This window comes from Kitasatospora sp. NPDC001261 (assembly GCF_042896795.1).
Classification (GTDB): domain Bacteria; phylum Actinomycetota; class Actinomycetes; order Streptomycetales; family Streptomycetaceae; genus Kitasatospora.
The window spans coordinates 1-56,431 of the sequence record NZ_JBIAXP010000041.1 but is presented as its reverse complement, the minus strand read 5'-3'; the positions used below and the strand labels follow the sequence as shown (position 1 = coordinate 56,431).

Sequence of the window (56,431 nt, the reverse complement as noted above, 5' to 3'; positions counted from 1 at the left end):
GCTGCGGCGTGGGCCGGATGACGCACCCGCTGACCGACCGCGGCTTCACCGTGACGGCCGTGGACGAGTCCGCCGACATGCTGGCCCGGGTCCGCCCGGACGTCCGCACGGTGCGCAGCCCGATCGAAGGACTGGACCTCGGCGAGCGCTTCGACGTCGTCATGCTCGCCTCCTTCCTGGTGCACGCCGGTGACGTGACGGTCCGCCGGGGCCTGCTGGAGACCTGCCGCCGGCACGTCGCCGAGGACGGCTGCGTGCTGGTGCAGCGCGAGGGCGAGGACTGGCACCGGAACGTGCCGCGGGAGAGCTCGATCGGCCCGGACGGGCGGGCCCGGCTGGTCTCGGCCACGCCGGTCGGCGACGGCGTCAACTCCGTGCGGTTCGAGTACGTCTTCCCGGACGGCACCTGGACCCAGACCTTCCTGTCCCGACCGCTCAGCACCGAGGCGTTCGAGCGGGCGCTCGCGGAGGCCGGTCTGGTGGTCGAGCGCTACCTGACGGCGGACCGCACCTGGGTCCGGGCGCGGCCGGTGCTGTAGCTCCCGGCTGTCGCCGGAGCGGCAGGGGCCCTGTGCGCAAAGCCGGAACAAAGGGTGAACAAAGAACTGTCACTTTCACCCCGTACCATCAGCCGCGCGCCGGGCTCGCGCGCGGCCCGCGGGCCGGGCGGGTCACGGTGGTCCCGCACGCCCATCCGACCCGCAAGGACCCGCCCATGCCGCCCCTGCCCCTCGCCCGACGGATACCCCCGGCGGGTGCCCGGTGATCGATTGGTTCCACGGGGCCGTCCTCGGCCTGATCCAGGGGCTCACCGAGTTCCTGCCGGTCTCCTCCAGCGCCCACCTGCGGGTCTTCTCGGCCCTGCTCGGCTGGGACGACCCGGGTGCGGCCTTCACGGCCGTCACCCAGCTCGGCACCGAGACGGCGGTGCTGATCTACTTCCGCCGGGACATCGCCTCGATCATCAAGACCTGGGCACTGTCCCTGTTCCGGCCGGCGCTGCGCTCGGACCCGGACGCGCGGATGGGCTGGTTCGTGATCATCGGCACCCTGCCGATCGGCATCCTGGGCAAGCTGTTCCAGGACACCATCGAGACCCACCTGCGCGACCTGCGGATCATCGGCACCACGCTGATCGTCTTCGGCCTGATCCTGGCCTTCGCCGACCGCACCCGGGCCGTCCGCCACGCCCGTCCGATCACCGACCTCACGCTGCCGCACGCGGGTGTCTACGGCTTCGCCCAGGCACTGGCGCTGATCCCGGGCGTCTCCCGTTCCGGCGGCACGATCAGCGCGGGTCTGCTGCTCGGCTACAGCCGGGAGGCGGCGGCCCGCTACTCGTTCCTGCTCGCCATCCCGGCGGTGCTCGCCTCCGGGGCGCTGGAGCTGTTCAAGATCGGCGAGGGACCGGCCCCGGCCTGGGGGCCGACCATCCTGGCCACCGCGATCGCCTTCCTGGTCGGCTACGCGGCGATCGCCTGGTTCCTGAAGTACATCTCGACGCACAGCTTCCTGCCGTTCGTCGTCTACCGGGTGCTGCTCGGCGTTCTGATCATCGGACTGGTTGTCGGCGGCGTCCTGACTCCGGACGCGGGCGCGGTGAAGTAGAACCGGGTTCCACAAACCAGGACCCGCGGAAACGAGTGGGCCGGGACACCGACACGGTGTCCCGGCCCACCGAACGTTGTGGACCCTAACGCCCGAACTCCCGGGCGGCGGTCAGCCGGCCGCGTACGGCGGCGTGGACCTCGGCCTCCTCGGCCGGGTCGGCGGCGAGCCTGCGCAACCGCTCCAGCACACGCGCGTCGCCCGTGGTGGCGACATGGCGCGCGGCGAGCTCACGCGTGGACTCCTCGCAGTCCCAGAGGCACTCGACGGCGGGCCCCTCGGGAAAGTGCACGTCGGTCGCGGCCAGCGCCTGGGCGGCGCGTCCGCGCAGCTCGGAGGAGGCGGCCTCCCCGTAGACGTGGCGCAGGACCGGGACGGCGTCGGCGGCGGCCAGCCGCCCCGCACCGTCGACCAGCGACCCGAGCCCGGTACCGCTGACCCCGCGCACGGAGATCCAGCGGCGCAGCCCGGCCACCACCAGCGGCGCGTCGGCCGGCTCCCCGGCGTCGGCGAGCAACTGGACGGCGGCCTCGCCGAGCGCGCTGTCGGCGCCGCCGCTGGCCGGGTCGGCCCAGCGGCGCGCCTGCGTCAGCACCTCGGGGCCGCGCATCCGGCCGAGCAGCTCCAGGGCGGCCCGGACGATCCGGTCGTCCACGTCCGCGGCGGCGGCCTCGATCAGTTCGACGGCGGCCGGGTCGCGCTGTTCCACCAGGTGCCGCAGGGCGGCCCGGCGGGCGCCGGGCAGGCCGTCGCGGGCCGCCTCCAGCAGCAGCGGGCGGTCCTCCGGCCGGACGACGGCGGTCAGGCAGCGGGCGGCCGCGGCGGCGCGGCGGTCCACCGCGTCGGGGCCGGACGGCGAGTCGGGGCCGCGCGCGGGCTCCGGGCGGGCGTCGGGCCGGCCGAGGAAGGCACCGGCGCCGAGGCCGCCGAGCTCGCCCTGGTCGGCCCAGGCCAGCACGTCGGCGGTGGACCAGCCGGGGGTGACCCCGCTGCGGTTGATCTGGCGCTGCCACAGGTCGAAGGGTGACTGCTCGCTGGCCGCCGCCACTCTGGGGTGGTAGGCCGCCCAGAGCCGCCAGGGCCGGGGCTCGTACGCGTTGCGGATGAACTCGCGCAGCTCGGCGTCGCCCTCGGGGCCCGGCTCGAAGTGGTCCAGTACGGCGGTGCCGAGCAGCAGCAGGCCGCGGTCGTCGTCGCGCAGGGCCAGCTCGTCGAGGGCCCACGCCCAGTTGGCGCCGGTGGCGGCGTACTCGCGCAGCATCAGCAGCGCGTCGCGCCGGCCGTACGCGGCGAGGTGGCCCAGGACGGAAAGGGCGAGGCCGGTGCGGCTCTCGTCGTCGGTGACCAGGTCCTCGGCGGAGTGGAGGTGGTCCTCGATGCCCTCGAGGGGGGCTTCCAGGTCCATGTAGATGCGCGCGTAGTAGAGGGAGCGGCTCTCGACCTGCCAGTCGGCTCGCGGGTCCCTGGTGACGCACTCCTCCAGCGCGGCGATGGCCTCGGCACGGTCGGCGGCCAGCGCGTGGAGCTGCCCGTCACCACGGCCTCGCTGAAGGAGGCCTAGGAGGCTGGCACTGGGTGCTATCACTGGCTCGAACATGAGGTCAGCATCCGTTGCGGCGGTCGGAGTGGCAACGGGATTTCCGTCGCCGGGGTCTCTGGTCGGTACTGCGGTGGGCGCCCGGGCGCCGGAATCACCGAAGGTTACCGCCTCGGGCCCCCGTCCGCACACAGGGCGACGACGGCTCCGGCCACAGTGGCATATGCCAGCGGAAATTTTGCCCGCGTTCTGTCGAAATCACCCACAGGGGTGACAACGCTGTGCGACAGTCTTCTCACTGTCCGAACGGCCCGCACACCGCGGGCCGTGTACCGAGCGATAGGTCCGCCATGAACATGCCATTAGGCGCCACCCGCCCGCCGGGAGCCGCCCACGTGGACGGCGCCCCGGCGGGCGGGGGCGGTACGGCGAGCGCCGGGAGCGGCACGGCGAACGGCGTCACGGTCGGCGCCGGCGGCCCGGGCGGACACGGCACGGGCGACGGTACGGGCGACGCCGACAGCGGAACGGACGGCAGAGTGGACGGCACGGCCCAGGAGCCGACCGGCCCGTACCTCGGCGCCGGCGGCGACCACGACGCGATCACCGACGACGGCCCGATCGGCTCCGCGGAATGGGATCTGCTGACCGACGGGATCCAGTGGAGCCCGGAGGCCTACCTCCTCCTCGGCTGCGAGCCGGGCCACGGCCCGCTCAGCCTCGACCGGCTGCCCGACCGCCTCCCCGAGGCGGACCGGCCGCTGCTGCGGCGGATGATGACCGACGCCCTGGTGCACGGCCGCTGCGCCGCCGGCACCCTGCGGGTCCGCCGGTCCGACGGGCGCTACGACGGCGTCGAGTGCGCGGGCGAGCCCGTCCTCGGCACCGACGGCACGGTCGTCGCGCTGCGCATGCTGCTCCGCCCGGCCCCGCCGCACTGAGCGCACGGCCCCCCTCACCCCGAGCCCACAACCCCCGCCCCGCCGTACCGCGCCCGACGGCCCGGCCCGGGCCCGTACGTCCGCGGGCCCGTCAGGTCAGCCGGCGCCGGTTCTTGGCGTCCGCCGCCCGCAGCGCCCGGCCCAGCTCCTCCCGCAGCTCGTCCACCACGGGCAGCCCCCGGTACTGCGCGGTCAGCCGGTACATCTCGCGCAGCCGGTCCCAGGTCCGGTGCGAGGAGTTCTGGCCGATCAGGTTCATCACCATCTTGGCCTGGAACCGCGCCGCGTCCGGCTCGCCGGTGAGCAGGTGCACCGAGGCCAGGGTGATCCGGTCGAACAGCGCCGACCGCAGCTGCCCGGTCCCCTCCCGCAGGGTGATCACCCGCTCCGCGTGCCGGCGGGCCTCGGGGGCCGCCCCCGGGTCGTGCTCGGAGAGCGTGCGCAGCACCAGGGCCTGCATGCCGCGCAGTTCGGCCTCGTCGAACACCTGCATCCACGAGGGCGGTGGCTCCGGTGCCTCCTCGGTGAACAGGTCCTCGGCCTCCCCGAGCAGCCGGTAGGTGTCCTGGGAGTGCCCGATCGAGGCGTGCGCCCACGCCTCGACGGTGTTGAGCATGGCGCGCGTTCTGGGCAGCAGCCGGCCGCCGGCCGCCTTGGCCGCCGACATCAGGTCCAGCGCCTCGTCGGCCCGGCCCAGGTGCACCATCTGCCGCGCGGCCCGGGAGATCGCCTCGCCGGCCCGTGGCCGGTCGCCGGCCTCCTTGGCCGCGTCGGCCGCGATCATGAAGTACTTCTGGGCGGTGGGCTCCAGCCCCACGTCGTGCGACATCCAGCCCGCCAGCACCGCCAGGTTGGCCGCGACCAGCCACAGCCGCTGCTCCACCGCGGTTGCGTGCCGGTGCGTCAACAGGCCGCCGACCTCGTTCAGTTGACCGACCACCGCCTTGCGCTGCAACCCGCCGCCGCGGGCCGCGTCCCAGGCCCGGAACACCTGTACCGAGTGCTCCAGCGACTCCACCTCGTCGAGCCCGACCGGGCCCGCGTCGTACACGTCCGCCGCCGGGTGCGCTCCGCCCCCGGCGACCGCCTGTCGCGGCCCTGGGACGGAGGCCGCGTACGCGACCGCGTCCCCGCCCAGCCAGCCCTTCAGCGAGTCGGCGATGACCGCCCCGGCCGTGAGCGCGGCTCCGGCGCCCACCAATCCACGTCGGTTCAGCATGAGGTCCATTCCCGTGAACTCGGTGAGGACCGCGGCTGTTCGATCCGGCGACCATGGCACTGCTGCGGACGCGTCCGCTCCGGACCTGGTGGGCCGGTGTCGTTCCAGACCGAGGTCCTCAGTGGTGACGACACGGCCGAGCCGCTCCGTGAACACGGCCGCCAGCACCCGCGGCACCGGATCGCGCGGGATCTCCCCCTGCTCGATCCAACGCCGTACCCTCGACGTGTCGGTGGACAGCTGCAACTGCCCCATCGCGGCACCCCGACGGTTGACCAGCCGCGCCAGCTCGCCCTTCGACCATCCGGTCAGGACGAACAGGTCGGCCAGTCGGGTGTTGGGTTCCCTGCTCAACGAAGCCCCCAGGTTCCTCGGCTGATCCGAGGCTAGAGGCTCGGGCAAGTGCCGGGCGAGCATTCGCCACCGTTCGCCAGGGCCCGCCAGACTACTAAGCCAGTGCCCGACGGGTGTGTTGTAGGGGTGCGCCACCTCGCCCCCCGGGTCGGGCGGTGTCCCACCAGCGTCGGGGCTGTCCCCCGACGGTGGCACGGGGCGCTCCCGGTCCTCACCCGAGGGGGTGGCGCGGCCGGGTGGCGCGGGAGCGCCGGGCACGGCCACGGCAGTCCGGCCGACCGCATTCCCCAGGGTGCGGACGGCCGGAGCACCGCCGACCAGGGGTTCCTGACCCCGCGTCCGTGCCCGGCGCCCGCGCACCACCGACCGCACCGCTACGGGGTACCGCGCGGAGCAGCGCACCGCACGACGTACCGCACCACCCGCAGGGCCGCCGTCACGCCAGGAAGCACACGGCACCGGCCCTCCCCCGCCCCCGCGGGGCAAGCACCCGCCGACGGACCGGAAGGGACCTCCCTCAGCCCATGTACTCCTCAGCGACGACCCCCACGCCCACCGCGACCCGCCCAGCGCTGCGCCCCCCCACCGCAGCCGCCGGCCGCACCGGCCCCAGGGCCGTGCCCCCGGCGAGCCGTCCCGCGGTCCCGCGCGGCGCCGAGGGCCGGGCCACGGACACCCGGGTCGTCCCGACCGGCCGTACGGCGCTGGGCCCCGCCGGCCGTACCGCGCTGGGCCTGCGCGCCCCCGAGACCGCCCTGCCGGGCGGCGGCCGGATGCCGCTGGCCCGGCAGGCCGACGGCCAGGTGCTGCGGGCCCGGCGGCCCGGCCTGCCCGTCGGCGGCGGCCCGGAGCGGATCGACCCGTCGGCGCTCCAGACCCCGGCGGTCCGGGCGGCGCTCGCGGGCGTCTCGCGGATATGTCCCGCGTTCACCCCGCGCCAGGTCCTGCGCGAGGGCAGCCGCCACATCCTGGTGGCGGGCACCATCGGGCGGGCTCCGGTGGTCGCCAAGTGCCTGGCGCCGCAGGCGGTGCGGAGTGAGTACTTCGAGCAGCTGGTGGCCGACTTCCACCACGAGGTGGCGGTCTACCGGGCGTTCGTCCGGCACCGTCCGCCGGTGCGGCTGCCCCGGCTGGTGGCGGCCGACCACGACCGGTGCGTGCTGGTCATGGAGCGCGTCCCGGGGCGCCCGGCGGCCCGCGAGCGCCACCCGGTCAACGCGCCCACCCCGGGCGAGGTGCGGGCGCTGCTCACCGCGGTCCGCACGCTGAACCTGTGGCGGCCGCCGACCGACGTCTTCCAGCCGCGCCTGGACTACCAGTTGGAGATCTCCCGCTACCACTCGGTGGGCCAGCTCACCGACCGGGACGCCGGCGACCTCCGCGGCCTGCTGCACGGCCTCGGCAGCACCCCGCTCCAGCTCTGCCACGGCGACGCCCTGCTCAGCAACATGCTGCTGGCGCCGTCCGGACCGGTGCTGGTCGACTGGGAGCAGGCCGGCTGGTACCTGCCCGGCTACGACCTGGCGGTGCTCTGGAGCGTCCTGTCCGGGGACACCGCGGCACGCCGCCAGATCAGCCAACTCGCCCAGAGCGGCGGCACGCTGGCCCGGGACGCGTTCCTGGTGAACCTGGTGCTGGTGCTGATGCGGGAGATCCGGCTGTACGACGTGCCGGGCGCCGGCGAGGAGCAGCGGATCATGATCCGCCGGCTCTACGACGACGCGGCGCTCGCCCGCCGGGCCGTCCGCGCCGCGGTCGGGACCCGCTGAGCCACCGCCTGGGCCCGTCGGACCACCGTCAGGACCCGCCGGGCCCGGGAGTTCGACCACGGGCCCTACGGCCGGGCGCCCCGCTCCAGGGCGGCCCGGCCGGCGGCCTCCAGGACGGTCTCGTCGGGGGCCAGGTGCACCCGGCTGCTGAGCACGTCCCGCAGGTAGCGCTCCAGCGGGTGACGCCGGCTCAGGCCGGGGTTGCCGGTGAGGGCGACGGCCTGCTGGACCACCGCCGTCGCGGCCCGGGTGGCCAGCAGGTGGGCCGGACCGGTCCGGGCGACGGCCTCCTGGTCGCCCCGGTCCACCCGGGAGGCCAGGCCCTCGACCAGTTCCTCGGCCCCGATCAGCTGGGCCTCGATCTCGCCGAGGGCGGTCCGGTAGCGGGGCAGGGTGCCGAGCGGCTCGGTCAGATTGGCCGGGGTGCGCTGGTTGAGGAAGCGGATCAGCCACGCCTCGGCGGCCCGGGCGACCCCGATCGCCACGGCGGAGAGGGCCAGGTCGTGCCAGGCCGACGAGAGCTCGGCGTCGGCGTCGGCACTCTGACGGGCCGTCCGGCGACCGTTCGTCAGGCCGAGCGCGAGGTCGCCCGGCACCCGGACCCCGTCCAGCACCACGTCGTGGCTGGCGCTGGCCCGCAGCCCGAGCTGGTCCCAGGTCGGGTCGATCTCCAGGCCCTCGCTCTCGCCGCGGACCAGGAAGGTGCCGATCCGCGGCTCCTCCTCGTCGGTCCGCGCGGTCACCGCCATCCAGGCGAGCGCCTCGGCTCCGGTGCAGTACGTCTTCCGGCCCGTCAGCAGCCAGCCGTCGCCGTCCCGTCGGGCGACCGTGCCGGGCAGCTCGCCCGCCCCGGCACCGGGCTCCGCCCGCAGCGTGTTGACCAGCGCCGGGCCGCGCCGGGACTCGGTGAGCAGCCGCCGGTAGCCCGCCGTCGGCCAGTCGGCCCGGCGGGCCTGCTCGGCGTGCTGGAGCAGGGTGAAGGCGGTGACCACGGCCACCGAGGCGTCCCCGCGGCCGAGTCGGGACAGCACCCGGACGGTGTCGGCGAGCGTTCCGCCCGGACCGCCGTACCGCTCGGAGACGGTGAGGGTGAGCAGTCCGGCCTCGTGGACGGCCTCGATCCCCTGGTACGGGAAGGTCGCGTCGCGGTCGTGCTCCTCGGCGCGGGCGGCCAGCAGGTCGACCACCCGGGGCAGTCCGGCGAGGGCGGTCTCGACCGCGCTCCGGTCGGGTGCCGCGCCGACGGGGGCCGAACTTGTGGGTGTGGAACCGGTGGATTCGAGATGGCCGGAACCCGTCGGTTCGGAACCCGCCGGCGGAGCGGCGGTCCGCGAACGGCGTCCGGCGGACGCGCTCCTGGGCGAACGGTTGTCGGCGGGGCGGTCGTCGGACGCGTGGTCCTCGGACGAACGCTCGGCGGTCGAACGGTTGGCGGCGCGAGTGGTCATGATGCTGTGCCTCCGGGCGGCAGCGTGGGCTCGGCAGGTACGGGCGGCACGCCGTACGGGCGCGCGGTGGCGATCGGCGGCCCCGGAGGCCGGCTCACGGCCCGCCCCTGGTCCCGGCGCCGACCGGACACCCGGCCGATCGCCCGCCGCCGGGGGACGAATCCCCCCTCAGCGGCCCGGACACGCCGCGCTGGCGGTGCGCCGCAGGTCCAGATGCCTGCGACGGGTCAGCAGCGGAAGGCGGCACGGCATGTTCGCGACTGTACGAACCGTTGATCGATACCGTCAAGCAGCGTCCGACCCCCGGGCGGAGCCGGCCGGCCCCGGCGGGATCAGCCCTGCTGGAACATGTCCGCGGGGAGCGGCTTCAGCAGCTGATACAGGTCGTCCGAAATCGGTCGGTCCCAGGACGCGACGGTGACCAGGACGCCGTCGCTGCGGCCGAACTGGGCGCAGAACACGCGCTCCTCGCTGACCTTGACCTTCTTCACGATCAGCAGGTCATCCCCGAGCATCACCGGGAAGTCCTCGGCCGAGACGAACTCGACCGGCTCGTCGTTCTCCAGCGCCGCGAGCAGCTGCCGCACCTCGAAGGGCACCTCGTCGCCGGTCTCCCGGGCGGGCGAACCCTCGGGGAGGTTGCCGATGAACATCGCCGGACCTCTGCCGCCGAACAGGTCGTAGCGCAGGAAAATCCCCTGGCAGGAGCCGTCCGGGCCGGTCATCATGGCCGCACCGAAGTCACCGGGCCAGTCGCCCGGGTCCATCGCGAGCACGTCGAAGTCCGGGCCGGCGGGCTGTCCGGAGCGACGGCGGAGAAAAGACATGGGAACATCGTACGTGTCCGGCACACCGCGTTCGCGAGGTGGGTGGGGCACCGCCGGGGGGTGGCCGGGAGATCGACGCTCAGAGACCAATGTTGACTCTGAGCAACCGTCCGGGCTACGTTCGGTTCAGCACGACAGCCGTTCTGGGTTTCACCCTCCGGGGGGACGGCATGTCGCAACGCGGCCCTACACGCGTTTCCCTCACTGTGCACTTGTCGTGCCGAACCGCCGAGCACCCAGCTTCGTCGTCGCACACAGCACGAACACACAAGCCAACAGTTCCAAGTTTCACAAGCCAGATCCGCGGGGCCCCGGCCCGTCGCTCCCGTGGATCTGCTCGGGACGCCGCCGCGTGGGGGCGTGCGGGTCCCGAGCACCGGTGCCGTCATCCGAGTCGCTCTCGGCTTCGGCGCCAACCTCCCGGCGACTGCCGGCCCCATCTCGGGGCCGGGACCGGCCGACGCACCCCGGTGCGCAGGGGATGACTGGGAGGATGGCCTGGCAGTACTGCCGGGCCGCACAGCAGGCGCCGTGTCTGGCCGCGTGGGGGCGGTGGGCACGGCGTCTGCCCGTGCTCTTACTCTGAGCTGCGTTTGTCTAACAGTCAACAGAAATTCTGACGGGGCACGCTCAATGGATCATCAGTTGTGATGTTTCGGACCCGAAAGATCGTCTACGGAGCGGACCCCCGTCGACCGGGGGTCCGCTCCCGTGGTGCCGGGCGCCGGCTCGGCGCCGACGGGCTCCGCGCGCCTCGGCTCAGGTGAGGTCGAACTCGCCGTCCCGGGCGCCGAGCACGAAGGCCCGCCACTCGCCCGGCGTGAAGACCAGGACCGGCCCGTCCTCCTGGCGGCCGTCCCGCATCCCGATGTAGCCGTCCACGAAGGCGATCTGCACGTCGCCGACGCCCTGGCTGCTGCACAGCCACTCCGCCCCGGTGAAGTCCACCCTGGGCTTCCCGTTCGGCGCCAGATCCGGCTGCACCACGCTGACCTCCGTGTCCGTCCCGCTGTTGGATCCCACTGACCGATCTCCTCCCGACGGCGTTCCTGGGCCAGCCTAGCCACACCGCCCGGCCCCGGTCAGCGGGTTGACGAGGACTCCTCCGGGCGGGGACGGGTGCGGCCGGAGGACGGGTCGAGGCGTGTCCCGACCGGCGGGGGCGGCGGGCAGCTGCCAGAGTGCTGCCAGGGCGCCGTACGACCGCTTCCCCGGCCCGGCCCGGGAGGTGCCGGGGCCCGGGCCGCTCCGCCCTGACCGACCGGGACAACCGGTTCGACCGAGCGCGCCTTGCCAGAACGATCCACCGACCGACCCGTTCGAGGGAGCAGCCGATGAGCCGCCGGGACGGCACCCGCGCCGACGTCATCCCCATCTCCGACGCCCCCTCGGCCCATCCCCCGGCACCCCGGACGCCTCCCTCACCCACCCAGCTGCCCCGGCCGACCCCCGCCCGGACCGCCACGCACGGACGGGTCGGGATCGTCCTGGTCTCGCACAGCCAGGAACTGGCCACCGCCGTACGCTCCCTCGCGCTCGCGTTGACCGGATCCGACTCCCCCGCGCCGGTCGCGGCGACCGGCGGCGACCCGTCGGACGGACCGGGCATCAGCGCCGTCCTGGTGGCCGCCGCGACCCGGCGGGTGGACCAGGGCCACGGCGTGGTGGTGCTCGCCGACCTCGGCGGGGCGGTCACCACCGTCCGCGCGCTGCTGGCCGACGCGGACGAGCACGGGCTGCCCTTCCCGGTCCGGTTCGCCAACGCCCCGTTCGTCGAGGGCGCGGTGGCCGCGACCGCCACCGCCACGGCGGGCGGGGACCTGGCCGCGGTGCTGGACGCGGCGGAGGAGGCCTACCGGCAGTACAAGGGCTGACCGGCGCGGGCGGGTGGTTGAGGACCTGCGGCGGGCCGTGATGGGCCCGCCCCCGGGCTCAGGGGCGCTCCTTGCCCTCCCAGGTGAAGACCGCCGGGCCCTCGCACTCCAGCGCGTGGCGCAGCCGCTCGTGCTCGCTCTCGATCATCGGCGGCAGCTCGTCCAGCCCGAACCAGCCGACGTCCAGCGACTCGTCGTCGTTCACCCGCGCCTCGCCGCCGACCGCGCGGCAGCGGAAGGTCAGCACCAGGTACTGCGTCACATCGCCGTTCGGGTACGTGACCTGCGGCGAGACCGTGACGGAGGCGAGCAGCTCGGGCACGACCACCACCCCCGTCTCCTCCTCGCACTCGCGCACCACGCCGTCGGCGGGCTGCTCGCCGGGGTCGAGGATGCCGCCGACCGGCGCCCACCGGCCGTCGTCGGCCCGGCGGGCGAGCAGCACCCGGTCGCGGTCGTCCAGCACGACGGCGACGACGGCGCTCAGCCAGAGCGGGCGGGTTCCCACGATGGCGCGGAGCTCGGCGAGGAAGGGGGGAATGGCCATGGGCCGCAGCCTATCGGGGCGGCTCCGGGCCGACCCGGTGCGCCCGGCCGGTGTCGGGCCGCAGCAGGGCGAGCACGGTGAGGCCGAGGATGCGCAGGTCGAGCCCGAACGAACGGTGCTCGACGTACCAGAGGTCGAGCTCCGCCCACTCGGGGCGGCTGAGCGGGCGGGGCGTCCGGCCGCGGCTCAGGGCCTGCAGCTGGGCCCAGCCGGTGAGGCCGGGCCGGACGGCGAGCCGGCCGCGCTCCCGGCGGGAGTAGTGCGCCGCCTGGTCCGGGCCGACCGGCAGGGGCCCGATCACCCCCATGTCGCCGCGCGCCACGTTCCACAGCCGCGGCAGCTCGTCCAGGCCGGATTGCCGCAGCAGGGCGGTGAGCCGGCCGTCCCCTCCGGTCCGGAAGCGCAGGAGCTGGAACTCGCGGCCGTGCCGGCCGGTCCGGATCTGCCGCTGGAGGACCGGGCCGCCGGTGCCGCAGCGGAGCAGGACGGCGATCAGCAGGGCCAGCGGCAGTGCGACGACCGCGGCCAGGGCGGCGACGGCGAGGTCGCCGGCGCGTCTCATGAGACGGCCGCGGCGCGATCCGGTCTACCGCTCATCGCTCCACCTCCACGGCGCTTCGAGCCGGAAGAACGCCTTCACAGTAGAGGCGGGATGAAGCTGTCGTCCGGGAATGGTGAAAGAAGAGGGCCTGAGATTGTCCGACTGGACGATATTCAGTCGGTCTGACCAATTTCGCTCGATCGGCCGTTTCGGAATTCCGAGAGCGATCGACGTTACGGGTGGGGGCAACGCCCGGACGGAACCCGCCGACCGTACGGCCGGTACGCCAGCCGGGGCGCCGTCAGAGCGCGGCGCGGCGCCGGTCGCGGAACACGCCGAAGGCGATCCGGCCGAGCAGCAGGACGCCCGCGGCCAGACAGCCGGCCACCGCCATCGCCCAGGCCGGCCCGTCACTGTCCGGCACGAACACGGCCACGACGATGCCGAGCGCCAGGCAGGCCAGGCCCACCACCGTCAGCGGGACCTGGTGGGTGACCAGGGCTCCGCCGCTGCACGCGCGAGCCATCCGGGAGGCCCCGTGGAGGTGGAAGGGGTCACGGTCCGCATCTGCCATGAGCCCAAGGTACCCCGGGGCGGCGCGGGTGGCAGCCCGCAGGGAGTGAAGGTCCGGACACGCTGCGCAACCGGGGGATCCGGGCTGGTCAGCGGCACGCCGGGCCCGCCCCGAAGTGTGTCCGAGGCGTCCGGGCGTGCATTCCGGCTCCACAATCAGTCCACGAAAAATCCTCGTCCCCCCGGTACAACCATCCGTCCGGTGCAGCGGTCTCAATGGCATTGAGTGATCCAGGAGCCGTTCGAGGGACGGGTGTGAACCCCCCACCGAGAACAGGAATATCCAGGAGCGGAGCCGCCGCCCCTGGAGTCGGAGGCCGGGCTCCGTCCTCCGGCGGTACCGCCACGCCGCTCGGCGAACGAGGGGGAACCGTGCCGCAGTCCCAGTCCAGTACATCGATCTCCATGGCCCGCGCCCGGCCGGCACCCCGCATGCGCGCGCTGCCCCTGACCGTCGGGTGGTCGGCGGACCGGCACGGCACCGGCCGGCCCACCGACCGTCCGCACGGCGACCACCTGCACGGCGATCACCTTCGCGGCGATCAGCTCGGCGGCGATCTCCTGCACGGCGACCGTCGGCGCGAGGAGCACCGCCACGGCACGCACCTGGACGGCGGGGGCCGTCACCGGGCAGCCGTCGACACGGAACAGCAGGACGCTCGGGGCGAATGGCTGCGGTTCGCCCCCGTCCAACCGCTGTTCCGGGCCCTGGCCGCCCAACGGCTCGCGGTGCTCGCGTACCACGGGGTGACCGACCACCGCTCGTTCGGCGCCCAGCTCGACCGGCTCCAGCGGCTCGCCACGCCGGTCTCGCTCGGCGCGGTCCTCCAGGCCGTGACCGAACGGCGGCCACTGCCGCCCCGGAGCGTCCTGGTCACCTTCGACGACGCCGACCGGAGCGTCCTCACCCACGCCCTGCCCGCCCTCGACGCCCGGGGCATTCCGGCCACCGCGTTCGTCATCTCGGAGCTCATCGGCACCGAACGGCCGTTCTGGTGGCACGAGGCCGACTTCCTCGCCCGGCACGGGGGCCGGGCCCGCTCGCTCGACTGTGGACACCCGTCCCAGCTGCTCCGGCGGCTCAAGGCCATGCCGGACCCGGACCGGCGGCGCAGTCTGCACGAACTGCGGGTCAGCGCCGACCGGCGGCCACCCCGCCAGGAGCAGCTGACCCCGGCCGACCTGCTCGCCCTGCGGGACGGGGGCGTCGCGATCGGCAACCACACCCAGGGGCACCCGTGCCTCGGGCGCTGCGACGACGACACCGTGCGCGCCGAGATCACCGGCGCCCACGAGGCCCTCACCCGCTGGCTGGGCGAACCGCCGATCGCCTTCGCCTACCCGGACGGCGGCCACGACGTCCGCGCCGAAACCGTCCTGCAGGAGCTCGGCTACCGACTCGGCTTCCTCTCCGACCACCGCCTGGGCCCCCGGCTCCCCTCCCATCCCCTCCAGATCAGCCGCCTCCAGGTCGACTCCACCACCAGCACCCGCCGCTTCGACACCATCCTCTCCGGCCTCGAACCCGCCTACCGCCGCTGGCGCCGCCAGGCCGTCGCCTAGCAACGGGCGCCATCACGCCGCACAGGAAGTCGGCCGGGTCGACTTCCTGTGCGGCGCGCACCCCGGCAGCCCATCCCCAAAGCAACCAATCACTCGAGCCAATCCCGCACCAAAAGTCGGCCGGGCCGACTTCTCGCGCGCCCAGCCAAGTCATTTCGGGCGCCCGGAATGCCACCCCCGCCCCCGCAAAAAGTCGACTCCACGCACTCGACTTCCGACACAAACCCACCCCAGAAGTCGGCCCGCCCGACTTCTGGCGCGCCCCAAGAGGCTTCAGCGAGTGCATGCTCAACGGGCTGGGCGAGCCCGGCCGCCACACAGGAAGTCGGCCGGCCCGACTTCTGGCGCACCCCGCCACGTTCACACAGAAGCCGCAACGGCCGGCCGCTCGCCACGCGGAGAAGACGCGGCCGGACCAGGCGCGTCCACTGCGCGAGAAGTCGGCCTGGCCGACTTCCTGTGCGCAGGCGGGCCCCGGGCTGGCAATCAACCGGCTCGGGGCGCGGGACGTGTAGCCGCAGCATCCCAGCGCGGCACCGGAGCTCGACCAGACGAACCTCCCGCACGCCGCCGGGAAGCCCGGAACGCTCGCTGCACGAAAAGTCGGGCCGGCCGACTTTCTGCGCGATTCGAAGCAGCGACTCCGCGAAAAGTCGGCCGGGCCGACTTCCTGTGCACCAGCAAGCCCAGGGCTGGCGACCAACAGACTCCAGGAGCCGGGCTGCCCAGCCGTTGCATCCGGGCATGGCGCAGGAAGTCGACTGGGCCGACTTCCCATGCAAGCAAGCCGGGCACGGGCCCGCGTCCGGGGACTCTATGCGCATAGAGGCCAGGGCGATTGGCCGCTTGAGTCGGGGGTGGTGCCACTCGAAGCGGTCGTTGCGCGAGAAGTCGGCCAGATCGACTTCCCGTGCGCCGACTCTCGGCCGACATGCGCAGGAAATCGGCTGGGTCGACTCCCTGCGCATGTCGGCGGGCCGGATCCCATGCCCAGCGGCTCTATGCGCGTAGAGGCCGTGGCGGCCAGACGCTCATCCTGGGGAGGCGGGGCGGTTCGGGGCAGTCGTTGCACCAGAAGTCGGCCGGGTCGACTTCTCGTGCGACCGACCAGAAGGGCTTCAGGGAGCGGGCTGCGCGGGAAGTCAGCCGGGCCGACTTCTCGCGCGGTCAGCCGATGAGGGTGGCGAGGGCGTTGCCCTGGGGGTAGAGGGCGGCGGCCGGGGGGAGGTGGGCGGGGGTGCCGGCGTGGAGGACGGTGAGGGTGCCGGTGCCGGTGCGGGTGGGGTCGGCGACGCGGCGGATGGCCTGGGCGGCGACGGCGTCGGCCGAGCCGTGCAGGGTGAGCCCCGGGGCGGCGGTCGGGGCGACGGCGGCGCGGATGCGGTCGTCGACGAGTTCGTAGTGGGTGCAGCCGAGCACGATGGCGTCGGTGCCGGCCGGCGTCCGGGCGGCGGCGTCGGCGATGGCGGCCGTGACGGCTTCGTCGTCGCCGTGCTCGACCGCGTCCGCGAGGCCCGGGCAGGCGACCTCGGTGATGTCCGCCGAACCGCCGAAGTCGCGGATCAGCCCGCGCTGGTACGCGCTGCCGGTGGTGGCCGGGGTGGCCCAGATGGCGACCCGGCCGCCCCGCACGGCGGCGGGCTTGATCGCCGGGACGGTGCCGACCACCGGCAGCCCGGGCTCCAGCTCGGCCCGCAGGGTGGCGAGCGCGTGGACGGAGGCGGTGTTGCAGGCGATCACCAGCGCGTCGGGTTCGAGCGCGGCGGCGGCCCGGCAGCAGCCGAGGGCCAGCTCGGTGACCTCTTCCGGCGTACGGGGCCCCCACGGCATCGAGGCCGGGTTGGAAGAGAGCACCAGATCCACGTCCGGGCGCTGCTTCCGAAGGGCGGCGGCGGCGGCCAGCAGGCCGATTCCGGAGTCCATCAGTGCGATCTTCACGGCTCAAGACTTTAGTCGATCCGCCCGTCGGGCCCGGTTCTGCGGCAGACTGCCGGGGTGACCGTCCTGCTGTGGATCGCCGCGTTCTCCCTGCTGGTCTGGCTCTGGCTGGCGTGCTGCCACGGCTCGTTCTGGCGCACCGACGTTCGGTTGCCGCCGCGTCGCCCGCCGGTCCGCTGGCCGCAGGTGGCGGTCGTGGTGCCGGCCCGGGACGAGGCCTCGGTGGTCCCGGTGAGCCTGCCGACGCTGCTGGCGCAGAAGTACCCGGGGCGGGCCCGGGTGATCCTGGTGGACGACCACAGTTCGGACGACACCGGCGCGCTGGCGGCGGAGCTGCGGACGATCGACGGGCTGGAGCTCACCGTCACCACCCCTCCCCCGCTGCCGCCGGGCTGGACCGGCAAGCTGTGGGCGCTGCGGCACGGCGTGGAGCTGGCCGGTCCGGACGCCGAGTACCTGCTGCTGACGGACGCCGACATCGCGCACGGCCCGGATTCGCTGGCCGAGCTGGTGGCCGCCGCCGAGAGCAACGGCCTGGACCTGGTGTCCCAGATGGCCCGGCTGCGGGTGGAGACCGGCTGGGAGCGGCTGATCGTGCCGGCCTTCGTGTACTTCTTCGCCCAGCTGTACCCGTTCCGCCGGAGCAACCGTCCGGGTGCCCGGACCGCGGCCGCGGCCGGCGGCTGTTCGCTGGTGCGGCGGGAGGCGCTGGAGCGGGCGGGCGGGGTGGCGGCGATCCGCGGCGCGGTGATCGACGACGTGTCGCTGGCCCGGGCGGTGAAGTCGACCGGCGGCCGGACCTGGCTGGGTCTGGCCGACGACGTGGACAGCGTGCGTCCGTACCCGCGGCTGGAGCAGCTGTGGCGGATGGTGTCGCGCAGCGCGTACGCCCAGCTCAGGCATTCGCCGGCGCTGCTGCTCGGGACGGTGCTGGGGCTGGCGCTGGTGTACCTGGTGCCGCCGGTGGCGACGGTGGCCGGGCTGGTGGCGGGCGCGCCGGCGGTGGCCGCGGCGGGTGGGGCGGCGTGGGCGCTGATGGCGGGCACGTACCTGCCGATGGTCCGGTACTACGGGCAGCCGGCCGCGGCCGTGCTGCTGCTGCCGTTCACCGCGGGGCTGTACCTGCTGATGACGGTGGACTCGGCCGTACAGCACTGGCGCGGCCGGGGCTCGGCGTGGAAGGGACGGACGTACTCCCGGGCCTGAGAAACCCGCTGCGCGCCGCACCGCCCCGATCCATACTGCTCGGATGGACCGTCAGCAGATCTCCCGCCTCGCCCATGCCCACCACCCGATCGCGGCCCCGCTGGCGGACGGCTCGGTGGCCCGGTTGCTGGACCGTGCCATGGCCGGGACGGAGCAGGGCCGGGCCCTGGACCTGGGCTGCGGCGAGGGCGCCTGGCTGCTCCGGGCGCTGGCCGCCGGCCCGGGCTGGCGGGCAGTGGGCGTGGACCTGGACGCGGCGGCGCTGACCCGGGCCCGGGAGTCCGCGGCCGCGCTGGGCGTGGCCCGCCGGATCGGCCTGCACCACCTGGACGCACGGGGGTTCACCGCGGAGGAGCCCTTCGACCTGGTGCTGTGCGTCGGCGCCACCCACGCGTTCGGCGGCCTGCTGCCGACGCTCGCCGCGGCCCGCGAACTCCTGGCCCCGGGCGGCCGGTTGCTGGTCGGCGAGGGGTTCTGGCAGCGCGAGCCGTCCCGGGCGGCGCTGGACGGACTGGGCGCGGCACGGGAGGACTTCGCGGATCTCGCGACGACCACCGAGCGGGTCCTCGCGGAGGGCTGGACGCCGGTATTCGGGCTTGTCAGCACCGAACAGGAGTGGGACGAGTACGAGTTCGCCTGGACGGGCTCGCTGGCCGAGTGGGCGCTGGACCACCCGGAGCACCCGGACACGGCGGCCGCCCGGGAGGCGGCGGACCGGCACCGCACCGGGTGGCTGCACGGCTACCGGGGGACGCTCGGCTTCGTCACCTACCTGCTGCGCCGCGACTGAAGCACGCCGAAGGGCTCTGAACACGCCCGACCCGCCTGAGCCTCCCGCCCCCGAACACCCCTCACCGGTCGGCTACTTCCCGATCCGCGCGAGGAAGTCGTCGATCAGCGGGGCGATTTCGGGCAGCTTCTCCTCCAGCGCGAAGTGCCCGGTGTCGAACAGGTGCAGCTCGGCCCCGGGCAGGTCGCGCAGGTAGGCGCGCGCACCGGCCTCGGTGAAGAACGGGTCTCCCAGTCCCCAGAGCACCAGCGTGGGCGGCTGGTCGGCGCGCAGCCAGGCCTGCCAGGCGGGGTAGAGCTCGACGTTGGAGAAGTAGTCGAGGGCGAGTTCGACCTGGATGTCCTTGCGGCCGGGCAGGTCGAGGAAGTGCTGGTCGAGCGTCCAGCCGTCGGGGGCGACCAGGCTCGGGTCGCCGGTGCCGCCCTCGTACTGGCCGCGGGTGACGTCCGGGGTGAGGATCGAGCGGGCGGCCTGCTCCGCGCCCGGCACGCCGCGCCTGTTCGCGATGAACTCCCTTGCCTGGGCGGAGAGTCCCTCCTCGTAGGCGTTGCCGTTCTGGACCACCAGGCCGGTGATCCACTCCGGGTGCCGGGTGGCCAGGCGCAGGCCGACGGGGGCGCCGAAGTCGAAGACGTACAGCGCGAAGCGGTCCAGGCCGAGGGCGAGGCAGAAGCCCTCGATCACGTCGGTGAGGGCGTCGAAGCGGTACGTGAAGGCGTCGGGCGCGGGGCTGTCGCTGTGGCCGAAGCCCGGGTAGTCGGGGGCTATCAGGCGGTAGCGGGTGCCGAGCGCGTCGAGCAGCCGGGCGTACTGGTGGGAGGAGGACGGGAAGCCGTGCAGCAGCAGGAGCACGGGGGCGTCGAGCGGGCCGGTTTCGCGGTAGAAGACGCGCAGGCCGTCGACGTCGACGTGGCGGTGGTGGACGTGAGGGATCATCAGCTCGCTCATGTTAACCATTAAACAGCATGTGAATGGTTAGGCAAGGTGCCGTTCGGACAAGACGCCTGCCGGGCAGGGCACATGAGCGAGCTGATCCGCTGTCACCGCGAGGGCCGGGGCACCGGCTCAATGGCCCCGCGCCTGCTCCTGCTGCACCAGGTGGTCGAGCACCTCGGGCATCGCCTCGACCCCGCCGGCCTGGGTCGGCGAGGTGCGGTACTCACCCTGGACGACGACCGTCGGCAGCTCGTTGACGCCGTAGCGGGTGAAGTCGGCGGCGGCCTCCTCGACCGACCGCGTCACCTCGGCGGAGCGGTACGTCTCACCGAACACCTTGGCGTCGACACCCTGCCGCGCGGCCCAGTCGGTGGCGGTGGCCTCGGTGGTGAGGTCGACCCGCTCGGTGTGCACGGCGCGGAAGACGCTGACCTGGAGGCGGTCGACCTGGCCGAGGCGCTCCAGCGTGTAGAAGATCCGGGCGTGGCTCCGTTGCGCGGCCTCGTCCGGACTGCCGGGCCAGACGGCCGGGATGCGGCGCAGCGCGACATCGGCGCGGTGCTTCTCCGCCCAGGCCTGCAGGGGCTGTTCGAGCGCCTGGGAGTGGCTGCAGTCGTACCAGAAGAACTCGACCGCCTCGGTCCGGACGCTCTCACGGACCGGCTGCGGATGGTCGAGCTTGACGAACTGGGCGCCCCCGAACGGGATTTGGTGGGTGATCGCGCCGGCCTGGACGGGGGACGTGGCAATCCCGACGGCGACGGCGAGCAGGACGGTGGACCGCAGCAGCGACTTCGATTTCACACCGGGCAGTGTGCTGGCGGCGGTTCGCTACCGGCCGGTTGCTGCGCACGGGCCGCGCCGGATTCGCCCGGACGGCGTAGCCGGGCCGGGCGCGCGGACGGGCCGGCCACCCGACGGGGTCGGCCCGGCCACCCCGGTCGGCATGGCACCCCTGGCCCGCCTGGCCACCCCGGTCAGCGGGCGGCCTCCGGACCCGCCGTCCATACCTCGGCGACCAGTTGCTGCCAGGCGTCCACGACGGCGCCCAGCTCGAAGTGCTCCAGCGCGTGCGCCCGGGCCGCCGCGCCGAGGCCCGCCCGGTTGACCGCGAGCACCTTGCCCAGCGCCTCGGCGAGGGCGAGCGGGTCCCCGGGGGCGACCAGCGCGCCGGTGGCACCGTCCCGGACCACCTCGCGCACCCAGCCGACGTCGGTGGCCACGGCGGGCACCCCGGCCAGCGCCGCCTCGATCAGCGCGCCGGGCACGCCCTCGCTGTCGCTGGTCAGCAGCAGCGCGTCGGCGGCGCGGTAGAGCGGGGCCGGGTCGGGCAGCGGGCCGAGGAAGTGGGCGCGGGCGGCGGCCGGGTGGCGGGCCAGCGACTCGCGCAGCGGTCCGTCCCCGGCGACGGCGAGCCGGACGTCGGGCAGCCGGTCGAGCACGTCGAGGGCCAGGTCGAGCCGCTTCTCCGGGGCTATCGCCCCGATCCAGGCGACCAGCAGCACGTCGGCCGGCAGGCCCAGCGCGTGCCGCGCGGCACGCCGGTCGTCCCGGCCGTCGGCGGGCGGATAGCTCTCGGCGGCACGGGAGTTGGGGATCACGTGCACCTTCCCGTCGGGCAGCCGGAACTGTTCCTCCAGGACGACGCGCGCCTCGTCGGTGAGCGTGGTGACGGCGGCCGCGCGGTGCATCAGCGCGCCGCCGCGCACCCGGCGCAACCGGTTGGCGGTCCAGTAGCGCGGGTGGCCGACCGAGACGTAGACGAAGGGCGTACGGGTCCCGGCCAGGGCGAGGGCGCAGGCGGCCAGGGTGTCCGAGCCGTGGGCGAGCACCACGTCGGCGGCGCGGGAGGCGGAGCGCAGCGCCCTCAGGGTGCTCGGGTGCAGCCGGCCGGGGCCCAGCACGGCGGCGGAGCGCAGCCCGGCGGCGGCGGAGCAGTCGACGGCGGACCGGCCGGCGGCCTCGGGGTCCGGGCTCGCGGCCCCGGAGCCCGGACCTGCGGAATCGGGGCCCCGGCCCGCGGAACCGGGGCCGGTGGAGTCCCGGCCCGCCCCGCCGGGGCCGGAGGGGACGGCCGGGTGCGGGGCGAGGGCGCACAGCGCGGAGGACTGCCCCCGACGGCCCAGTTCCCGGTGGAGGTCACGGGCGAAGTTCTGCGCGCCGCCCCGGCGTGAGTCGCTGATCAGGTGCAGGACACGCGGACGGTTTCCGGCCGGATCGGCCGACAAATGGTCGGGCATGGACCGACCTTGGCACAGTGCTCCGCCCGGTACATCCCCTTCGCGCAACCTGATGGTGGCCCATCCGCCCGCGCTTGTACACCGGATGTGCGCCACGGGGCCGCCGTCGTGCGCCATACGCGACCGCTGTGCGCCCCGTCTCGCCCCCTGCCGCGCTCCGGTCCACCCTGTCGCGCCGGGTCGGCGCCGCCCCGGACCGGCGCGTGCCGGTGTCACATGCGGCGCCACACGCGGCGCCACAGGGGCGAGTTGGAGCGGTCGACCAACCGACTGGCTCGGCTGTTCGACCGGGGAAAGGCCGGTACGCGGAGCGTCCCCGCCCCGCAGGGCCCACGGACGCGGGGCGCCGCGGCGGTTACCCGATTCGGGTGAACGCGGTTGGACCTCGGCCCGGCCCGCTCGGCAGGATGTCCGGCCTGGGGCGGCACCCGCCGTGCCGCCCCATCTCCCCCTCCCCCGTACGGATTTGGAGTCACCCGGTGTTCAAGGGATTCCGCAGCTTCCTGCTGCGCGGAAACGTGGTGGACCTCGCGGTCGGCATCGTGATCGGCGCTGCCTTCACCGCCGTCGTCACCGGGTTCGTCAGCGCCTTCCTCACCCCGCTGGTCGGCGTCGCGTCCGGCGCCGTCGGCGACTTCACCCAGAAGACCTTCGACGTGGCCGGCACCCGGTTCCCGTACGGCCTCTTCGTCAACGCGGTCATCGGCTTCGTCCTGACCGCCGCCGTCATCTACTTCGCCGTGGTGCTGCCGGTCGGCAAGCTCCAGTCCCGCTTCGAATCGGCCAAGCCCGCGCCGGCCGCGAAGGTGGACTGCCCGGAGTGCCTGAGCAGCATCCCGGCCGCCGCGACCCGGTGCTCCTTCTGCACCTCCGAGATCGGCAAGCCGGCCCTGCCCGCACAGGCCCAGGCCCTGCAGTCGCACTGAGCGCCGACACCCGGACCAGCGACGGGCCGCCGCCTGATCGGCAGCCGGCCATCGGGCCGACGGCCCAGGTCGCGGGCCTGAACCGGGCCCCGGAGAGCTGACGGGAATTTTATTCCCGAAACATTCACGAGCCCCCGTCGCCTGCTCGGCGGGGGCTCGAATGCGCCCGCGCACGCCCTGTCCGGGAAAAGTTTCTCCGCAGGGCCCCCGACCGTCCACCGGCCGGTCACCACAAGGCCTTCCGGGGCCTCCGTCCGGCCGCCGTTCGACCACTGACGGGGTGCCAAGCTTGTCCGGAACCGGTCGCCGGAATGTCCGTCTTTCCTACTTTCGAAACCTTTGTGCGAGCGAAGACTGTGTAAACACTCGAACTGCTCCCCCTCCCGCTCTCCTCAGCAGGCGCGTTGTGGGCTTACCGTATGCCCCATGACCTCGCCCCGCTCCTACGACGGAGTCGGCTACCCCTCTCCGTCCTACTCCTCCGGCACGCCGATCTACGACAGCCTCGTGGCTGAGCGCGGCGTCCCCCAGATCGCGCCCATCAACGTGCCGGCCGCCCTGCCGCCGGCGCTGTCGTCCGGTTACGGATCCGGCCTCGGCCCGTCCTACGAGAACCGGTACGCCAACGGGTACGAAAGCGCCGGCAGCAACCTCCCCGCGCTGCCGCCCGCCCGCCTCGCCCTGGGCCCCGGCCCGAGCAGCGGCCCCTCCGCCGGCCCCGCCACGGCGTACATCCCCGCGCAGCCCGCGCCGGCGTACGCCGCCCCCCAGCCTCCGGTCCCCGGCTACGGCGCCCCCCAGCCGTACCAGCGACCGCAGCCCGGCACCCCCGCCTTCAGCCAGACCGCCGGAGGCGGCTACCAGCCGACCGGCGGCCAGAGCTTCGGCGGCCAGAACACCTTCATCGGCGCCCAGGGCGGCCAGCAGACCTTCGGCGCGCAGCCGGCCGGCGGACCGGGCGGTTTCGGCCAGGGCCAGCCCGCCGCTCCGCAGGGCTTCGGCGGCCAGCAGTCGTTCGGCGGTCCGGCCGCCGGCGGCCCCGGCTTCCAGGGCCAGGGCGGCGACCAGTCCTTCGGCGGTGCCCAGCTGCGCCCGGCCATGGCGCCGGTCGCGCCGGTCCGCCCGACGCAGCCGCAGCGCCCGGGCCCGTACGGCGAGTCCGGCCAGTTCCAGGGCGGCTACCAGCAGCAGGGCCAGGGCTACTGAGCCGCTGACACCCCGAGGCCGTCCCCCCACGCGGCCCGCACCCGCACCACCTGAGCAGCACCCGGCGCCCCCCGTACGCCGGGCGAACGGAGAAACGGGTCATCCACGGACCGCCCGGAACGCCCCCCACGGCGTCCGGGCGGTCCGTGCGCATTAGAGGGCATTCCCGGCGAACCCCCGCAGGCTGGCAGGATGGAGGAATGCACCTCACCGGACTCCACGTCTACCCCGTCAAGTCGATGTACCGCCTGAGCCCGGACACCGCCGTGGTTCACCCCTGGGGTCTGGCCGGAGACCGTCGCTGGATGCTCGCCGACGCGAACGGACGCTTCGTCAGCCAGCGCGAGGACGCGGCCCTCGCACGGGTGCGGACCGGACTGCTGCCCGACGGCGTCCTCACCCTGACCACCCCCGACGGCTCCCGGATCGAGGTCCCCGCCCCCGCTGTCGCGGCCGGCGACCCGCTCGCCGACGTCGAGGTCTGGGGAACGCGCTTCCGTGCCGCGGAGGCCGACAAGGAGACGCACCGGTGGATCGCCGAACACCTCGGCGACTACCGCCTGGTGCACCTTGACGACCCGCGCGCCCGGCCGGTCGACCCCGAGTACAGTGCGCCCGGCGACAGCGTCTCGATGGCCGACGGCTATCCGCTGCTGCTCACCACCACCGCCTCGCTGGACCGCCTCAACGAGCTGATCGCCGCCGAGAACCCGGACGGCCACGAGACCCTGCCGATGGAGCGCTTCCGTCCGAGCGTGGTGATCGGCGGCACCGAACCGTGGGCCGAGGACACCTGGCGCCGGATCCGGATCGGCTCGGTCACCTTCAAGGTGGTCAAGCCGTGCGGCCGCTGCATGATCACCACCACCGACCAGGAGACCGGCGAGCGGCGCGGCAAGGAGCCGCTGCGCACCCTGGCCCGGCACCACCGGCTGCTGCGCAAGGCCGCGTTCGGGCAGAACCTGATCCCCGAGCGGCCGGCCGGCGTCGAGGGGGACGAGCTCGGCACGCTGCGGCTGGGCGACGAGCTCGAGGTGCTCGAGGACGGGGCGCACTGGCCCGCCGACGGGCGCTGAGCGCTCGGGCCGGTTCTCCGGGAGAGTGGGCCGCTCCCGCCGACCCTCCGCGCCGGCTGCCGACGGTCGAGTACTGACCACCGACCATCGGATGCCGACCGCCGACCGCCCGTGCCGGAGGGCGGGGCGCATCGGCCCGTGGACCGGCGCCGGGCACGCGCCGCACTCCGAAACCGGCGCGCCCGGACGGAACCACCGCTGTGCGCGCTCGTTGAAACAAGTGGTCGGAACCTGTGGCGGCGCTGAGCGCTACCGGTGTCCGCGCGACCGCGGGCGGCCGGACCACCCACGTGGGCGCGCTACGGTGGGCGGACGGCCCGCGCACCCCCGCGCGTTCGGCCCGTTGATCGCCGGCTCGACGAAGGTGGGGACGACAGACCGTCATGGCTGAGCACAGGGTCCGGGTCACCCAGGACAGCGCATCCCGCTGGCGTCGCCGCGCGGGCGAGTACGACACGCTCGCGGAGGCCCTGGCCGCCGCCGAACCGGGCGACACGGTGACCGTCCGCCCGGGCACCTTCCGGGAGAACGTGCTGCTGGACAAGCCGGTGACGATCGTCCCGGCCCAGGGCCCGGGGACGGTCCGGATCGACCCGCCCTCCGGGGTGGCGCTCACCGTGACCGCCGCCGCCACCGTACGCGACCTGGTGGTCGAGGGCGGCGACAGCACCACCCCGGCCGTGCTGGTCACCGGGCCGGAGGCGACCCCCTCCTTCAGCGGCTGCCGGGTGGAGACCCGCTCGGCCACCGGCATCGAGGTCACCGGCGGCGCCCGGCCGACCCTGCGCGGCTGCGTGGTCACCAACCCGGGCGGGCTCGGGCTGCGGCTGCGCGGCCCGGACACCGCCGCCGCCTTCGAGGACTGCGAGGTCGCCGCCGCCGGCCAGGCCGGACTGGCCGTCCTCGGCGGCGCCACCGCGGCCCTGGACCGCTGCCGCGTCCACCACGCCTCCGGCGCCGGCGTCCTGCTCTCCGACCCCGGCAGCGCCGCCGAACTGACCGGCTGCGAGATCTACGAGATCCGCGGCAGCGGCGTGCAGGCCGAGGCGCAGGCGGGCGGGCGGCTGGTCGACTGCGAGATCCACCGGGTCACCGGCAACGGTCTCACCCTGGACGGCGAGGCCGAACTGGTGCTCACCGGCTGCCGGGTGCACGACCTGCCCGAGAACGGCGCCGACCTGCGCGGACGCGCCCGGCTGAGCCTCGCCAACAGCACCGTCCGGGACTTCGGGCGCGGGGCGCTGTCGGTCTGGGACCAGGGCACCGAGGCGGTCGCCGAGTCCTGCGAGATCCACGGCTCGACCGGCGAGTACCCGGCGCTCTGGGTCAGCGACGGTGCCCGGCTGACCCTCACCGACTGCTCGCTGCACGACCTGCCGGACGCCCTGTTCGTCCTCGACCGGGACTCCGCCGCCACCGCCGAGGGCTGCTCGTTCAGCCGGATCCGCAGCTCGGCGGTCTCGGTCAGCGGCGGGGCCACCGTCTCCCTGGCCTCCTGCCGGGTGCAGGAGGCGGGCACCGGGCTCTGGTTCCGCGACCACGGCAGCGGCGGACTGCTCACCGACTGCGAGATCTCCGACGTGGCCACCGGCGTGATCGTCACCAAGGGCGCCGACCCGGTGCTGCGCGCCTGCACCGTACGGGCCAGCACGGACGCCGGGGTGTACGTCTCGGCCCAGGGGCGGGGCACCTTCGAGGACTGCCGGGTCTCGCAGGGCAAGGGCTTCGGCTTCCACATCATCGACGGCTGCCGGACCCAGCTCACCCGTTGCCGGGCGGAGCACAACCAGCGGGCCGGGTTCGAGTTCTCCGAGCCGGGTCCGGTCACCGAGGGGTGCATCTCGGACGACGTCGGGGCGGCTCCGGTGCCGTCCGCTCCCGCCCCGCCCGGCGGCGGGGCGGGGCCGGGATCCGCAGGTGGGCGCGGTCCGGGGCTGGGGTCGTCGTACGGGTCCACCGACGTGCCCGCGCCGCGGACCGCCCAACTGACCACGGTGGCACCGCTGTTGGCGTCGGCCGCGGCCGGTTCGGCCGCGATCTCGCCGATCCCGGACTGCCGGCCGGCCGAGGAGGCGCTCGCCGAACTGGACTCGCTGGTCGGGCTGGCCACGGTGAAGCAGGAGGTGCGCACACTGATCGACCTGATCTCGGTCGGCCGGCGCCGCCGCCAGGCCGGGCTCAAGGCTCCCTCGCTGCGCCGCCACCTGGTCTTCACCGGCGCACCCGGCACCGGCAAGACCACCGTCGCCCGGCTGTACGGCGAGATCCTCGCCTCGCTCGGGGTGCTCCAGCGCGGACACCTGGTCGAGGTGGCACGGGTGGACCTGGTCGGCGAACACATCGGCTCCACCGCGATCCGCACCGCGGCCGCCTTCGACCGGGCGCGCGGCGGGGTGCTCTTCATCGACGAGGCGTACGCGCTCGCACCCGAGGACGGGGCGCGGGACTTCGGGCGCGAGGCGATCGACACCCTGGTCAAGCTGATGGAGGACCACCGGGACGAGGTGGTCGTCATCGTGGCCGGCTACACCGCCGAGATGGAGCGCTTCCTCTCCGCCAACCCCGGTGTCTCCTCCCGTTTCTCACGCACCATCGGCTTCCCCGACTACACGGCGGACGAGCTGCTGGAGATCGCCCGGTCGCAGTGCGCCGAGCACGAGTACGCGCTCTCCGAGGAGACGGAGGAGGCGCTGCTGGAACACTTCGGCGGGATGGAGCGCGGCCCCAACTTCGGCAACGGGCGCACCGCGCGACAGGTCTTCGAGACCATGGTCGAGCGGCACGCGGTACGGATCGCCCATCTCGCGGACCCGTCCACGGAGGAGCTCCAGCTGCTCGTCCCGGCCGACCTGCCCACGGCGCCGCTGCCGTAGGGCCCGCTGCGGTAGGGCCGGCGGCCGGGGAACTCGTCGCCGGGGAACTCGTCGCCGGGGAGCTCGTCGCCGGGGAGCTCGTCGGCCGCGCCGGGCCGTTGAGGCGGGCATGGGTGTGCTGTTGACGGGCGCGGCGGGCGGGTTGCTGCTGCCGGCCGGACTGGTCGTGGTGTTCTTCCTCGGTGCGGTGGCGCGGCGGCTGCGCGCCCGGCCGGCGGTGGGACCCGACGGCGGGCGCGGCGACGGGCGCGGCGCGGGTGCGACCGCGACGGAGGAGCTGCACGCGCTGCTCTACCCGAGCAAGCGGGTGCAGCTGGAGCAGCGACGGGTCGAGCTGGTGCTGCGGGACGACGAGCACGACGGCGCGCCGAAGCGGACGGGGATCGACCTTGCGGGCGGTCGGGCGGTGATCCGGCGGGTGGCGGGCACCGGCTGACGGCTGACGGCTGACGACGAACAGGCGACAGCGAACAGATAACAGATAACAGACGACAGACGACAGCTGACAGAGTTTGAAATCTGTCAGCTGTCGTCTGTCCGCCGGCCGGCGCGTCAGCCCGTCCAGGCGCCGTCGGCCAGGAAGGACTCCAGGGCCGCCCGGTAGGGCGCGATGTCGATCCGCTCGCCCGCCAGCCAGTCGTCCGAGTAGTACTTGTCCAGGTAGCGGTCCCCCGGGTCGCAGATCAGGGCGACCACGCTGCCCGTCCGCCCGGTCGCCCGCATCTCGGCGACGATCCGCAGCGCGCTCCACAGGCCCGTCCCGGTGGAGGCCCCCGCCTTCTTGCCGAGCACCTGCTCCAACACCCGGACGGCGGCGATCGACGCGGCGTCCGGCACCTTCATCATCCGGTCGATCGCCCCGGGGACGAAGCTCGGCTCCATCCGCGGCCGTCCGATGCCCTCGATCCGCGAGCCGCTCTCGCAGACGGCCTCCGGATCGTGGCGCACCCAGCCGTCGAAGAAGCAGGAGTTCTCCGGGTCCGCGACGCAGATCCGGGTGTCGTACTGCATGTAGTGCACGAACCGGGCGATGGTCGCCGAGGTGCCGCCGGTCCCGGCCGTGGCCACGATCCAGGCCGGCTCGGGGTGCGGCTCCAGGCGCAGCTGGGCGAAGACCGACTCGGCGATGTTGTTGTTGCCGCGCCAGTCGGTGGCCCGCTCGGCGTAGGTGAACTGGTCCATGTAGTGCCCGCCGGTCTCCTCGGCGAGCCGGGCGGAGGCCTCGTACACCTCGTCCGAACGCTCGACCAGGTGACACTCGCCGCCGTGGAACTGGATCAGGTCGATCTTGGACTGGCTGGTGCTCTTGGCCATCACGGCGATGAACGGCACGCCGACGAGCTGGGCGAAGTACGCCTCGGAGACGGCGGTGGAGCCGCTGGAGGCCTCGATCACCGGCTTGCCGGGCCGGATCCAGCCGTTGCAGAGCCCGTAGAGGAAGAGCGAGCGGGCCAGGCGGTGCTTGAGCGAGCCGGTCGGGTGGGTGGACTCGTCCTTGAGGTAGAGGTCGATCCCCCACTCCGCGGGCAGCGGGAAGCGCAGCAGATGGGTGTCGGCGGAGCGGTTGGCGTCGGCCTGGACCTTGCGCACCGCCTCCTTGAGCCAGGCGCGGTACTCCGGGTCGGAGCGGTCGACGTCGGCGGTCGGCTCGATGCCGGACTGGGTGCTCATGGTCGCTGTCTCCCTCGTGATGGCCCCCCGATGCTCACTACGAGTGTATGAGAGTGACGATAAGTGACCGTTTTCGAAGAGCCAGCTTCCGCTTATCGCCGTCAGGGCAGATCTGGTCACCGTCGGGGGCGGAACCCATCGACCAGGGCAGACCCGATCGCTGTCAGGGCAGCACCGGCACCGACTGCGGGTCCGCCAGGTACGGCCCCCAGCCCAGCTCGGCCGCGCCCGCGAGCGCGCCGTGCGCCAGCTCCGCGCCGACGATCGGCACCCGGCCGCTGCGCCCCCACAGGCTGCGCTCGGCGACCACCGACCGCAGCCGGTCGGGCGCGGCCTCCAGCAGGTGGAGGTGAAGCCCGCTGAGGACCACCCGGTCGGGGTTGAGGATGTTGGCGACGCCCGCCAGGCCGAGTCCGAGCCGGTCGATGACGTGCTCCACCGCCGCCCGCGCCCGGTCGTCCGTCGCGGCGGCCCGGCACAGCTCGCGCGCCTGGTCGAGCAGCGGGCGTCCCGGTTCCGGGGTGAGCCCGGCGGCGGTGAACAGCGCGTCGGGGTCGGTCTCGGAGTTCAGGCAGCCCCGGTTGCCGCACATGCAGGGCCGTCCCTGCGGGTCGACGGTGAGGTGGCCGACCTCCAGGGCGAGGCCGGCGCTGCCGGTGTGCAGGTGTCCGTCGATGACCAGCGCGCCACCGACGCCGCGGTGGCCGGAGGTGACGAAGAGCAGGTGGCGGGCGCCGCGGCCGGCGCCGTGCCGGTACTCGGCGAGCGCGGCCAGGTTGGCGTCGTTGGCGATCGCGGTGGGCAGCGGGCGCAGCGCCTTCGGGCCGTGGTCGGCGCGTCCGACCTCGACGTCGTACAGGTCGGCGACCGGGGTGCCGCTGGGCCAGGCGAAGTGCAGCGCGGCGAGGGCGGTGCCGTCCGGCTCGGTGACCGGGTTGGGCAGCGCGAGCGCGGCGCCCAGGCAGCGGCGGTCGGTCGCGCGGGCGAGTTCGGCACCGGCCACGGCGACGGCGCGCAGCATCCGGACCGGGTCGGTGGCGGCGGGCAGCGGCAGGTGGACGGGCGGGTCGAGCAGTCCGCCGAGGCCGGCCAGGGTGACGCTCAGTCCGTCGGCGTGGATCTGCCCGGCGACCACGACCGGGCCGTTCGGGTCGATCGCGAGCCGGTGCGACGGGCGGCCGCGGCCGCCGCCGGCCGGGCGCGAGTCGACGGTGATCAGGCCGAGCGCCTCGAGTTCGGCGGTGACCGCGCCGGCGGTGGCCCGGGTGACGTCCAGCGCGCGGGTGAGCGCCGAGCGGGTCGGCGTCTGGCCGGTGTGGATCAGGGAGAGCGCTGGGCCGAGCAGCGTCCGGCCCCGGTCGGGAGCCGCGCGGCGGTGGTTGTCGCGCTGCGCGTCGGAGTCGTTCCCGGTACCGGGCCTCGGGCTTGATGGTGAGAGCTGCACGCCCCTATTGTGACTTTGTGTCGCTTCGAAACAAAATCGGTTCACGCACCCGGCCCGATCGCCCCTCCTCCCAGTCTCGCAGCACACCCCCGGTGACGGACAGCCCCTGGGGTCCTGCACGCATCGCCCTCACCGCGTTCTTCGCCGTCGACGGCTTCCTCTTCGCCTCCTGGGTCGTCCGCATCCCGGACATCCGCAGTCAGGTCAGCGCCTCGCACAGCGCCCTCGGGCTCGCCCTGCTCTGCCTGTCCATCGGCGCCGTCCTCACCATGCCCGTGATCGGCCGACTCTGCCTGCGGTACGGCTCCCGGCCGGTGACAGTCGGCTCGCTCGCCCTGCTCAGCCTCGCCGTGCTACTGCCCGCGCACGCCCACTCGGTCACCGCGCTCGGCGGGGTGCTGCTGCTGTTCGGCGCGGGGTACGGCGGGGCCAACGTCGCGATGAACAGCGCCGCCGTCGACCTGGTCGCGCAGCTGCGGCGGCCCGTGATGCCCAGCTTCCACGCCGGGTACAGCTTCGGCGGGCTGGTCGGCACCGGCGTCAGCGGACTGCTCGCCGGCCCACTGAGCACCGCGTGGGCACTCGCGCTCAGCGCGGCGCTGGGCATGGCCGTCACCGTCGGCGCGGGCGTCGTCCTGCTGCGCAGCCCGGCGGCGGCAACGGTCACACCGGGCCATACGGACCGTACGAGCGACACGGGCCGCACGGGCCGCACGGGCCGCACGGGCCGCACGGCGGAACCGTCCGGGACCGCCCGGCCGGACGCGGGCTCGACCCGCCCCCGCACCCGCCTGCTCGTCCTGCTGCTCGGCCTCACCGCGCTCTGCACCGCGTACGGCGAGGGCGCGATCGCCGACTGGGCCACGCTCCACCTCACCGACGACGTCCGGGCGAGTTCCGTGGTGGCCGCCACCGGCTACGGCGCGTACGCGTTCGCGATGGCCGGCGGGCGGGTCGGCGGCACCTGGCTGTCCATCAGGCTCGGCCAGGCCCGGCTGATGCTGTTCGGCGGGCTGACGGCGGCGGTCGGCATGCTGGTCGCCGCCCTGGCGCCGGTGGTGCCGGTGGCGATCTGCGGGTTCGTGCTGGTCGGCCTCGGCCTGGCCAACCTCTTCCCGCTCGCCATCGCCCGGGCCGGTGCGGCGGGCGGGCCGCAGGGCGTCGCGTTCGCCTCCTCGCTCGGCTACGGGGGGATGCTGATCGGCCCGGTGGTGATCGGCTTCCTCGCCGACGCGGCCGGACTGCCGCTGGCCCTCACCACGGTCACCCTCGCGGCCACGGTGGCGGCGCTCCTGCCGCTGTCGGTCGGACGGCGGGTGACGGACGACCGGTGACGGTCGACAGGCAACGGATGACAGGGAACAGCGAACAGATGACAGCCGACAGATAACAGCCGACAGACACTGAAATCTGTTATCTGTCACCTGCCATCCGTCATCCGCCGTGTGACAGGATGCGAGGCCATGACGACCAGCGAACGCTTCCAGGTACTGCGGGCGGGCGAGCGCCCGGCGACGGCGTGGCTCAACGGGGGCGGGGTGACCAGGGAGGTCGCCGGGTTCCCGGTCGGCGCCGGACTGGACGCCTTCGACTGGCGGGTCAGCCTCGCGGACGTCGCCTCGGCGGGGCCGTTCTCCCCGTTCCCCGGGATCGACCGGGTGATCACCCTGGTCGAGGGCGCCGGCATGGCGCTCACCGTCGACGGTACCGAGCAGCTGGTCGACGCGCCGTTCCGGCCGTTCGCCTTCTCCGGCGACGCCACCACCGACTGTCGGCTGCTGGCCGGCCCGGTGGTGGACTTCAACGTGATGACGCGCCGCGGGCGGGTCGAGGCCGCGGTCGACCTGGCCACCGCGGCCACCACGGTCGACGTCCTGGACGGGAGCACCGCCCTCCTGGTCTGCCTCGTCGGCACCGCCACCATCCACGGCGCCTCCATCCACGGCGCCTCCGTCGACGGCGGCACCGTCGACGGCGTCGAACTCGCCCGCTACGACGCCGCGTTGATCGACACCCCGGGCACGTACGAGCTGCACCCGGACGGCACCACCGCCGTCATCGCCTTCCGCACCGCGCCCTGAGAGCCGATCAAGGGCCGCACCACCGAACAGCGGCGCTCCCACCTCCCGGGACCACCCCGGGGGCAGGAGCGCCGCCGCCGCTTCACCCGCAGAACACCGGCGTGGCGTGCCCCGGATCCAGCGCGTTGGTGACCAGGTGCAGCGCCGTCGGCGAGAACGCGATCCCGACGTGCTCCACCAGCGAGACCGGGCAGTGTTCCTGCACCACCTGGTTGTCGACGTCCGGGCCGCTCAGGAACTGGGTCCGCCACGGGGTGACGACTTCATCGAGGACCGTCGAGATCACCGTGTAGCGCACACCCGGTACGGTGTCGGGCCGGGAGGCCATCACCGTGTTGAAGTCGGAGCCCACCGCCTGGTCCCGGCAGGCCTTGCAGACCGTGTAGACCAGGTCCGCGACGCCCGGGAAGTACGGCACCAGGTTGGTGATCCCGTCGAGCGTCGTGCCGTGGTTGGACGGCACCAGCCCGACCAGCCTGCCGACCTTGGACCCGCCACCGAGGAACTTGAGGTAGTAGTTCGGCAGCATGCCGCCCTGCGAGTGCCCGACGATGTCGACCTTGGCCGCGCCGGTCGCGGTCCGCACCAGGTCCACGAACCGGCCGAGTTGGGCCGCCGACTCCGGCACCGGCCCGAGGCCGCCGATCGGCAGCAGCAGGCCGCTGCCGCTGGAGGTGACGCCGGGGATCATCCCGTAGTCGAGGGCGAAGACGCAGTACCCGAGGCTCTTCAGCAGCGGGGAGAGCGCCAGCCAGTTCTCGTAGCGGTTGGCGAAGGTGCCGTGCACCAGGACGACCGGGTCGGGGTGCGCGGTGGTCGGCCGGCAGGTCCAGTCGTTGGCGCCGGGCGGCGAGGCCACCGTGTCGCCGTCCGGCGGCAGTTCGGCGGACGAGGCGGACGAGCTGGACGAGGCGGACGCTGCGGCCGAGCCGGACGAGGTGGATGCTGCGGCCGCGACGGCCGAGGCGCTCGCGACGGGCACGGCGGCGCTCGCCGGCGACACCGTCGCACCGGCCAGCACCGCCCCCGCCAGCAGCAGCGCACCCAGCGCGCCTGCGCCCCTGCGGCGCACCGGAGTTGCGGAGAAGCGGAGAAGTGGGGTTCTCAACTGTTGCCTCCACAGCGGAAGTTTGTTACCAACAGGTAACCCGAGGGCACCATCATGCGGTCGCCCCTCCGGCCCGGCCCTTGGGCGTCCCCCAGACCTGGACGGTGTTCTCTGTGACCGGTCACAACGCACCCCACCCCGCACCCCCGAACACCTCCGACCGGACGCCGGACTGGCGCGTCCCGGTGATCGGCGGGCTCCCGGCCGACCAGCGACTGCTCGGCGGCGTACGGGAGCTGGCCGAGACCGTGGTCGCCGCCCTGCTGGAGCGGGTACCGGTCTACCGCCGACTGCCCCGCGAACAGCTCACCGGCGAGCTGACCCGGGACACCGAGCGCCGCATCCGCGCCCTCGCCCACACCGTACGGACCGGACTCCCCGCCCCCGCCGAGGAGTTCACCGCCGTCCGGGAGGCCGCCGCCCGGCGGGCCGAGGAGGGCCTGCCGCTGGACGCCGTCCTGCTCGCCCACCACCTCGGACTGGAGGTCTGCTGGGAGTTCGCCACCCGGCACGCCCGGGACGACGACGCCGCCGACCTGCTCGCCCTCAACCGGCTGCTGCTCGACCAGCTCCGCCAGGCCGTCACCGCCGCCGGGGCGGGCTACCTGGACGGCCGCCGCCCGGCCACCGGCCGACGGGACTCGGCCCGGCACTCCCTGCTCGGCGCGCTGCTCGCGGGCACCCCCGCCGACGCGGCCGCCGAGCGCGCCGGGCTCCGCCTGTCCACCGGGTACACCGTGCTCTGCCTGTCCCTCGCCGACCACCCCGACGAGCACTCCCCCGGTGTCGATCCGGGCATCGCCGCCCTCCGCAAGCTCCGCCGGTTCGAGGCCGAACTCGACCACCGCACCCGGCAGTCGGCGCTCACCGCGCTCACCCCCACGGGCGGCCTGGTGCTCGTCCCGTTCGGACCGTCACCCGGTCCGGACGAGGACGGGGCCGGCGAGGCGCCGTGGCCGCTGCTCGCCGCCGCCCTCGCCGCGGCGGCCCGGGCGGCCGGCGTTCCCGTCCTGGCCGGGGCCGCGCCCGCCACCCCCGCCGAGGTGCCCGGCGCGGCCGCTCTCGCCTACGAAGTCCTCGACGTGGCAAGGGCGTTCGGCCGACCGCCGGGGCTGCACCGGCTGGACGACGTCCTGCTGGAGTACCAGCTCACCCGCCCCAGCCAGGCCCGCTCCCGGCTCGCCGCCCTGCTCGAACCGCTCGCCGACGCCGGGGAGTTGCTCATCACCCTGCACACCCACCTGGCCGGCGGCCTGAACCGCCGCCACACCGCGAGCGCCCTGCACCTGCACCCGAACACCGTCGACTACCGGCTGCGCCGGATCGCCGCACTGACCGGCCTGGATCCGGCCCGCCCCGCCGACCTCCCGCGGATCGCCGCCGCCATCGCCGCCCGTACCGCCGAACAGGCCTCCCTCGCCGGGTAGTTCGGGACGACTGCCAGCACCGGGCCGGTGCCCGGCGACCGACTTCAGCCCTGCTCCCCCGGCAACCGCAGGTCCCAGCCGACCAGGGCGCGCAGCTGCTCCGCGGTCACGCCGTCCGGCACCGGCTGCGGAGCGTCGTGGCGCAGCGGCGGCTGCCAGCCCTCCTCCTCCGTCCAGCGGCGCACCACCTTGGCCGGCGCCCCGGCGACCACGCTGTGGTCGGGAACGTCGCCGCGCACCACGGCACCCGCCGCGACCACCACGTTGCGGCCGATCCGCGCCCCCGGCAGGATCACCGCGCCGGTGCCGATCCAGCTGCCCGTGCCGATCTCCACCGGTTCGTTGCGCGGCCACTGCTTGCCGATCGGCAGCTCGGTGTCCCGGTACTCGTGCGACTGGTCGCTGATATACACGCCGGGGCCGGTCCACACGTCGTCGCCGATGACGATCGACTGGTGGCCGACGATGTGGCTGTCCCGGCCGATCACGCAGCCGCCGCCGATCCGCACGATCGGCTCCGGCCCGAGGTCGAGCCCGGGCAGGAAGCCCGCGCTGATGGTGACCCGCTCGCCGATGATCGAGAACGGCCCGATGGTGATCCACTGCTCGTTGAACACCGCCCCGAGCGGGAAGCTGAGCGTCGTGCCGTCCCCCAGCTCGCCGAACCGGTACGGGCCGGGGTTGCGGCTGGTGACCGCTCCGGTCCGCTGCACCCAGCGCCAGCCCCGGTGGACGAGGCGTCCGGCGGCGCGGCGGCCACCGGTCCGGACGGCTGAGACGAGCGAACGGGTTATCGGCATGCGCTCACGTTACCGGCCCGTAGCATCCGCCCGTCCGCCGGGAGGCAACCGGAGGAATGTCCGAAATCCGCGACCGGCGGACCGGCCGCGATGGAAGACTCCGTCCCATGGAGATCACCGAGCACATCGACGCGCTGCGCCGCGAGGGCACCAGGCTCGCCGAGGCCGCGGCCCGTACCGAGTTGTCCGCCCCCGTACCGACCTGTCCGGACTGGCAGCTGACGAAGCTGCTGCAGCACATCGGCTCCGTCCACCGCTGGGCCGCCGCGATCGTGTCCGGAGGCGCGCCGACCCCGCCGGACGAGGCGGACGCGCAGGCCGCCGTCGGGCCGCTGCCCTCGAACACCGAGCTGCTCGACTGGTACCGCGAGGGCCACGCCGCGCTGGTGGACACCCTCACCGCGGCGCCCGCCGACCTCGAGTGCTGGACCTTCCTGTCCTCGCCCAGCCCGCTGGCGTTCTGGGCCCGGCGCCAGGCGCACGAGACCGCCGTGCACCGCCGCGACGCCGACGCGGCCGCCGGGGTGCCCGGTCCGGTCGTGGACACCGCGCTCGCCCTCGACGGCATCGACGAACTGGTGAGCGGCTTCACGACCCTCGGCCGGTCCAAGCTGCGCAGCGACCGGCCGCGCACCCTCCTGGTCCGGGCCACCGACGGCCCCGGCTCCTGGCACCTGACGATCACCCGGGAAGCGCCGGCCGTCACCACCGGCGAGGGCCCCGAGCCGGCCGATCTGACCCTCGCCGGCCCGGCCCACGAGCTCTACCTCCTGCTGTGGAACCGGCTGTCCGCCCAGCAGGCCGGGGAGGTCAAGGCGATCGGCGACCAGAGCCTGCTCGCCCTCTGGAGCGAGACGGCGGCGGTCCTCTGACCGTGCCGGCCGCGACCCCTGCGCTCGGGTCGTCACGCCCGGGGGCGGCGACGCCCCCGGGCGAACGGGCACCCGGGAAACCCGGCCCTCAGCGCACCCAGCGCGCGGGCCGCTTCTCCAGGAACGAGCGCATCCCCTCCTGCGCCTCCGCCGAGCCGAAGAGCCGCGCCGACAGCTCCACCAGCTCCTCCGCGTCCCGCTCGAAGGAGCGCACCACCTCGGCGTTGGCCAGCCGCTTCGACTCCGCCAGGCCCTGCGGGGAGCCCAGGCGCAGCGCGTCCAGCAGGCCCTTGAGCGCCACGTCGGCGGCCTCGGCGGAGTCGGTGGCGCTGGTGATCAGCCCGATCCGGGCGGCCTCGGCGGCGTCGAAGACCTCGCCGGTGAGGTAGTAGCGGGAGGCGGCGCGCGGGTCCAGCTTCGGGCGCAGCGGCAGCGAGATGACGGCGGGCGCGAGGCCGAGCCGCACCTCGGTGAAGGCGAAGGTCGAGGCCGGTCCGGCGACGGCGAGGTCCGCCGCGCCGACCAGGCCGAGGCCGCCGGCCCGGACGTGGCCGTGGATGACGGCGATCACCGGCTTGGCGCAGTCCACGATCGCCCGCTGGAGCTCGACCAGGCCGCGCGGGCCGACCGTCGGGTCCGCGCCGGTCGCCTCGGAGAGGTCCGCGCCCGCGCAGAACACCTTGCCGGTGTGCCCGAGCACCACGGCGCGGACCTCCGGGTCGGCTGCGGCGGAGGCCAGTCCGGCGTGCAGCTCGGCCATCAGCCGGGTGGAGAGCGCGTTGCGGTTGTGCGGCGAGTCGAGGGTGAGGGTGGTGACGGCGTCGGCGGTGCTGACGTGGACGAGGGGCGCTGCGCTGGTCATCGGCGGGGCCTGCCTTCCGGCTGAGGGTGGGTCGGACTGCGGACGCGGTCCGGGAGGTGCCCGGACGACGCCCGGACGACTCTGGCACGCCCACCCGCCCCTCGGCCAGAGCGAGCCGGAGCCCCCGGGCCGTCGGGCTTGCCTGCCCGAGGGGGCATGGATCAGGATCCGTCCCATGACCACCTCTCACCTCACCCGCATCACGGAGCCGCCCGGAGTCGCGCCCGGCACCGGCTACACCCAGGTCGTCGCCGGAAGCGGCCGACTGGTCCAGGTGTCCGGGCAGGTCCCGTTCGACGAGAACCGGGACCTGGTCGGCCCGGGGGATCCGAAGGCGCAGGCGCGGCAGGTCTTCGAGAACCTCCGCCGCTGCCTGGCCGCCGCCGGGGCCGGGTTCGAGGACGTCGTGAAGTTCACCTACTTCATGACCGACATCGCCCACCTCGCCGTGGTCCGCGAGATCCGCGACGAGTACCTGGGCTCCGTTCCGCCGCCCGCTTCCTCCGCCGTGCAGGTCTCGGCGCTGTTCCGGCCCGACGTGCTGATGGAGATCGAGGCGATGGCGATCGTCCGCGAGTAGCGGGAGCGGCGGGAGCACCAGGGAATAGCGGAGCGACGGGGGCGGCGAGACGGCGGGAGCATCGGGGACAACTCCCAAGTGGTACAGACCTGTTGACGCATTGGTCCAGTCCTCCTACAGTTCCCATGCCTTGCCTCCCCACGGCACAGGCATCGATCGCACACGGATCAACCGCACGGATCAACCAAGGTTCTACGTCACCCTGTTCAACCCCCACAGTCACAGGGAGAACCATGTCCGCTCGATCCCGGGCCGGGCGCCCGCGCGTGCGCAGCAGACTGCTGGCACTGCTCTCCGTCCTGCTCCTGCCCCTCGCCGCGCTCACCGCGCTGGCCGCCCCGGCGAACGCCGCCGGAAAGCTCACCGCCACCTTCACCACGGCCGACAACGGCTCCTGGTGGCAGGGCACCTACATCGTCCACAACGACAACGCGACCGCGGTGAGCGGCTGGACCCTGGAGTTCGACCTCCCGGCCGGCGTCACCATCGGCAACAGCTACAACGGCACCGCCACCGTGAGCGGCCGGCACGTCACCGCCACCGCGGCGTTCTACAACTCCACCGTCAACGCCCACGGCACCACCGAGCCGTACAGCTTCTGGTTCGTCGGCAACGGCCCGGTCACCGCCCCGCTCAACTGCCGTGTCAACGGCGACAAGTGCGACGGCAGCGCGGACGTCCCGCCATCCGCGCCGGGCACCCCGACGGTCACCGAGTCCACCGCGCACACGCTCGCCCTGAGCTGGCCGGCCGCCACCGGCGGGGACTTCCCGGTCGCCTCCTACGACGTGCTGAGCGGTAGCACGGTGCTCGCCTCCAGCCCGTCCACCGGCGTGCTGGTCACCGGCCTCACCCCGGCCACCTCGTACACCCTGACCGTCCGCGCCAAGGACAGCCGCGGCAACACCGGCCCGCTCAGCGCGGGTGTCACCGCGTCCACCTTCGACCCGTCCACCGACACCTCGCCGCCCACCGCACCGGCCAACCTCCGGGCCACCACGGTCGGTTCGACGGACGTGACGCTCGCCTGGAACGCCTCCACCGACAACGTCCGGGTGGCAGCGTACGACGTCTACCAGGGCGGCACCCTGGTGGCCACGGTCACCGGCAGCACGCTCGGCGCGACCGTCGGCAGCCTCTCCCCGTCCACCGCCTACACGTTCACCGTGAAGGCCCGGGACGCCGCCGACAACACCTCGCCCGCCTCCGCCCCGCTCACCGTGACCACCTCGGACCTGGTCGGCGCCGGGAAGTACGCCCGGGTCGGCTACTTCGTCCAGTGGGGCATCTACGGCCGCCAGTACTTCGTCAAGAACCTGGACACCTCGGGCGCCGCCGCCAAGCTCGACGTCGTCAACTACGCCTTCGAGAACATCGATCCGGTCAACCTGACCTGCCAGGCCGGCGTCACCAAGGGCACCACCGCCAACCCGGAGGACCCGGACCAGGGCACCGGCGCCGGTGACGCCGACGCGGACTACGGCCGGGCGATGAGCGCCGACCAGTCGGTGGACGGCGTGGCCGACGACGGCTGGGGCAAACTCCGCGGCAACCTCAACCAGTTGAAGAAGCTGAAGGCCAAGTACCCCAACCTGAAGGTGGTCGTCTCGCTCGGCGGCTGGACCTACTCCAAGTACTTCTCCGACGCCGCCGCCACCGACGCGTCCCGCCAGAAGTTCGTCAAGTCCTGCGTCGACACCTGGATCAAGGGCAACCTGCCGGCCTACAACGGCGCCGGCGGCGACGGCGTGGCAGCGGGCATCTTCGACGGCATCGACCTCGACTGGGAGTGGCCCGGCTCCGCCGACGGCCACCCGGGCAACCACTGGAGCGCCAACGACAAGGGCAACCTGACCCTGCTGCTGGCCGAATTCCGCAAGCAGCTGGACGCGTTGGGCGGCTCGCACAAGTTGCTCACCGCCTTCACCCCGGCCGACCCGGCGAAGGTCGCGGCCGGCTGGGACCTCTCGAAGATCTTCGGCTCGCTGGACATCGCCAACGTCCAGGGCTACGACTTCCACGGCTCGGGCAGCGACAACTCCTGGGAGCCGAACCGCACCGGCCACGCCTCCAACCTCTACCAGGACCCGAACGACCCGTACGCCACCCACTTCAGCGTGGACACGGCCGTCCAGACGTACCTGAACGCCGGGGTCAACCCGCGCAAGCTGACCATCGGCTTCCCGTTCTACGGGCGCGGCTGGCAGAGCGTCGCGGACGGCGGCGCGAACGGCGCCTGGCAGTCCGCGAACGGCGCCGCACCCGGCCAGTTCAGCGACGAGGCCGGCACCCGCGGGTACAACAACCTGATCACCAGCCTCTCCGGCCTCAAGGTCTACCACGACCCCAAGTCCGTTGCGACGTACGGCTACACGGGAGCCGGCGGGCAGTGGTGGACCTTCGACGACGCCTGGTCGATCTCACAGAAGACCGCCTACCTCAAGTCGAAGAACCTGCTCGGCGGCATGATCTGGGAGATGTCCGGCGACACCCCGTCCGGCACCCTGATGTCCGCACTGGATACCGGGCTCAAGTAGCGCTCCCCGCAAGGGAAGCGGGGCCGGTGCCCCTCCCGCGCACGGAGGGACACCGGCCCCGCTCCACAGCGTCACGAGCTCACGACGCCACGACGGCCGCCCTACCGTGAGGCCATCGACGCCAGCCGCCGCGCGGCCCGGTACTGCCGCAGCACCTGGGCGAAGGAGGTGTGCCCCTGGGTGGTCCGGGCGAAGGCCCGCCAGGCCGGCGGCACCAGGCAGACCGCCGCGTGGAACAGGTACGGCCGCCGCTCGAAGGCGCCCAGCAGCTGCTTGCCCGCGCGCATCTCCACGCCCAGCCCGGCCTTGACCGCGAACGCGTAGTTCAGCGCCTCGCGCCGCACCGCCGCCGCGTTGCCCGCCTCGGCGACCTGCACCGCCCACTCGCCGGCCAGCCGGCCCGAGCGCAGCGCGTACGAGATGCCCTCGCGGGTCCACGGCTCCAGCAGTCCGGCCGCGTCCCCGGCGACCAGCACCCGGCCGCGGGAGAGCGGCGAGTCCTCGGTCCGGCAGCGGGTCAGGTGCCCGGACTCGACCTGCGGGGTGAACCCGGACAGGCCCAGCCGGCGGATGTAGTCGGCGAGGTACTGCTTGGTCCGCTCGCCGTCGCCGCGCGCCGAGATGACGCCGACGGTCAGGCTGCTGGTCTCGGTCTTCGGGAACACCCAGCCGTAACTGCCGGGCAGCGGGCCCCAGTCGAGGTGGATCCGGCCCGCCCAGTCGGCCGCGACCTGGGCCGGCACCGGGATCTCGGCCTCCAGGCCGAGGTCGATCTGGTCGAAGGTGACGCCGACGTGCCGGCCGATCCGGCTCGCACTGCCGTCCGCACCGACCACCGCGCGGGCCTCGAAGGTGCGCCCGTCGGCAGCCGTCACCAGGGCCGTCCGGTGCTCCCCGCCGCGCTGCTCGACGCCGGTGACGGTCACTCCGGTGACCAGCACCGCCCCGGCCTGCTTGGCCGCCTGCACCAGGCGCAGGTCGAACTCGTCCCGGTTGACCAGGCCGAACAGCATCCGCTTGGACCGCCGCGTACGGGTGTACCTCCCGTTGTAGGCGAAGGTGACGGCGTGCACCCGGTCCTGCAGCGGCAACCGGAAGTCCGGCGGCAGGCTGTCCCGGGAGGGGCCGATGATGCCGCCGCCGCAGGTCTTGTACCGGGGGTGTTCGGCCTTGTCGAGCAGCAGCACCCGGCGGCCCTGGGCCGCGGCGGCGTGCGCGGCCGAGGAGCCCGCCGGTCCGGCGCCGACCACCACGACGTCCCAGACGCCGTCCAGCGGCGCGGCCGCGTCGTCGGTCGGACCGCCCTCGGCCGGGCTGTCGAGCGGGCTACGGGAATCGGAGCTTCCGGAGTCAGTCACGTCGAGCAATCCTATGCGTCCGGCCGCGCCGGTCGAGCGCGCCGCCCCCGCACCGGCGCCACCCGGTCGTACGGCCCGCCCGAAGGCGGCCCGTCCCCTCGGAGGCCCGGTCCGCGGCCCACCCTCGGAACTCCCTGTTCCGCTCCACCTATGATCGGCACTACCGCAAACCGCCTCCTCCGCCCGCACCACCCCAAGGGCGGACCGTCCCCCCGGAGCCCCGATGTCACAGCCCCTGGCCGACGCCGTCCGATCCCTGATGGACCGTGCCCGCACCGACCTCGCCGAGCTGGTCGCCTTCCCGTCGGTCGCCGACCCGCGCCAGTTCCCGGTCGAGGAGTGCGAGAAGGCCGCGCGCTGGGTCGCCGACGCCTTCGCCGCCGAGGGCCTGACCGGCATCCGGCTGCTGGACACCCCGGACGGCACCCAGTCCGTCTACGGCGAGCTGCCCGGCCCCGAGGGCGCGCCGACCGTCCTGCTCTACTCCCACTACGACGTCCAGCCCCCGCTGGACGAGAACGCCTGGCACAGCCCCGCCTTCGAGCTGACCGAGCGCGACGGCCGCTGGTACGGGCGCGGCGCCGCCGACTGCAAGGGCAACATCCTGATGCACCTGACGGCGCTGCGGGCGCTGCGTCAGGTCCACGGCGACGCCTACCCGGTCGGTCTGAAGATCATCGTCGAGGGCTCCGAGGAGCAGGGCACCGGCGGCCTGGAGCGCTACGCCGAGGCCCACCCCGAGCTGCTCGCCGCCGACGCCATCATCATCGGCGACACCGGCAACTTCGCCCCCGGCCTGCCCACCGTGACCACCTCGCTGCGCGGCATGACGATCGTCGAGGCCACCGTCACCACGCTGGCCGGCAACCTGCACTCCGGGGCCTTCGGCGGCGCCGCCCCCGACGCGCTCCAGTCCCTGGTCCGGATGCTGGCCTCGCTGCACGACGAGAACGGCGACGTCGCGGTGGCCGGCCTGACCGCCGACCAGACCTGGACCGGCGTCCAGTACCCGGAGGAGCAGTTCCGCTCCGACGCCAAGGTGCTCGACGGCGTCGCCCTGACCGGCACCGGCACCCTCGCGGACCGCCTCTGGGCCCGCCCGGCCGTCACCGTCCTCGGCATCGACGCCCCGCCGGTGATCGGCGCCACCTCCTCCGTCCAGGCCACCGCCAAGGCCCTGATCAGCCTGCGCGTCGCGCCGGGCACGGACGCGGGCGCCGCCCAGGACGCCCTGGTCGCCCACCTGGAGGCGCGGGTCCCGCTCGGCGCCCGGCTCACCGTCGAGCGCCAGGGCAACGGCGCCCCGTTCCGCGCCGACACCAGCGGCCCGGCGTACGAGGCGATGGGCGAGGCGATGGCCGAGGCCTTCGGGACGCCCATGGTCGCCTCCGGCGAGGGCGGCTCGATCCCGCTCTGCAACACGCTGCGCTCGCTCTACCCGCAGGCCGAGATCGTGCTGATCGGCGTCGAGGAGCCGACCACCCAGATCCACGCGGTCAACGAGAGCGTCGACCCGCGGGAGCTGGAGCAGATGGCCCTCACCGAGGCGCTGTTCCTCCGCCGCTACGCCGAACTGCGCTCCGTCTGACGGACCTTCGCAGCGACGTCCCGAGGCTCTTCGCGGAGGACGTCCGGCCGCCCGCCGCGCAACCGGCGGGCGGCCGCCAGCACCGCCGCGTAACCGACCGCGCCCACCGCGAGCCCGGCCCCGGCGCCGAAGCAGACCTCCGGCACCAGGTTCCGCCGCAGCGGAGCGAGCCGGTGCAGCACCCCGGCGGCCGTCGCCGCGCCCAGCGTCGCGACGGCCGCCCGCCGGACCCGGGGCGCCAGCCGCACGGCCGGCCGCACCGGCTCGACGGCCCGCACCGCCCGCGCCGCCCAACCGCCCAGCGCCGCCAGGGCGAGCGCCGAACTGCCGTACTGCAGCGCCTCGTACAGCGGGACCCCGGCCACCGGGCGGTCCAGGACGGGCAGCAGCCGCACCCCCAACCGGTCCCCGTGGGTGAACGCGTCCCAGCCGACGTGGGTGGCCGCCCCGATCGCCGCCGAGGCCGCGAACCACGCCGTGCCACCGACCGCACCGCCGACCGCACCGGCGTCCGCGGGGCCTGCGGCGTTCCCGGCCCGCCGGACGGTCAACGCCTCGGCGCCGCCCGCCCACCGCTCGGGCAGCAGCGCCACCAGCGGCCCGCGCAGCAGCCCGTGCCAGCCGGCCACCAGCGCGCCGGCGATCGCCACGTCCACCGTCGGCACCGCCCACCAGCGGTGCGTGAGCCCGCCCTGGCCGTACACCCCGGGCAGCAGGGACTCGGCGAAGAACGGCACGTCCGGCGCCATCGACCCGGCGACCAGCGCCGACGCCACCAGGGGCCCGCGCGCCCCGGCGGCGCGCAGCAGGGGCAGGACGGCGGCGGGGTGGCTCAACGTGAAGGGCATGCCCCCATCCTGCCGCCCGGGACCGCGGCGCGCCGCGCCGGGAGGCGCACCACGGTCCCTCCACCAGCCCCCGGCCCCGCGCCGACCGGCCGCTACGCCGCGTCCGCCGTGCTCGCCAGCCCCACGGCCACCCGGCTCCCCGCCTCCAGGTACCGCAGCTCGCCGCTCCGCCGCGCGTCCAGCGCGGCCGCCAGCCGCCGGTAGCGTCCCGGGGGCAGCAGCTCCCCGGCCTCGTCCAGGGTGACGAAGCGACAACCGCGCAGCTCCTCCTGCTGGAGCAGCAGGTGCTGCCGGCCCTCCTCGTCCAGCAGCCCGCCGTCGTACATCAGCCGCAGGCCGCCACGGCGCGGGCCGGTGCGCGGCTCCCAGTCGACGGCGAGCAGGCGCAGCGCGGACGGGTCCAGGCGCAGGCCCAGCTCCTCGGCGGTCTCGCGCAGGGCGGCGTCGGTGGGGGCCTCGCCGCGCTCGACCACGCCGCCGGGGAAGTCCCAGTCGGGCTTGTAGACCGGGTCCACCAGCAGCACGCGGTCCTGCTCGTCGAAGAACAGGACGGCGGAGGCGACGGTGTCGCCGGTCGGATCCGGGGTCTGGACGATCGGGCAGCGGGCGGCGCCGACCCGGACCAGCTCGGCGATCCGGTGCGCGGTCTCCCGGGGGGAGATCCCGCTGGTGTCGATCATCCGGGCGTCCCCGACCAGCCAGCGGCGGGCGGCGCGGTAGCGGGGCAGGTGCTCGAGGCACCAGGCGCGGACCCGCTCGCTGCCCTCCGGGTCGCCCGGGCACTCGTCGCGGTGGGCTATGCGGTCGCGCAGGATCGTTTCTTCAGGGTCCAGCACGACGTGGTGCACCGTGATCCCGTGCGAGGCCAGGTCCCCGAAGATCTCGTCCCGGTAGTCCTCCCTGAGCAGGGTCATCGGGACCACCAGCGGGCCCCCGACCTCACCGAGCAGCGCCGCCGCCGTCTCGGGGACGAGCCGGCGCCAGGCCGCCAGGTCCTGGAAGTCGGACACCGTCGCCAGCCGGTCGGCCGGGAGCATCCGACGCAGGCCGAAGCCCACCAGCTCGGGATCGAAGAGCACGCTCCCGGGCAGCAGTTCCACCAGCTCGCGGCAGGCGCTCGTCTTGCCCGCCCCGAATGTGCCATTGACCCAGACGATCACAACGTCCCCTGCCCTCGACTTCCCCCGATGCCGTTCGCACCGGGCAGCGCCCCCGTTGGTCGAACCAGCGCCACCCGTGGTGGTACCCGCGCCACGCCGCTCCCCATGCCTCCCCGGCGCGCCCGCCCGCACGCCCCGATCTGCCCCGTGACAGCGGCATGTGCCCAGGTCAGACGCCCGTACGCGGAAATATGCAGACCGGTCTACATCAAAATTGCACCCCTTCGCCACTGCTAGGGCACAGGATGCCTGGTGGGTCGACCCGCTACGCACGCCCCACGCGCACGCTCCGCACGCCCCCCACTCGTACGCCCCCGTGCGCCGCGCGCGCCCCGGGCTCGGCCCGTACGCGCCCTGCGCTCGACCGCCACCGCCCGCCTCCTTGCGCCGCCCGCGCCCCACCGCGTACAGAGGAACGATGAAGCTGCTTCCCGCCGGTCGGGTCGTCGTCATCGGCTCGGTCAACACCGACCGCATCCTCCGCTGCCCCGTGCTGCCCTCCCCCGGCGAGACCGTCCTCGCCACCGCCGCCACCCGGGGCTTCGGCGGCAAGGGGGCCAACCAGGCGGTGGCGGCGGCCCGGATGGGGGCGGCGACGCACCTGGTCGCCAAGGTCGGACGGGACGCCGAGGGCGAGGCGGCGCGTGCCGACCTGCGGGGCGCGCAGGTCGAGACGGGCGCCGTGCTCACCCACCCGGACGCGCCCACCGGCCAGGCGATCGTCATGGTCGACCCGGCCGGCGAGAACAGCATCGTCGTCGTCCCCGGCGCCAACGCCCACCTGACCCCCGAGGAGGTCACCGCCGCCCTCACCCGCCTCCGGCTGCTCCCCGTCGACGTGGTCCTGACCAGCAACGAGGTCCCCGCGGAGTGCATCCGCGCGACCGCCGCCGCACTGCCCGCCGCGGGCCCCTCGGGCGGCACCCGCTGGCTGCACAACACCGCCCCGGCCGGCACCCTGCCGGAGGCCGGCCCCACCGGACGCCGCCCGCTGGTCGTCGCGAACGCCGTCGAGGCCCGCCAGCTCACCGGCGCCGCCGACGTCACCGGGGCCGCCCGGGCGCTGGCCGAACACGCCGAGGGCGCCGTGGTCACCCTCGGCGGCGAGGGCGCGCTGGTCGTCGTGGACGGGACGCCGACCCGGCTGCCCGCCCCGACCGTCCGAGTGGTCGACACCACCGGCGCCGGCGACGCCTTCTGCGGCGCCCTCGCCGCCGCACTCGCCCGCGGCGCCGCGCTGCCCGACGCGGCCGCCACCGCCGTCGCCGCCGGGGCCTTCGCCGTCACCGGCCTCGGCGCCCGCGGCGCGCTGCCCCGCCCGACGGACCTCTGACCGGGCGTCGGGCCGAGCGGGCGTCGCGCGCCCCGGGCTCGGCCCGGACCGACGAGGACACCCCCGTCGGGGGCACCGGGCGGACCCGGCACCCCCGACGGGCGGACGGCGGCCCCGCTACGGGCGCCCCATGTACGACGGGTAGTAGCCGCTGCTGATCCCCGAGATCCTGATGTTGGTCCCGGGCCGCGCGGCCTCGACGTACCTGTTGTCGCCCAGGTAGATGGCCACGTGCTGGATGCCCCGGGCGGTCCCGTCCGGCGACCAGAACAGCAGGTCGCCGCGGCGCAGCTGGCCGGCCCCGATCGGCGTGGTCGCCGCGTACTGGTCGTTGGCCACCCGCGGCAGGCTGATCCCGCCGCGCCGGAAGGACTGCTGCACCAGGCCCGAGCAGTCGTAGCCGTCCGGCCCGTTGCCGGCCCGGCGGAACGGCACGCCCAGCTGGGAGAGCGCGAACTGCACGGCGGTCTCGACGTCCCGGTCCTCGGCGACCGAGTCGTCGAAGTAGCCCGGGGAGTCCGAGGAGGAGCCGCCTCCGGTGCGCTCCAGGTAGATGTCGTAGTGCGAGGTCCAGCGCCACTCGCCCCTGCTGTTGCGGAACCAGTAGCGCGAGCCGTCCCAGCCCTGGGTGATCCCGCCGGAGGACGTGGTCGTGGTCCTGGCGGCGGACGAGGAGCCGCCTCCGGTGCGCTGCACGTAGACGTCGTAGTGCGAGGTCCAGCGCCACTGCCCCTGGCTGTTCTTGAACCAGTACCGGGAGCCGTCCCAGCCGGCGTGCGCCGGGGCGGGCTCGGCGGCCGCGGGGCTGACACCGGTGCCGAGGCCGATCAGGCCCGCACTGGTCGCGATCACGGCCACCATGCCTATCCCCCGACGGAGCCGCGCGCTGCGGGACGGACGGGAGGGGCGGACGGTGGCAGCGTCCTGCTGCCCGGTCGGTTCGCCGGCGGCCTCCGGCGCGCCGGTGTTGACGGTGGTCATCGTGCTGACTTCCTTCACTGCTGCGGATCGCTGCGGATCGCTGCGGATTTGCAGCGGGTTGCTGTGACCGGCCAGGACTGGCCGTGCTTGTCGGCAGGGCCCCCGCCCGGCACACCGCGGCTTCCGGTCCTGCGACCGGAAGCCGCCGGCGTGCCGCCCGGGGGGTCGGCCCTGCCTGCGTGTCACGTTAGGCACGCGTCCGCTCACTGCGCGCAGTGGAGTGCGCCAATGGAAGGGTCACGGGTGGTGAGCACCGACGGCGCATCAGGGTGAACACCCGTCATCCGAGGGGGCGTCCGACCGCCCTCTCCTCAGCGGCCGCCGGCCTCCGCCAACAGCTGCTTCTTCAGCACCTTTCCCAGGGCGTTCCTGGGCAGTTCGGGCACCAGGACGACCCGGCGCGGCCGCTTGTGCACCGAGAGCCGCTCCGCCACGAAGGCCGTCAGCTGCTCCCCCGTCACGGCGCCGTCCGGGATGACGTACGCGACGATCGCCTGTCCGAGGTCCTCGTCCGGCACGCCGACCACCGCCGCGTCGGCGACCGCCGGGTGGTCGCGCAGCGCGGCCTCCACCTCGCCCGCGCCGATCCGGTAGCCGCCGCTCTTGATCAGGTCAACCGAGGCGCGGCCGACGATCCGGTGGAAGCCGTCCGCCCCGATCACCGCGACGTCGCCGGTGCGGAACCAGCCGTCCGCCGTCCACGCCTCGGCGTCCGCGTCCGGCCGGTTGAGGTAACCGCTGAACAGCGTCGGCCCGGAGACCTGGAGTTCGCCGACGCTCTCCCCGTCGCTGGGCACCGGCGCGCCGTCCTCGCCGACCAGCCGGGTGCGGACCCCCTCCACCGGCAGCCCGACGCTGCCGGGGCGCCGCTCGCCGTCCGCCCGGGTGCTGACGGTGATCAGCGACTCGGTCATCCCGTACCGCTCGATCGGGGCGTGCCCGGTGAGCGCCGCGAGCTTCTCGAACACCGGCACGGGCAGCGGCGCGCTGCCGGAGACCAGCAGCCGGGCCGGGGCGAGCCGGGCCGCGGCCTGCGGGTCCGCCGCCAGCCGGGACCACACGGTGGGCACCCCGAAGTACAGGCTGCCGCCCGCCGCCGCGTACCCCTCCGAGGTGGGCCGCCCGGTGTGCACCAGTCCGCTGCCGGTGCGCAGGGCGCCGAGCACGCCGAGCAGCAACCCGTGCACGTGGAACAGCGGCAGGCCGTGGACGAGGGTGTCCTCGGCGGTCCACTGCCAGGCGGCGGCGAGGGCGTCCAGGTCGGCGGCGATCGCCTCGCGCCGGATCACCACGCCCTTGGGGGCGCCGGTGGTGCCCGAGGTGTAGAGCACGAAGCCGGTCGACCCGGCGGCCGGCTCGGCGTAGCTGGTGGTGGAGCGCCGCGCGGGGTCGACCGGCAGCCCGGCCACCGAGGTGTCCTGCGGCAGCACCTCCCCGACGGCGTGCGCGAGCAGCGCCGCGCCCGAGTCGCGCAGGATGTGCTCGCGCTCCTTGGGCCCTGAGTCGGGCGGCAGCGGCACCACCGGGACGCCCGCCAGCAGGCCGCCGACCACGGCGGTGACGGTCTCGACGGTGGGCCGGGCGAGCACCGCGAGCGCCGGGGCGCCGGCCACCCGGTCGGCGACGGCGGTCGCCGCGCCCAGCAGGTCCTCCCGGGAGAGCGTCCGACCGTCGATCCGCAGCGCGTCCGCCGCGTCGCCGAAACCGCCCTGAAGTGCCGTCAGCAGTGCCATGCCACCGTCCTCGCCTCGTCCATCACCACCGCGCCGCGCCCGTGCGCCACGCGCCGGCGCCGACTCTACGGGCCGCCGCCCGGCCCGCCGCGCGCCGGGGACGGCGAGCGGGGCCGGCGACGGCGGAGAACGACCGGGAAGGCCGGGGAAGGACCGGGGGCGGCCGGGTACGACGGAGGGCGCGGCACCGGGCACCCGGCGCCACGCCCTCCGAACCTTCCGCGCGGATCAGGCCTTGCGGGCCTTCACCTCGGCGGTGAGCTGCGGCAGCACCTGGAAGAGGTCGCCGACCACGCCGTAGTCGACCAGCTCGAAGATCGGGGCCTCGGGGTCCTTGTTGACGGCCACGATGGTCTTCGAGGTCTGCATGCCGGCCCGGTGCTGGATGGCGCCGGAGATGCCCGCCGCGATGTAGAGCTGCGGGGAGACCTGCTTGCCGGTCTGGCCGACCTGGCTGCTGTGCGGGTACCAGCCGGCGTCCACGGCGGCACGCGAGGCGCCGACGGCCGCGCCCAGCGCGTCCGCGAGCTCCTCGACCACGCCGAAGCCCTCGGCGGCACCGACACCACGGCCACCGGAGACCACGATCGCGGCCTCGGTCAGCTCGGGGCGGCCGGAGGACACCCGCGGGGTGCGCGAGACGACCTTGGCGGCGTTGCCGGTGAACGCGACGGCGACGTCCTCGACGGCGCCGGCGGCCGGAGCGGCCTCCGGGGCGACGGCGTTCGGCTTCACGGTGATGACCGGCGCGCCCTTGGTGACCTTGGACTTCACCTGGAAGGACGCGGCGAACACCGACTGGGTGGCGACCGGACCGCCGTCGCCGGCCTCCAGGTCGATGGCGTCGGTGATGATGCCGGAGCCGATCCGCAGCGCGACGCGCGCGGCCACCTCCTTGCCCTCACCGGAGGACGTCACCAGCACCGCCGCCACGTCGTTCGCCTTGGCGATCTGCGCCAGCGCGTCCACCTTCGGGACCACCAGCTGGTCGGCGAACTCCGCGCCGTCGGCGACGTACACCTTCACCGCACCGTACTCGCCGGCCTTCGCCGCGATGCCGGCCGCGGCCGCACCGGCGCCCAGGACGACGGCGGACGGCTCACCGATACGGCGGGCCAGGGTCAGCAGCTCCAGGGCCGGCTTGCGCACCGCGCCGTCGGCGTGGTCCACCAGAACCAGGATCTCAGCCATGATTCGTTGCTCCTGATCGATCGTTGGGTTCGCGAACGGGTGGGACTAGATGAACTTCTGGTCGGCGAGGAAGGTCGCGAGCGACTTGCCGCCCTCGCCCTCGTCCTTGACGACCGTGCCCGCGGTCCGCGCCGGACGCGCCGCCACCGACTCCACCGCCGTCCACGAACCCGCCAGACCGACCTCGTCCGCCTCGATGCCCAGGTCGTCCAGGTCCCACGACTGCACCGGCTTCTTCTTCGCCGCCATGATCCCCTTGAACGACGGGTACCGGGCCTCACCCGACTGGTCCGTCACCGAGACCACCGCCGGCAGCGCCGCCTCCACCAGCTCCGTCGCCGCGTCACCGTCCCGACGACCCTTCACCACGCCGCCCTCGACCGACACCTCCGACAGCAGCGTCACCTGCGGCACGCCCAGCCGCTCCGCCAGCAGCGCCGGCAGCACACCCATCGAACCGTCCGTCGACGCCATGCCACCGATCACCAGGTCGAACCCGGCCTTCTCCAGCGCCTTCGCCAGCACCGCCGACGTCCCGACCACATCCGAACCGTGGATGTCCTCGTCGTTCACGTGCACGGCCTTGTCCGCACCCATCGACAGCGCCTTGCGCAACGCGTCCTTCGCGTCGTCCGGCCCCACCGTCAGCACCGTCACCTCGGCGCCCTCGTTCGCCTCCGCGATCCGCAGCGCCTGCTCCACGCCGTACTCGTCCAGCTCCGACAGGAGGCCGTCCACACCCTCCCGGTCGGTGGTGTGGTCGTCCGCGAAACGACGGTCACCCGTCGCGTCCGGCACGTGCTTCACACAGACAACGATCCTCAAGCTCACGGCCTGTCTCCTGTACTGGTCTCGTCCGGCGGCTGCGGCGGTGCAAGCGGGCGCGAACACGGCACGCACCCGCTCCGGGCAGCGAATTCCCGTGCCGGTCCGGAACTTCCTGGCAGCATACTCGCCGGTAGTGCAGTGGTCACTACTGGCCAGTAGCTTATGCCGTGCGGCTGCTCCCGCCGCCTGTGCCCATCCTGCCCCAGCGCGGGGCCGACTCCACCCGCCGGGGCGGAACACCTGCGGCCGGATTGCTCACACCACGCGACCGAGCGCCGCGATCACGTCCACCCGGCGCGGCTGGCCCGCCGCCCGACGCACCACCCGGCCCTCCCCGTCCAGCACCAGGACGGTCGGCGTCCGCCGGACCTCCAGCCGGCGGACCAGCTCCAACCGCTCCTCGGCGTCCACCTCTATGTGCTCCACCCCGTCGACCATCCCGGCCACCTCCGAGAGCACCCGCCGGGTGGCCCGGCACGGCTGGCAGAAGGCCGTCGAGAACTGCACCAGCGTCGCCCGCGCGCCGAGCGGCCCGCCCAGCTCCGCCCCCGACAGCCGTACGGCCTCCGACAGCGGTACCTCGTCCGCCCCGTCCTCGGTGCTCACCCTCGTCCTCCCGTCACTCCCGGCCCGTCACCCCCGGCCACGGCGGGCCGGGACCGGCCCCGTCGAGGCACGACAACGCACGCCGTCGGCCCGGTCATCCCCCAGTCTGCGGCAGCGCCCGCGGCGCCCGAAACACGGTCGACCGCCAGGGCCGGGACACGTACGATCGGCCGATGGACTCCGACCGCCGCCCGATGCCGCCGCCGGTCCGCCGCCGCGTCATCGCCCCGGCCAGGACCACCGTCCACCGACGGCGCTGACGCCCCGCCGCTGCCGCCGCCCGTCGCGACCACCCGGAGCCCCGTTGCAGACCGATCCCCGCGGTCCCCGCTTAGCCGCAGCGCTCACCGCGATCGTCCTGGCCCTCGTCCTGGCCACCGGCAGCTGCCCGCTCCTGGGAGCCCAGACGCTCGTCTTCGCCCTCGGCTCGTTCGGCGGCCTGCGCCTGGCCCCGTACGTCCGGCTGTTCCAGGCGCTCGTGCTGCCCCGGCTCGCACCGCCCTCCGCCACCGAGGACGAACGGCCGCTCCGCCTCGACCAGGGCGTCCTCATGGTCTTCGCCGCGGTCGGCACCCTCGGCTACTGCACCGAGGTGACATGGCTCGGCGTGATGGGCGCCTCGACCGCCCTCACCGCCGCCTTCGCCAACGCCGTGTTCGGCTACTCCGTGGGCTGCGAGCTCTACCCCCTGGTCCGGCACGCCCAGGGCCGCCTCACCTCCCGCGCCTGATGCGAGCGGCCGAAAAGTTCCCGTTCGAATTCATCACGGAGATCACATCGGCAATACCCACTTGACCGCACGCCTCAGGTGACAGCAGGCACTCGTTCGGGGGATCATCTCCGTGAATCACCCGTGACCGCCGCGGAGTGCCGTACTCCGGTCGGCACCGCCCGCGCAACGGAGCGGGTACCCGCCGAACCGGGCTCCGGCCCGTGGAAGTCAGGACTGACCGTGGCAGAGTTCGTGTACCCGCCGGTGATCGGCGCCGCACTCACCGCCTTCCGCGCGCTCGACGCGCGGATCAAGATCGTGGGCGCCGAACACATCCCCGCCAGGGGGGGAGCGGTACTGGTCAGCAACCACATCAGCTACCTGGACTTCCTCTTCGCGGGCCTCGGCGCGTACCGCGGCGGCAAGCGCAAGACCCGCTTCATGGCCAAGGACGACGTCTTCAAGCACCGGATCTCCGGCCCGCTGATGCGCGGCATGAAGCACATCCCGGTCGACCGCACCGACGGCCAGCCCGCCTACGAGGCCGCCGTGCGCGCCCTCAAGGCCGGCGAGGTGGTCGGGGTCTTCCCCGAGGCGACCATCAGCCGCTCCTTCATGCTCAAGAAGTTCAAGACCGGCGCCGCCCGGATGGCCGCCGACTCCGGCACCCCGCTGCTGCCCGTCGTGCTCTGGGGCACCCAGCAGCTCTGGACCAAGGGCCGCCCGAAGACCCTCACCAAGCGGCACGTCCCGGTCACCATCATGATCGGCGAGCCGATCCACCTCGGGCCGGACGACAAGCCCGTGATGGTCACCCGGCGGCTGCGCGCCGCCATGAGCGAGATGCTCGACCAGGCCCAGCGCGAGTACCCCGGCAAGCCCTCCGGCCCGGACGACACCTGGTGGCTGCCCGCCCAGCTCGGCGGCACCGCGCCCACCCTGGAGGTCGCCGAGGCCGAGGACGAGGCAGAGGCCCTCGCGAAGGCCGAGCGCCGCGCCGCCCGGGGCTGAGGCCCGCTCCGCTCCCCTCTGTTCCTCTCCCCTCCACTCCCCTCTACTCCGTGCGATCGAGCGAGCGCGGTCCGTCGCGTGTCGCCGGACCGCCGACGTCCCCCGTCTGACACAGTGACAGCTCCTTTCAGGGGCCTTCGTCCTGAATCCTCGGCGGGGGCACACGTCGGAGCGGTCGAGAGTCTCGGAGGCGGAGATGGCACGGATCACCACCGGCACACGGCAGTCACCCACGGGCAGGGCCCGCACCCGCGCGAGCGCCGGTGCGGGCCTTCTGCTTCTGGGCGCCCTGCTCACCGGCTGCGGGGCCGAACCCGGGGAGATCCCGCTCTCGGAGATCCGGCCGGAGACCCCCACCGCCACCCCCGAGGCGACACCCGCCGCGACCCCCGGCGTGGTCGGCGCGGCCATCGGAGCCCCCGCGGCCGCCGCGCACAACGGGCTGATCGTCAGCCGCGCCTACACCGACGCCGCCCGCACCAGCACCGCGATCGTCACTCTCTCCCCCGACGGCACCGGCCAGCACCAGGTCACCCAGCCGCCGGCCCGCGCGCTCGACGACCGCCCGGACTGGTCCCCCGACGGCGCCACCATCGCCTTCGACCGCACCGACCCGCAGACCGGCACCGCCCGGCTCTGGACCGTCCTCACCGCCGGCGGCCCCGAGCACCAGGTCAACCAGCTCTGCGACAGCGGCACCGCCGACTGCGCCAACGAGGACGAACGCGCCCCCGCCTTCTCCCCCGACGGCAAGCAGGTCGCCTTCAGCCGCTCCTGGGGCGCCCTGGACCCGTCCGGCAGCCACCAGATCCAGTACTCCGACCTCTACCTGATGACCCCCGAGGGCACCGACGTCCAGCGGCTCACCTTCCTCACCAACGACAAGCCCTACTCCGGCGCGGTCAGCAACCCCAGCTGGTCCCCCGACGGCAAACAGCTCACCTTCGAGTACCGCACCAGCGCCACCGGGCAGCCCGCCAACAGCCGCGCCATCTACGTGGTCAGCGCGGACGGCACCGGGCTGCGGCAGCTCACCCCCTGGGAACTGCGCGCCGGCGACCGCGCGGACTGGTCCCCCGACGGCACCCAGATCCTCTTCACCACCTACCCGGCCGGCCCCGACAACGCCCCCGGCGGCGGCATCTACACCGTCCACCCCGACGGCAGCGCCGTCGGCGCCCTCACCCCCGCGCCCTCGGACGCCTTCTACGGCGCGGCCGCCTACGCTCCTGACGGCAAGTCCATCGTCTTCGCCCAGGCGCCCGCCGGCACCGGCGCCGACCTCTACAGCATGCGGCCGGACGGTACGGGCGTCGCCCGTCTCACCAACAGCGCGGACAAGTGGCTCAGCCGGCCGGCCTGGGGGACGGCGGAGGCCCCGGCGGCTCCCGCCGACCAGGTCCAGGCGACGGCCCAACCGTCGGATCAGGCCTCGGGTCAGGCGTCGTCGGCTCCTCAGGCACCCCAGGCGCCGCGGCCCGATGCCCAGCAACCCGCCCAGGCCCAGGGGCAGGCGCCCACGGAGAAGCCGCAGCCCGAATCCGACTCCGACGAATAGATTCGCCCCGGCCCTGAAAACGCGAAGAGCCCCCATCCGGGACCCGGATGGGGGCTCTTCTGAAGAATTGTTCGGCGGCGTCCTACTCTCCCACAGGGTCCCCCCTGCAGTACCATCGGCGCTGTAAGGCTTAGCTTCCGGGTTCGGAAT

The 56,431-nt window shown here is 74.2% G+C and carries 50 protein-coding genes and 1 rRNA gene (1 of these 51 cut by a window edge); 24 read left to right on the top strand and 27 right to left on the bottom strand.

Annotation, left to right across the window (positions count from 1 at the left end; genetic code table 11):
• Positions 1 to 539, top strand: the 3' portion of a protein-coding gene (locus ACFY4B_RS38955) for a trans-aconitate 2-methyltransferase (RefSeq protein ID WP_117492442.1). It extends 157 nt beyond the left edge of the window; only the last 539 of its 696 coding nucleotides appear in the window; the start codon falls outside the window, past its left edge; it ends in the stop codon at positions 537 to 539.
• A 226-nt stretch (positions 540 to 765) separates the two neighbouring features.
• A complete protein-coding gene (locus tag ACFY4B_RS38950) occupies positions 766 to 1,608 on the top strand; it encodes an undecaprenyl-diphosphate phosphatase (protein ID WP_375876712.1) in 843 nt (280 codons plus the stop codon).
• Between the two features lie 85 nt (positions 1,609 to 1,693).
• On the opposite strand, the gene ACFY4B_RS38945 is transcribed toward ACFY4B_RS38950, so the two are convergent.
• Positions 1,694 to 3,205 (bottom strand): HEAT repeat domain-containing protein, encoded by a 1,512-nt coding sequence (locus ACFY4B_RS38945; protein ID WP_387830694.1) that lies wholly within the window; start codon positions 3,203 to 3,205, stop codon positions 1,694 to 1,696.
• Between the two features lie 290 nt (positions 3,206 to 3,495).
• On the opposite strand from ACFY4B_RS38945, the gene ACFY4B_RS38940 reads away from it, so the two are divergent.
• Positions 3,496 to 4,086, top strand: coding sequence for a hypothetical protein (locus ACFY4B_RS38940; protein ID WP_387975994.1), 591 nt, complete (start codon positions 3,496 to 3,498; stop codon positions 4,084 to 4,086).
• A gap of 91 nt (positions 4,087 to 4,177) precedes the next feature.
• On the opposite strand, the gene ACFY4B_RS38935 is transcribed toward ACFY4B_RS38940, so the two are convergent.
• Entirely contained in the window at positions 4,178 to 5,659 is a 1,482-nt protein-coding gene (locus ACFY4B_RS38935) for a hypothetical protein (RefSeq protein WP_074006361.1), read from the bottom strand.
• A gap of 524 nt (positions 5,660 to 6,183) precedes the next feature.
• Here ACFY4B_RS38935 and ACFY4B_RS38930 point away from each other — a divergent pair.
• Positions 6,184 to 7,428, top strand: coding sequence for a phosphotransferase (locus ACFY4B_RS38930; RefSeq protein WP_338016391.1), 1,245 nt, complete (start codon positions 6,184 to 6,186; stop codon positions 7,426 to 7,428).
• A 65-nt stretch (positions 7,429 to 7,493) separates the two neighbouring features.
• On the opposite strand, the gene ACFY4B_RS38925 is transcribed toward ACFY4B_RS38930, so the two are convergent.
• The 4 genes from ACFY4B_RS38925 to ACFY4B_RS38910 all read right to left on the bottom strand — a co-directional run bounded on the left by ACFY4B_RS38925 (position 7,494) and on the right by ACFY4B_RS38910 (position 10,690).
• Entirely contained in the window at positions 7,494 to 8,876 is a 1,383-nt protein-coding gene (locus ACFY4B_RS38925; RefSeq protein WP_387975992.1) for an acyl-CoA dehydrogenase family protein, read from the bottom strand.
• 168 nt (positions 8,877 to 9,044) lie between these two features.
• Positions 9,045 to 9,128, bottom strand: a complete 84-nt coding sequence (locus ACFY4B_RS38920; protein ID WP_350526312.1) for a putative leader peptide — start codon at positions 9,126 to 9,128, stop codon at positions 9,045 to 9,047.
• Between the two features lie 80 nt (positions 9,129 to 9,208).
• A complete protein-coding gene (locus ACFY4B_RS38915) occupies positions 9,209 to 9,703 on the bottom strand; it encodes a hypothetical protein (protein ID WP_049656052.1) in 495 nt (164 codons plus the stop codon).
• 759 nt (positions 9,704 to 10,462) lie between these two features.
• Entirely contained in the window at positions 10,463 to 10,690 is a 228-nt protein-coding gene (locus ACFY4B_RS38910; RefSeq protein WP_234348556.1) for a DUF397 domain-containing protein, read from the bottom strand.
• 347 nt (positions 10,691 to 11,037) lie between these two features.
• Here ACFY4B_RS38910 and ACFY4B_RS38905 point away from each other — a divergent pair, with 347 nt between their 5' ends.
• Positions 11,038 to 11,577 carry a PTS-dependent dihydroxyacetone kinase phosphotransferase subunit DhaM gene (locus tag ACFY4B_RS38905; RefSeq protein WP_082345992.1) on the top strand — a complete coding sequence of 180 codons (540 nt, stop codon included), beginning with the start codon at positions 11,038 to 11,040 and terminating at the stop codon, positions 11,575 to 11,577.
• 58 nt (positions 11,578 to 11,635) lie between these two features.
• On the opposite strand, the gene ACFY4B_RS38900 is transcribed toward ACFY4B_RS38905, so the two are convergent.
• The 3 genes from ACFY4B_RS38900 to ACFY4B_RS38890 form a co-directional block, all read right to left on the bottom strand.
• Entirely contained in the window at positions 11,636 to 12,124 is a 489-nt protein-coding gene (locus tag ACFY4B_RS38900; RefSeq protein WP_049656056.1) for an NUDIX domain-containing protein, read from the bottom strand.
• 10 nt (positions 12,125 to 12,134) lie between these two features.
• Entirely contained in the window at positions 12,135 to 12,686 is a 552-nt protein-coding gene (locus ACFY4B_RS38895) for a sugar transferase (RefSeq protein WP_049656058.1), read from the bottom strand.
• Between the two features lie 280 nt (positions 12,687 to 12,966).
• Positions 12,967 to 13,239 carry a hypothetical protein gene (locus ACFY4B_RS38890; protein ID WP_143204765.1) on the bottom strand — a complete coding sequence of 91 codons (273 nt, stop codon included), beginning with the start codon at positions 13,237 to 13,239 and terminating at the stop codon, positions 12,967 to 12,969.
• 431 nt (positions 13,240 to 13,670) lie between these two features.
• Here ACFY4B_RS38890 and ACFY4B_RS38885 point away from each other — a divergent pair, with 431 nt between their 5' ends.
• The gene (locus ACFY4B_RS38885) at positions 13,671 to 14,801 is read left to right on the top strand and encodes a polysaccharide deacetylase family protein (RefSeq protein ID WP_387975990.1); all 1,131 of its coding nucleotides are present in this window, start codon (positions 13,671 to 13,673) and stop codon (positions 14,799 to 14,801) included.
• A gap of 1,167 nt (positions 14,802 to 15,968) precedes the next feature.
• Here the strand turns inward: ACFY4B_RS38885 and ACFY4B_RS38880 are convergent.
• Positions 15,969 to 16,739 (bottom strand): glutamate racemase, encoded by a 771-nt coding sequence (locus ACFY4B_RS38880; RefSeq protein WP_375876694.1) that lies wholly within the window; start codon positions 16,737 to 16,739, stop codon positions 15,969 to 15,971.
• A gap of 57 nt (positions 16,740 to 16,796) precedes the next feature.
• On the opposite strand from ACFY4B_RS38880, the gene ACFY4B_RS38875 reads away from it, so the two are divergent.
• Both ACFY4B_RS38875 and ACFY4B_RS38870 read left to right on the top strand, forming a co-directional pair.
• A complete protein-coding gene (locus ACFY4B_RS38875; protein ID WP_049658710.1) occupies positions 16,797 to 17,945 on the top strand; it encodes a glycosyltransferase in 1,149 nt (382 codons plus the stop codon).
• A gap of 43 nt (positions 17,946 to 17,988) precedes the next feature.
• Positions 17,989 to 18,735, top strand: a complete 747-nt coding sequence (locus ACFY4B_RS38870) for an SAM-dependent methyltransferase (RefSeq protein ID WP_387975987.1) — start codon at positions 17,989 to 17,991, stop codon at positions 18,733 to 18,735.
• Between the two features lie 72 nt (positions 18,736 to 18,807).
• Here ACFY4B_RS38870 and ACFY4B_RS38865 read toward each other — a convergent pair whose 3' ends face one another.
• The 3 genes from ACFY4B_RS38865 to ACFY4B_RS38855 form a co-directional block, all read right to left on the bottom strand.
• Positions 18,808 to 19,683 carry an alpha/beta fold hydrolase gene (locus ACFY4B_RS38865; RefSeq protein ID WP_387975985.1) on the bottom strand — a complete coding sequence of 292 codons (876 nt, stop codon included), beginning with the start codon at positions 19,681 to 19,683 and terminating at the stop codon, positions 18,808 to 18,810.
• A 117-nt stretch (positions 19,684 to 19,800) separates the two neighbouring features.
• Positions 19,801 to 20,475, bottom strand: a complete 675-nt coding sequence (locus ACFY4B_RS38860; protein ID WP_387975982.1) for a thiol:disulfide interchange protein DsbA/DsbL — start codon at positions 20,473 to 20,475, stop codon at positions 19,801 to 19,803.
• Positions 20,476 to 20,648: 173 nt separating this feature from the next.
• On the bottom strand, positions 20,649 to 21,911 hold the full coding sequence (locus ACFY4B_RS38855) for a glycosyltransferase family 4 protein (protein WP_387975979.1): 1,263 nt from the start codon (positions 21,909 to 21,911) through the stop codon (positions 20,649 to 20,651).
• A gap of 479 nt (positions 21,912 to 22,390) precedes the next feature.
• Between ACFY4B_RS38855 and mscL the strand changes: the two genes are divergently transcribed.
• From mscL to ACFY4B_RS38830, 5 genes are all read left to right on the top strand, one after another.
• Positions 22,391 to 22,837 (top strand): large conductance mechanosensitive channel protein MscL, encoded by a 447-nt coding sequence (gene mscL / locus ACFY4B_RS38850; protein ID WP_049650971.1) that lies wholly within the window; start codon positions 22,391 to 22,393, stop codon positions 22,835 to 22,837.
• A gap of 426 nt (positions 22,838 to 23,263) precedes the next feature.
• A complete protein-coding gene (locus tag ACFY4B_RS38845) occupies positions 23,264 to 24,043 on the top strand; it encodes a DUF6643 family protein (protein ID WP_074006368.1) in 780 nt (259 codons plus the stop codon).
• Positions 24,044 to 24,243: 200 nt separating this feature from the next.
• Entirely contained in the window at positions 24,244 to 25,119 is an 876-nt protein-coding gene (locus tag ACFY4B_RS38840) for an MOSC domain-containing protein (RefSeq protein WP_074006369.1), read from the top strand.
• Between the two features lie 383 nt (positions 25,120 to 25,502).
• Positions 25,503 to 27,992, top strand: a complete 2,490-nt coding sequence (locus tag ACFY4B_RS38835) for a right-handed parallel beta-helix repeat-containing protein (RefSeq protein ID WP_049650969.1) — start codon at positions 25,503 to 25,505, stop codon at positions 27,990 to 27,992.
• Between the two features lie 109 nt (positions 27,993 to 28,101).
• Positions 28,102 to 28,428, top strand: a complete 327-nt coding sequence (locus tag ACFY4B_RS38830) for a DUF6191 domain-containing protein (protein ID WP_387975976.1) — start codon at positions 28,102 to 28,104, stop codon at positions 28,426 to 28,428.
• A 116-nt stretch (positions 28,429 to 28,544) separates the two neighbouring features.
• Here the strand turns inward: ACFY4B_RS38830 and ACFY4B_RS38825 are convergent, their stop codons facing one another.
• Both ACFY4B_RS38825 and ACFY4B_RS38820 read right to left on the bottom strand, forming a co-directional pair.
• Complete coding sequence (locus tag ACFY4B_RS38825) at positions 28,545 to 29,663, bottom strand: PLP-dependent cysteine synthase family protein (protein ID WP_387975973.1); 1,119 nt, start codon at positions 29,661 to 29,663, stop codon at positions 28,545 to 28,547.
• A 163-nt stretch (positions 29,664 to 29,826) separates the two neighbouring features.
• On the bottom strand, positions 29,827 to 31,107 hold the full coding sequence (locus ACFY4B_RS38820) for an ROK family protein (protein WP_079272930.1): 1,281 nt from the start codon (positions 31,105 to 31,107) through the stop codon (positions 29,827 to 29,829).
• Between ACFY4B_RS38820 and ACFY4B_RS38815 the strand changes: the two genes are divergently transcribed.
• Both ACFY4B_RS38815 and ACFY4B_RS38810 read left to right on the top strand, forming a co-directional pair.
• A complete protein-coding gene (locus tag ACFY4B_RS38815; RefSeq protein WP_387975970.1) occupies positions 31,092 to 32,441 on the top strand; it encodes an MFS transporter in 1,350 nt (449 codons plus the stop codon). The genes ACFY4B_RS38820 and ACFY4B_RS38815 overlap by 16 nt on opposite strands.
• Before the next feature lie 129 nt (positions 32,442 to 32,570).
• Positions 32,571 to 33,188 (top strand): HutD family protein, encoded by a 618-nt coding sequence (locus ACFY4B_RS38810; RefSeq protein ID WP_387975967.1) that lies wholly within the window; start codon positions 32,571 to 32,573, stop codon positions 33,186 to 33,188.
• Between the two features lie 82 nt (positions 33,189 to 33,270).
• Here the strand turns inward: ACFY4B_RS38810 and ACFY4B_RS38805 are convergent, their stop codons facing one another.
• A complete protein-coding gene (locus ACFY4B_RS38805) occupies positions 33,271 to 34,191 on the bottom strand; it encodes an esterase/lipase family protein (RefSeq protein WP_387976030.1) in 921 nt (306 codons plus the stop codon).
• 218 nt (positions 34,192 to 34,409) lie between these two features.
• On the opposite strand from ACFY4B_RS38805, the gene ACFY4B_RS38800 reads away from it, so the two are divergent.
• Complete coding sequence (locus tag ACFY4B_RS38800; protein ID WP_387975964.1) at positions 34,410 to 35,723, top strand: PucR family transcriptional regulator; 1,314 nt, start codon at positions 34,410 to 34,412, stop codon at positions 35,721 to 35,723.
• A gap of 44 nt (positions 35,724 to 35,767) precedes the next feature.
• Here the strand turns inward: ACFY4B_RS38800 and ACFY4B_RS38795 are convergent, their stop codons facing one another.
• Complete coding sequence (locus tag ACFY4B_RS38795) at positions 35,768 to 36,523, bottom strand: DapH/DapD/GlmU-related protein (protein WP_049650964.1); 756 nt, start codon at positions 36,521 to 36,523, stop codon at positions 35,768 to 35,770.
• Positions 36,524 to 36,630: 107 nt separating this feature from the next.
• On the opposite strand from ACFY4B_RS38795, the gene ACFY4B_RS38790 reads away from it, so the two are divergent.
• The gene (locus tag ACFY4B_RS38790; RefSeq protein ID WP_387975961.1) at positions 36,631 to 37,395 is read left to right on the top strand and encodes a maleylpyruvate isomerase family mycothiol-dependent enzyme; all 765 of its coding nucleotides are present in this window, start codon (positions 36,631 to 36,633) and stop codon (positions 37,393 to 37,395) included.
• A gap of 88 nt (positions 37,396 to 37,483) precedes the next feature.
• On the opposite strand, the gene ACFY4B_RS38785 is transcribed toward ACFY4B_RS38790, so the two are convergent.
• Positions 37,484 to 38,257 (bottom strand): enoyl-CoA hydratase family protein, encoded by a 774-nt coding sequence (locus tag ACFY4B_RS38785; RefSeq protein WP_387975958.1) that lies wholly within the window; start codon positions 38,255 to 38,257, stop codon positions 37,484 to 37,486.
• A gap of 175 nt (positions 38,258 to 38,432) precedes the next feature.
• Between ACFY4B_RS38785 and ACFY4B_RS38780 the strand changes: the two genes are divergently transcribed.
• Both ACFY4B_RS38780 and ACFY4B_RS38775 read left to right on the top strand, forming a co-directional pair.
• Positions 38,433 to 38,837, top strand: coding sequence for a RidA family protein (locus ACFY4B_RS38780; protein WP_049650961.1), 405 nt, complete (start codon positions 38,433 to 38,435; stop codon positions 38,835 to 38,837).
• Between the two features lie 233 nt (positions 38,838 to 39,070).
• Complete coding sequence (locus ACFY4B_RS38775) at positions 39,071 to 41,374, top strand: glycosyl hydrolase family 18 protein (protein ID WP_387975955.1); 2,304 nt, start codon at positions 39,071 to 39,073, stop codon at positions 41,372 to 41,374.
• 101 nt (positions 41,375 to 41,475) lie between these two features.
• On the opposite strand, the gene ACFY4B_RS38770 is transcribed toward ACFY4B_RS38775, so the two are convergent.
• Positions 41,476 to 42,732: a geranylgeranyl reductase family protein gene (locus tag ACFY4B_RS38770; protein WP_079272936.1), complete on the bottom strand. Its 1,257-nt coding sequence runs from the start codon at positions 42,730 to 42,732 to the stop codon at positions 41,476 to 41,478.
• A gap of 223 nt (positions 42,733 to 42,955) precedes the next feature.
• On the opposite strand from ACFY4B_RS38770, the gene ACFY4B_RS38765 reads away from it, so the two are divergent.
• On the top strand, positions 42,956 to 44,320 hold the full coding sequence (locus tag ACFY4B_RS38765; protein WP_117492482.1) for a dipeptidase: 1,365 nt from the start codon (positions 42,956 to 42,958) through the stop codon (positions 44,318 to 44,320).
• Here ACFY4B_RS38765 and ACFY4B_RS38760 read toward each other — a convergent pair.
• Both ACFY4B_RS38760 and ACFY4B_RS38755 read right to left on the bottom strand, forming a co-directional pair.
• A complete protein-coding gene (locus tag ACFY4B_RS38760; protein WP_387975952.1) occupies positions 44,296 to 45,168 on the bottom strand; it encodes a DUF4184 family protein in 873 nt (290 codons plus the stop codon). The two genes, ACFY4B_RS38765 and ACFY4B_RS38760, sit on opposite strands and share 25 nt — an antisense overlap.
• A gap of 92 nt (positions 45,169 to 45,260) precedes the next feature.
• Positions 45,261 to 46,328, bottom strand: coding sequence for an NUDIX hydrolase (locus ACFY4B_RS38755; RefSeq protein ID WP_049660630.1), 1,068 nt, complete (start codon positions 46,326 to 46,328; stop codon positions 45,261 to 45,263).
• A gap of 418 nt (positions 46,329 to 46,746) precedes the next feature.
• Between ACFY4B_RS38755 and ACFY4B_RS38750 the strand changes: the two genes are divergently transcribed.
• Positions 46,747 to 47,661 carry a PfkB family carbohydrate kinase gene (locus ACFY4B_RS38750; protein ID WP_380777443.1) on the top strand — a complete coding sequence of 305 codons (915 nt, stop codon included), beginning with the start codon at positions 46,747 to 46,749 and terminating at the stop codon, positions 47,659 to 47,661.
• A gap of 117 nt (positions 47,662 to 47,778) precedes the next feature.
• Here the strand turns inward: ACFY4B_RS38750 and ACFY4B_RS38745 are convergent, their stop codons facing one another.
• From ACFY4B_RS38745 to ACFY4B_RS38725, 5 genes are all read right to left on the bottom strand, one after another.
• A complete protein-coding gene (locus ACFY4B_RS38745; RefSeq protein ID WP_387975949.1) occupies positions 47,779 to 48,642 on the bottom strand; it encodes a C40 family peptidase in 864 nt (287 codons plus the stop codon).
• A gap of 311 nt (positions 48,643 to 48,953) precedes the next feature.
• Positions 48,954 to 50,375, bottom strand: a complete 1,422-nt coding sequence (locus tag ACFY4B_RS38740; RefSeq protein WP_387975946.1) for an acyl-CoA synthetase — start codon at positions 50,373 to 50,375, stop codon at positions 48,954 to 48,956.
• Positions 50,376 to 50,603: 228 nt separating this feature from the next.
• On the bottom strand, positions 50,604 to 51,566 hold the full coding sequence (locus ACFY4B_RS38735) for an electron transfer flavoprotein subunit alpha/FixB family protein (RefSeq protein ID WP_117492492.1): 963 nt from the start codon (positions 51,564 to 51,566) through the stop codon (positions 50,604 to 50,606).
• A gap of 45 nt (positions 51,567 to 51,611) precedes the next feature.
• Positions 51,612 to 52,397 (bottom strand): electron transfer flavoprotein subunit beta/FixA family protein, encoded by a 786-nt coding sequence (locus ACFY4B_RS38730; protein ID WP_049656477.1) that lies wholly within the window; start codon positions 52,395 to 52,397, stop codon positions 51,612 to 51,614.
• A 252-nt stretch (positions 52,398 to 52,649) separates the two neighbouring features.
• Entirely contained in the window at positions 52,650 to 53,000 is a 351-nt protein-coding gene (locus ACFY4B_RS38725; protein WP_380782123.1) for a TlpA family protein disulfide reductase, read from the bottom strand.
• 304 nt (positions 53,001 to 53,304) lie between these two features.
• Between ACFY4B_RS38725 and ACFY4B_RS38720 the strand changes: the two genes are divergently transcribed.
• The 3 genes from ACFY4B_RS38720 to ACFY4B_RS38710 all read left to right on the top strand — a co-directional run bounded on the left by ACFY4B_RS38720 (position 53,305) and on the right by ACFY4B_RS38710 (position 56,281).
• Positions 53,305 to 53,730, top strand: a complete 426-nt coding sequence (locus ACFY4B_RS38720; protein ID WP_049656482.1) for a DUF4395 domain-containing protein — start codon at positions 53,305 to 53,307, stop codon at positions 53,728 to 53,730.
• 222 nt (positions 53,731 to 53,952) lie between these two features.
• Positions 53,953 to 54,723 (top strand): 1-acyl-sn-glycerol-3-phosphate acyltransferase, encoded by a 771-nt coding sequence (locus ACFY4B_RS38715; RefSeq protein WP_049656484.1) that lies wholly within the window; start codon positions 53,953 to 53,955, stop codon positions 54,721 to 54,723.
• A 196-nt stretch (positions 54,724 to 54,919) separates the two neighbouring features.
• Positions 54,920 to 56,281, top strand: a complete 1,362-nt coding sequence (locus ACFY4B_RS38710) for a hypothetical protein (RefSeq protein ID WP_387975943.1) — start codon at positions 54,920 to 54,922, stop codon at positions 56,279 to 56,281.
• Positions 56,282 to 56,350: 69 nt separating this feature from the next.
• Here the strand turns inward: ACFY4B_RS38710 and rrf are convergent.
• Positions 56,351 to 56,431: ribosomal RNA gene (rrf, locus tag ACFY4B_RS38705) — 5S ribosomal RNA — on the bottom strand; the annotation flags it as partial.

Coding starts and splice junctions, on each gene's coding strand:
- ACFY4B_RS38945 (WP_387830694.1), bottom strand. CDS start 3,205: ATGTTCGAGCCAGTGATAGCACCCAGTGCCAGCCTCCTAGGCCTCCTT.
- ACFY4B_RS38940 (WP_387975994.1), top strand. CDS start 3,496: ATGAACATGCCATTAGGCGCCACCCGCCCGCCGGGAGCCGCCCACGTG.
- ACFY4B_RS38930 (WP_338016391.1), top strand. CDS start 6,184: ATGTACTCCTCAGCGACGACCCCCACGCCCACCGCGACCCGCCCAGCG.
- ACFY4B_RS38925 (WP_387975992.1), bottom strand. CDS start 8,876: ATGACCACTCGCGCCGCCAACCGTTCGACCGCCGAGCGTTCGTCCGAG.
- ACFY4B_RS38920 (WP_350526312.1), bottom strand. CDS start 9,128: ATGCCGTGCCGCCTTCCGCTGCTGACCCGTCGCAGGCATCTGGACCTG.
- ACFY4B_RS38915 (WP_049656052.1), bottom strand. CDS start 9,703: ATGTCTTTTCTCCGCCGTCGCTCCGGACAGCCCGCCGGCCCGGACTTC.
- ACFY4B_RS38905 (WP_082345992.1), top strand. CDS start 11,038: ATGAGCCGCCGGGACGGCACCCGCGCCGACGTCATCCCCATCTCCGAC.
- ACFY4B_RS38900 (WP_049656056.1), bottom strand. CDS start 12,124: ATGGCCATTCCCCCCTTCCTCGCCGAGCTCCGCGCCATCGTGGGAACC.
- ACFY4B_RS38895 (WP_049656058.1), bottom strand. CDS start 12,686: ATGAGACGCGCCGGCGACCTCGCCGTCGCCGCCCTGGCCGCGGTCGTC.
- ACFY4B_RS38890 (WP_143204765.1), bottom strand. CDS start 13,239: ATGGCAGATGCGGACCGTGACCCCTTCCACCTCCACGGGGCCTCCCGG.
- ACFY4B_RS38885 (WP_387975990.1), top strand. CDS start 13,671: ATGCGCGCGCTGCCCCTGACCGTCGGGTGGTCGGCGGACCGGCACGGC.
- ACFY4B_RS38870 (WP_387975987.1), top strand. CDS start 17,989: ATGGACCGTCAGCAGATCTCCCGCCTCGCCCATGCCCACCACCCGATC.
- ACFY4B_RS38865 (WP_387975985.1), bottom strand. CDS start 19,683: ATGAGCGAGCTGATGATCCCTCACGTCCACCACCGCCACGTCGACGTC.
- ACFY4B_RS38855 (WP_387975979.1), bottom strand. CDS start 21,911: ATGCCCGACCATTTGTCGGCCGATCCGGCCGGAAACCGTCCGCGTGTC.
- ACFY4B_RS38845 (WP_074006368.1), top strand. CDS start 23,264: ATGACCTCGCCCCGCTCCTACGACGGAGTCGGCTACCCCTCTCCGTCC.
- ACFY4B_RS38840 (WP_074006369.1), top strand. CDS start 24,244: ATGCACCTCACCGGACTCCACGTCTACCCCGTCAAGTCGATGTACCGC.
- ACFY4B_RS38835 (WP_049650969.1), top strand. CDS start 25,503: ATGGCTGAGCACAGGGTCCGGGTCACCCAGGACAGCGCATCCCGCTGG.
- ACFY4B_RS38830 (WP_387975976.1), top strand. CDS start 28,102: ATGGGTGTGCTGTTGACGGGCGCGGCGGGCGGGTTGCTGCTGCCGGCC.
- ACFY4B_RS38825 (WP_387975973.1), bottom strand. CDS start 29,663: ATGAGCACCCAGTCCGGCATCGAGCCGACCGCCGACGTCGACCGCTCC.
- ACFY4B_RS38815 (WP_387975970.1), top strand. CDS start 31,092: ATGGTGAGAGCTGCACGCCCCTATTGTGACTTTGTGTCGCTTCGAAAC.
- ACFY4B_RS38810 (WP_387975967.1), top strand. CDS start 32,571: ATGACGACCAGCGAACGCTTCCAGGTACTGCGGGCGGGCGAGCGCCCG.
- ACFY4B_RS38795 (WP_049650964.1), bottom strand. CDS start 36,523: ATGCCGATAACCCGTTCGCTCGTCTCAGCCGTCCGGACCGGTGGCCGC.
- ACFY4B_RS38790 (WP_387975961.1), top strand. CDS start 36,631: ATGGAGATCACCGAGCACATCGACGCGCTGCGCCGCGAGGGCACCAGG.
- ACFY4B_RS38785 (WP_387975958.1), bottom strand. CDS start 38,257: ATGACCAGCGCAGCGCCCCTCGTCCACGTCAGCACCGCCGACGCCGTC.
- ACFY4B_RS38780 (WP_049650961.1), top strand. CDS start 38,433: ATGACCACCTCTCACCTCACCCGCATCACGGAGCCGCCCGGAGTCGCG.
- ACFY4B_RS38775 (WP_387975955.1), top strand. CDS start 39,071: ATGTCCGCTCGATCCCGGGCCGGGCGCCCGCGCGTGCGCAGCAGACTG.
- ACFY4B_RS38765 (WP_117492482.1), top strand. CDS start 42,956: ATGTCACAGCCCCTGGCCGACGCCGTCCGATCCCTGATGGACCGTGCC.
- ACFY4B_RS38760 (WP_387975952.1), bottom strand. CDS start 45,168: ATGCCCTTCACGTTGAGCCACCCCGCCGCCGTCCTGCCCCTGCTGCGC.
- ACFY4B_RS38750 (WP_380777443.1), top strand. CDS start 46,747: ATGAAGCTGCTTCCCGCCGGTCGGGTCGTCGTCATCGGCTCGGTCAAC.
- ACFY4B_RS38745 (WP_387975949.1), bottom strand. CDS start 48,642: ATGACCACCGTCAACACCGGCGCGCCGGAGGCCGCCGGCGAACCGACC.
- ACFY4B_RS38740 (WP_387975946.1), bottom strand. CDS start 50,375: ATGGCACTGCTGACGGCACTTCAGGGCGGTTTCGGCGACGCGGCGGAC.
- ACFY4B_RS38735 (WP_117492492.1), bottom strand. CDS start 51,566: ATGGCTGAGATCCTGGTTCTGGTGGACCACGCCGACGGCGCGGTGCGC.
- ACFY4B_RS38710 (WP_387975943.1), top strand. CDS start 54,920: ATGGCACGGATCACCACCGGCACACGGCAGTCACCCACGGGCAGGGCC.